Genomic DNA, 55,923 nt, shown 5'->3' with positions numbered 1-55,923 from the left:
CGGCGATTGCGTTCGGAGCGGTCTCCGGCCTGACCTGGCTGTCGACCGTGCCGCCGACCTCGGCGCTGGTCGCGATCATGTTCGGCACGCGCTGGTTCGCCACCCTCTATGGCTTCGCCTTCGTCAGCCATCAGGTCGGCGGCTTCCTCGGCGTCTGGCTCGGCGGCATCGTGTTCGAGCGGTTCGGTTCCTACACGCCGATCTGGTGGCTCTCGATCCTGTTCGGCGTGCTCTCGGCGCTGATCAATCTTCCGATCGTGGAGAAACCGGTCCAGCGGGCGGTTGCGCAGCCTGCCTGATCGGCTAAACATCCCCTGAAACAAGTCAGGGAGTTTTGCTGTGGCCACTTTCAAGGCGATCCGGATCGACAAGGCGGACAGGGGCACCACCGCGCAGCTCACGCAGTTCGACGAAGCCGAGCTGATGGAGGGCGACGTCACCGTCCGCGTGGAATGGTCGACGTTGAACTACAAGGACGGCCTCGCGCTCACCGGCAAGGCGCCGGTAGTGCGCCGTTTCCCGATGATTGCGGGCATCGATTTCGCCGGCACGGTCGAGCAGTCCTCGCATCCGCAATGGAAGGCGGGCGACAAGGTCGTCTGCACCGGCTGGGGCATGGGCGAAACCCATCTCGGAGCCTATGCCGAGAAGGCGCGGGTGAAAGGCGACTGGCTGGTCGCTCTTCCGCAGGGCCTGTCCGCGCGCGACGCCATGGCGATCGGCACCGCCGGCTTCACCGCGATGCTGTCCGTGCTGGCACTGGAAAAGCACGGACTGTCGCCGAAGAGCGGTCCGGTCGTGGTGACGGGCGCGGCGGGTGGCGTCGGCTCGGTCGCAACCGCCGTGCTCTCGAAGCTCGGCTATCACGTCATCGCCTCCACCGGCCGTGCGTCCGAAGCGGACTATCTGAAAGAGATCGGCGCGACTGAGGTGATCGACCGCAACGAATTGTCGGCGGCCGCCAAGCCCATTGCCAGGGAGCGCTGGGCGGGTGGCGTCGATAGCGTCGGCTCGACCACGCTCGCAAATCTCCTGTCGATGACGAAGTATGGCGGCGCGATCGCCGCCTGCGGCTTGGCCGGCGGCATGGACCTGCCGTCTTCCGTCGCACCCTTCATTTTGCGCGGGGTGTGCCTTCTCGGCATCGATTCCGTGATGTGCCCGATCGAGCCGCGGAAAGCCGCCTGGCAACGCCTGGCGTCCGATCTGGATCGGACGAAACTAGCTGAAATTACTCACGAAATTCCGCTTTCCGACGTTCCGGAGTGGGGCGCTAAAATCCTGGCCGGCCAGGTCCGCGGTCGCACGGTGGTAAAAATTGTCTAACGGCGTTCAGACTTTACCAACCATGCTGCTTCAATGTCGCCATGGTTAGTATGGTAAGCAGCGGGTAAAGAGATAAGGCATAGCCCGCTGCGGGGTTGGTTCGGAGTTGAGCATGCTTGCGCGTATTGTGTTGGGGGCGGTCACGGCGGTAGCGACGTTTGCGCCGGCCATTGCTGGAAGCATGAACGCCGATGAGGCGCGCCGCTTCGTCGCGGGGAAGGTGTTTGCTTTCACCTGCTTTGACGGCACCCGGGGCGCGGGCCGCATCATGGACGACCTCGGCGCCGCCGGCGCCGTGCAGTTCTCGGGTGCAGGTCCGGTGAAACATCTCCGCCTGCCCGGCAACACGCTTCAGATCCGCGGCCAGAACGTCTGCGCCTCGATCAAGGGCATTCCGTTCGAGCCCTGTTTCAACCTTGAAAAGACCGACGATCGCAGTTTCCGCGGCTCGGTGTCGGGAATGGGCTTCGCCTATTGCGACTTCCATCACCAGGGCGGCAACCAGATGCTGATGGCGCGCGCTGTCGCGCGGCCGCGCTCGCTGCGCACTTCGGAACACACGGGTTCGGTCGGCACGCCCAACACCGAAGTCGCCGCGCGTGTCGAGACCCCGCGCGTCGAGAGCAGCCGGCTCGAGCCGGTGAAGCCGCAAGCCAAATCAGAGCCCGCCAGGGACGACGCTCCGCTGGAGCTGCGCCGCTCGACCCAGTGAGTTGGCTGCGCGGGACACTCCGCGCACTTTACCGTTGATGGCTGTCATCAGACACGAAGCCGCCGCGCCGTAGTCATACGGACGGCGGCTTTCATGCGTTGGTAGCTGTTCGCGCCCCAGTTTGCGTACGGCCGGGGGGCGCGGCCCGATCAAAGGGTTCAACGATGTCGCTGTACTTCTTCCGTATCAGCACCGGCCGCTATTCCGGTGCTGCCGACCAGCCATATGAGTTCGAGGATCGCGCTGCGGCCTGGACCGAGATGACCGAAGTCTGTGCCAATTTGCTCGGCGGCATCTCGCGCGGCCTGAAGCAGAACGCCGAATGGCGCATGGAGCTGCTCGACGAGAACAAGGAGCCGGTGTTCCGGATCAGCCTGATCGGCGAGAGCCAGAAGGCCCTCGGTCGCACTGGCTAGAAATCGGGCATCCTACCGCCGCGTGTGGTTAACCTGTTAAGCGCGCGGACCGTGCCGTATTTCAAGGGATTTCTGGCGAGTCCGGTATTTGTCCGGGGGCGGTCGTTAACCGGATCACCACACCTGAGGCTCAGTTTTTAGGCAAGGGCGATCAACGCCGAGGGCGGCCGACAATGACTTGGCCGCGTAATCCCCGGGAAACGCGCCCATGTCGAAACTCATCCAGAATCTGCAAATCGGTACCAAGCTCGCGCTCGCTTCGGCGTTCGGCGTTATTCTCGTCGGCGCCATGATCGCGAGCCAGGTCATCGGCAACAACACCGTGCGTCATTCCAACCAAGCAGCGATTGCGCAGCAGGAATTGGTGCGCGAGGCCACCGAAGCCAAGCTTGGGATACGCGGCATGCAGCTCGCTGTACGGGACATGCGTCTTGCCAACAATCAGGGTGACTTGCAAAAGGCGAGCGAGACTCTGCTTGAGCGGTCGAAAGCGCTGAACGGCGTCGTCGATTCCATGCTCAGATTGACGCACTCCCCGGAAAATCGCGCGCGGATGGAGAAGCTCAAGTCTACGTCAGCCGATTACCTGAAGGGCGCGCAGCAGAACGCCTCAGTTCGCAGCGAGGCCATTGCCGTGGCGGCCACGGACCCCGCCCGCGCCGCCAAGATTTCCGAGGAAGGCGCGCGCCATGTCCGTGAGGTGACGCTGCCGCTCGCTACGCAACTGGATAATTTGACCAGCGAGATTGCCGATTTCGCCAAGCATAAAAGCGAGGAAGAAATCGCTGCCGCGACACAGGAGATGGCCGCGAGCGAGCGTCTCGGCATGGTGGTCGGCGCGTGCGCCGTGCTCGTCCTCATAGGTTCGTGGCTGATGTCCTTCCTGACCATCGCCCGGCCGATCCGCGCGCTCACAGTTGCCATGGACAAGCTCGCTGGCGGTGACTTCTCTGTTGTCCTGCCGGGTCTCGGCCGCAAGGACGAGGTCGGCGGCGTCGCCGCGGCCGTCGAGAAATTCAAGATCGTGTCGGAGCAGAAGGCGCGCGAGGAAGCGGAAGCCAAGATGCGGCAGGACCAGATGGCGGCCGAGCAGCGCAAGGCGGACATGCGCAGGCTTGCCGACAGTTTCGAAGGCGCCGTCGGCGAGATCGTCGACACCGTCTCCTCGGCCGCGACGGAGCTCGAGGCTTCGGCCTCGACGCTGACCTCGACGGCGGAGCGGGCACAGGAACTGACGATAGTTGTGGCCGCGGCCTCCGAGGAGGCGTCGACCAATGTGCAGTCGGTTGCCTCTGCGACCGAAGAGCTGTCGTCCTCGATCACCGAGATCAGCCGGCAGGTGCAGGAATCGGCGCGGGTCGCGAGCGAGGCGGTTACCCAGGCCCGAACCACGACCGATCGTGTCGGCGAATTGTCCAAGGCGGCGGCTCGCATTGGCGACGTGGTCGAGTTGATCAACACCATCGCCGGCCAGACCAACCTGCTGGCGCTCAATGCCACCATCGAGGCGGCACGCGCCGGCGAGGCCGGTCGCGGCTTTGCCGTGGTGGCTTCCGAAGTGAAGGCGCTCGCCGAGCAGACCGCGAAGGCGACCGGCGAGATCGGCCAGCAGATTTCGGGTATCCAGGCGGCAACGCAGGACTCGGTCAGCGCGATCAGCGCGATCAGCAACACCATCGAAAAGCTGTCCGAGATATCGTCCACGATCGCGGCGGCCGTCGAGGAGCAGGGCGCGGCGACGCAGGAGATTTCCCGCAACGTGCAGCAGGCGGCCGAAGGCACCCATCAGGTCTCGTCCAACATCACCGACGTGCAGCGCGGTGCAGGCGAAACCGGCTCGGCATCCTCGCAGGTGCTGGCGGCGGCGCAGTCGCTGTCGGGCGACAGCAATCGCCTCAAGCTCGAGGTCGGCAAATTCCTCGACACCGTGCGCGCAGCCTGACGCGGCATGTCCTGAGAGAACTGCAACCCCCGCGCGTAGAGGCGCGGCATTTGCGCGCGTGAATATCGCGGAGACGCGACGGAGACCGCGCACGGTTAACCTTCCGGAAAACCGATGCAGTCATGATCTCCGCAATATTCCGGGCGCTGAGTCGCCCTGCTTGTATTGCGTATCGATCGTATTGGAGCACATCCCATGAGTGGCCCTTCCATTCGCCTCACCCATAAGGTCATGGCGATCGGACTGTTCGGATTGTTGGGTCTCGTCGCCTTCGGCGCGATCTATCAGATTGGCAGCCTCTCCCAGGACGCCTCCCGCGCCGTCGCCAACCGGGCTCGTGCGATTGCCGATCTCGACAAGCAGCTCTCGATCGAGATGCTGGAGGCGCGCCGCAACGAGAAGAACTTTCAGCAGCGCCGCAACGAGAGCTACGCCAAGGCGCACGCGGAGTTGATCGGGCCGATCAACCGCGATTTCGAGGAGGTCGAGCGTCTGATGGCGGCCGGCGGCATGAGCGCGCTCTCCGAACGGATGAAGCAGGCCCAGGACGGCTTCAAGCGATACGCGTCGGACTTCGGAAAATTGGTTGCCGCGGAGACCCGGCTCGGCCTGAACGAGACGCTGGGCCTGTCCGGCTCGCTCCGCGCCGCGGTGCACGACATCGAAGCCAAGCTCAAGGAGATCGACGATCCCAGGACCACGAGCTGGATGCTGATGATGCGCCGGCATGAGAAGGACTTCATGCTGCGGCGCGACCAAAAATACATCGCCGAGATGAAGAAGGCGGCGGTCGAATTCTCCAAGGCGATAGAGGTCGTCGCAGTTCCTACGGCTGTGATGAACGACATCACGGCCAAGCTGCAGAAATACCAGTCCGAGTTCACGGCGTGGGCCGACACTGCACAGCAGAGCGCAGCCCTTGACGCCAGCATGATGAAGATCTTCCGCGAGCTCGAGCCGGGTATGGTCGAGGTGCGCAATACAGTCGAAGGACTCTACAAGAAGGCCGAAGCTGCAGAGGCTGCGACCCGCGATGCCGTGCGCATGTGGATGATGGTCGCCTTCGCCATTACCGTCGTCGTGCTCGCCGCGGTCGGCTTCCTTCTGGGGCGTTCGATCTCGAAGGCGCTTGCCGGCATGGTCGGTGCGATGACGCGGCTTGCGCGCGGCGAGCTTTCGATTTCCGTTCCCGGCATCGGGCGCAAGGACGAGATCGGCGAGATGGCTGGTGCCGTCGAGGTGTTCAGGACCAACATGGCGGAGGCGGAGCGGCTGCGCACCGAGCAGATCGAAGCCGAGGCGCGCGGGCGCCAGCAGCGCAAGGCCGACATGCGCCGGCTTGCCGATAATTTCGAAGGCGCGGTTGGCGAGATCATCGATACTGTCTCGTCGGCTGCAACCGAGCTGGAGGCGTCCTCGAACACGCTGACGCAGGCCGCCGAGCGCGGCAACGGGCTTGCTACCGTCGTGGCGGCCGCCTCCGAAGAGGCCTCCGCAAACGTGCAGTCGGTGTCTTCAGCGAGCGAGGAAATGACCTCCTCGATCTCCGAGATCAGCCGTCAGGTGCAAGAATCGGCGCGTGTCGCCGATGTCGCCGTCGAGCAGGCCCAGCGCACCAATGCGCGCGTCGCCGAGCTGACCAAGGCCGCCTCCCGCATTGGCGACGTGGTCGAGCTGATCAACACCATCGCCAGCCAGACCAATCTGCTGGCGTTGAATGCAACGATCGAGGCGGCGCGGGCGGGCGAAGCCGGCAAGGGTTTTGCGGTGGTCGCGACCGAAGTGAAGGCGCTCGCCGAGCAGACTGCGAAGGCCACCGGCGAGATCAGCCAGCACATAGGTGCGATCCAAAACGCAACGCAAGACTCAGCCGGTGCGATAAAGGAGATCGGCGATACCATCGCGCGGATGTCGGAGATCTCGTCGACCATCGCCGCCGCGGTCGAGGAGCAGGGCGCCGCTACGCAGGAGATCTCCCGCAACATCCAGCACGCCGCGAATGGCACTTCCGAAGTCTCGGCGAATATCGGCGACGTCCAGCGCGGGGCAGGCGAAACCGGGGCTGCCTCGGCGCAGGTGCATTCGGCTGCGCAATCGCTGTCGCAGGAGAGCAACCGGCTCAAGAGCGAAGTCGCGCGTTTCCTGGAATCGGTGCGGGCGGCGTAGCGGCGGCCGCCTCGCATGTTGCGGCGCAAGCGGGCGCGCTCGCGTCGCGGCATGAGGGCGCTGCGCAGGTGCAACGGATGGTTGCAGGAGAAATAGCGACTATCAGGCTTGTCCCGTAATTTTACGTAGCTCCCTGTTAACGCCTGCTTGCAACTATGGGTGCAATCTCACGGGATAAGAACCAGCCAGCATTGTTGAACTGACCTCCGTCTCGCCACCGTCGTGGTGATTTGCGGCGCAGACAATTTGCGCGTTGCTAGGTAACATCGGGATTTGTCGTGATGTCGAAATTGTCCATCGTCTTCAAGCTTCTGGCCGTGCTGTCGGTCCTCGTCCTTTCGCTCGCCGGTGTCGGCGTGACGGCGATCGGCACCATGCAGAACATCAATTCCCATACTATCGAGATCGCGGAGAGCTGGCTGCCCAGCGTGCGCGCGCTCGGCTCGCTTCGCGCCGACATCAACGAGCTGCGCGTCGCGCTGCGCCTGCATCTGATGCAGGACACCGCCGAGGGCAAGGACGCCGCCGAGAAGCGCCTCGCCTCGCTGCGGGCGCGGATCGACCAGACGCGCAAGGTCTATGAGCCGCTGATCACCACCGCCGAGGAGCGCTCGCTCTATGGGCAATGGAGCACGGCGTGGGCCGAGTATCTGAACGGCGTGCAGGACGTGATGGCGCTGTCGCGCAAGAATGTCGGCCGCTTCCCGACCGACGCCAACGAGCTGTTGCAGACCAAGGTCGCGAAGATGGCGCAGGCCGCCGACCCGCTGCTTCAGAAGGGCATCGAGATGAACAATCGCGGTGCCGAGCTGGAGACCAAGCAGGCCGCCGACAGCTACGCCATGATCTTCCGCGTGCTGGTCGGCATCATCGTGTTCTCGGTCGTGATCGCGATCGGAGCCGCCTATTATCTCGTGCGCGACGTTTCTCGTGGCATTGCCTCGATCATCCGCCCGATGCAGTCGCTCGGCGAAGGTGACCTCTCGGCCGAGGTGCCGCATCGCGGCGAGCGCACCGAGATCGGCTCGATGGCGGATGCGCTGCAGATCTTCAAGGAGGCGCTGATCGCCAAGAAGGCCGCCGACGAGGCCGCTGCGCGCGACGCCGAAGCCAAGATCGAGCGCGGCCGCCGCGTCGACGCCATCACCCGCAAGTTCGAAGCCATGATCGGCGAGGTCGTCGGCACCGTGTCTTCGGCCTCGACCGAGCTCGAGGCCTCCGCCTCGACGCTGACCAACACCGCGCAGCGCGGACAGGAACTCGCGACCGTCGTCGCAGCCGCCTCCGAGGAAGCCTCGACAAACGTCCAGGCGGTGGCATCGGCTTCGGAGGAGCTGTCGTCCTCCATCACCGAGATCAGCCGCCGCGTGCAGGATTCAGCGCGAATGGCGGCGGAGGCCGTCGAGCAGGCGACGCGGACCAACGACCGCGTCAACGCGCTGTCGCAGGCGGCGTCCCGCATCGGCGACGTCGTCGAGCTCATCAACACCATCGCAGGCCAGACCAATCTGCTGGCGCTGAACGCGACCATCGAGGCCGCGCGTGCCGGCGAGGCGGGCCGCGGCTTCGCGGTCGTCGCCTCCGAGGTCAAGGCGCTGGCCGAGCAGACTGCAAAAGCCACCGGCGAGATCGGGGCGCAGGTCTCGGGCATCCAGGCGGCGACGCAGGAATCGGTCAGTGCCATCCAGGAGATCGGCGGCACCATCGAGCGGCTGTCCGAGGTGGCTGCGGCCATCGCCGCCGCCGTCGAGGAGCAGGGCGCGGCGACGCAGGAAATCTCGCGCAACGTGCAGCAGGCCTCGGTCGGCACGCAGGAGGTCTCGTCGAACATCACCGACGTGCAGCGCGGTGCGATCGAGACCGGCGAGGCATCGACCGAGGTGCTGTCGGCGGCGAAATCGCTGGCGACCGACAGCACCCGTCTCAAGGTCGAAGTCGCGCAATTCCTGGAATCGGTTCGCGCGGCCTGACCCTCAAGTGCTCGTTTGCGGAGCCGGCGGCGGTGCGACCTGCCGCCGGAACAGGATGCGCTGGTAGAGCCAGCCGATCGCGACCAGCACGATGCCGAGGCACATGAAGGACAGCGCGCGGTAGACGCCCGTCAGCGTCGACATGTCGATGACGAAAGCCTTCAGGATCGTCAGCGCGATCACGACGGCCGACGCCAGTCGCGCCCGCTCGGAATTGACGAGAATGCCGACGCCGAGCAGCACCACGCCGAAGCCGAGCCAGCCGATCGAATAGGTATATTGCTCGGCGCCCGTCGTCGCCCCGGTGGAGAGGATTGGGCCATGATAGAAGCGGCGGATCTCCAGCGTGACATAGGCAAGCGCGAACAGCAGCGCGCCGCCCGCAATCGTGTTGGCGTAAGCCTTGCCGCGTCCGCCGGCCACGGCATAGGACAGCAACAGCATCAGTACCGCCGGCAGCGCGTAGCCGAGCAGCAGCAGGTTGAACACGGCGCCGCCGACATCGGTGCGCCACAGCAGCGGGTTCTCCAGGATCAAGAGGCCGAACACGCTGATGAGCCCGCCGATGGCCGTGAGCACGACCGCGCCGACATTGTGCACGACGCTGCGGCTGCGCAGCCGCAGGCGCTCTAGTCCGATCGCCATGGCGAGCGTGATGCAGACTTGGAGGGCGAATTCGAGCAGCGATGGTGCTGACGTCATGTTGCCGCCGGTCGCAAAATGGCGGATCTCCATGAAGGCGAGCAGCGCGGTGAACAGGATCGCGGCGCTCTCGACCATGCGCAGAGGGGCGTCGTCGGCGCGGCGGCGCAGGAACAGGCTCGCCGCCCAGAACGATGCCGCCGGCAGGCCGTAGCCCCACAACAGCCAGTTGAAGATGGGCGTGGTTCCGACGGCGTCGCCGACGATGCGTGGATCATAGCCGATACGTGCGGTGACCAGGCCTGCGAAGATCGCGGCCAGCCAGCGCAGGAACGGGATCGGCCGCTGCATCGAGATCCAGGCGGTGCCGAGCGACATCAGTGCCAGTGCGATCGTGAGCCAGCCCTTCTCCAGCGCAAACGTCAGCGCCAGTGCCAGCGCACCGAGCGTGCCGGTCGCGAACAAGGCCGTGGAGATCATGGCGCCCGGCCGGGTCTCGCGGCGCGCAAGCGCTTCGGTGGCAGCGCCAAAGGCGGCGGCGAGCAGCACCGCGAGAATGGCGAACGGGATCGAGCGGTCGAGATGCGCGATGCGTGCGTAGAGCGCGACCAGGATCGCGATCGGCGTCGCGACACCCGCGACCGACCACACCACCGGAATGATCGCCGAGTTCGAACGTCCCTGCGCGAGGAAGCCCGCGATGCCGAAGCCGGCGGCGAAGATCGCCGCCATCACCAGATGCAGCGTCACGGCGCTATCGATCGCCGTCGGTGCGATGCCGGCCATGGGGCCGCCCGGCAGCACCAGCATGTCGGGATTGGCGCGCACCGCCCATTCGGCGAACACGACGAAGACGGTCGCGGCGGCCGCGCCGAGCGCGCCGGTGGCCGCCGGCGCCCGCCAGGCGACCAGCAGCGTCGCGCCGACGAGCAGCGTGAAGGCGATCAGCGCCAGGTCCGCATGCGCGCTCGACAGCACGATCAGCATCGCGCCGAACAGATAGGCACCGAGCGATCCCGACGAGACCGGCTCGATCTCACCGTCCTCGATCGTCGGGCCGAACATGAAGCCGCAGACGACGAGAAGAGCGGCAAGAATGAAGCCTGCAATCACATGGAAAGCGTGCGGCGCGACCTGCAAGTCGCTGGTGTCGAGACCTGGAAAGATCCAGAGCACGGCAAAGGCGATGGTAGTGACCGCAAGCCAGCGCCACAGCCGGATACGCGCGAGACCAAAACTCGCGGCGGTGACGATGGCGAGATAGATGTAGAGCGCCCAATAGTCCGGTTTGCCGCTGGAGACGAGGATCGGCGTCACGAACGCGCCGACCACGCCGAGGCCCGCAAGTGCGGGCCCGTGCAGAAGCGCCGCGGCCAGCGTGCCGAGCGCGACGAGGCCGAGCAGCACGAAGGCGGTCGCGGGGACGAGGAAGCCATAGAGCGCGTAAGCCGCGTAGATGGTCGCAAATGCCACCGCCGTACCGGCCGCGGTGAGGATCGCGGGAATGTTGGCGATCGGCAGCGCGGCGATGCTGGAGATGCTCTCCTTGCGCCGCGACCATTCGCCGGCGCCAAGCAGCGCAAGCGCGAACACGCCGCCAAGGAACACGCGCACGCCGGGGCCGACGAGGCCGGCCTCGATCGAATAGCGCACCATGAAGAAGCCGCCGAGCGCGAGCGCAAGGCCGCCGATCCACACCACCCAGCGCGTGCCGAGCCGTTCCTCGAAGCCGGGCGCGGGTGCGGGCAGCGGCGGCGTCGCGTCGGCCTCGGTGCTCGCTTCGAGCGGGGGCGGTGAAACGTCCTCCGTGGCGAGCAGGGGCGGCGCCTCGGCTTCCGCCTCGGCTTGGGGCACAAGCGGCGGCGGCGCTGTGGAAGTCGTCGCGGACGCTTCAGCCCACACATCTGCCGGGATACGCGGCGGCTGCACGGGCCGTTGCGCGTGGAACGTCTCTTCGAGCGAGCTCAGCCGTCGTCGCAGCTCAGCCGTCTGGCTGGAGGCCTTGATCGCGATGATGAAAGCGATGATCGCAATGATCAGCGCGAAGACGTCAAACGGGCCGTCAGACATAAAGCCTCCAGGCAATCGGCGGGCAGGGGCCGATCACGCATATCTCGGGTTAGCGCCGGGAGCGTACGCGCAAGCCCGGCGCGGGCCGCTCCTGGAGCACGTCGCGACGGAAGCGGTAAAGCGCCGCCGGACGTCCGCCCGTCTGTGTCGACATCACCCCGGTCGGTTCGACCAGGGCTTCCATTTCGACCAGGCGGCGGAAATTTTGTTTGTGCAGGTGTCGGCCGGAGATCGCCTCCACCGTATACTGCAATTCGGTAAGTGTGAACTCGGCGGGCAAAAGTTCAAAGACCACAGGACGATACTTCAGTTTTGCACGCAGTCGCGCGATCGCTGTCGCAAGAATCCGGCGGTGGTCGAAGCGCATGGATGTGCCGAGCGCGGACAGCGCCTTGCGCGCTAATGCCGCAGGGCGGCCGTCGCGCCGTGCTTCCTCGACCAGCCCGGCCTCGTACAGGAGCTCGTAGCGGTCGAGCACGCGCTCCTCGTCCCATGATGCGCCGTCGAGACCGAAATAGAACCGCACGCGATCCTTGCGCGGCAATGCGCGCGTCGTCTCCGGCGTCTCCTCTTCGGCCCACTCGGTCAATGCGGGAATGATGTCGCGCGCGATGATCGCCGGCGGCCCCTCGCGCCGGTCCTCCCAGGGTAGAAAGCCATACCACGGCGCGAAGCTCGCACTCGTGTCTGCGAGTTCGCCGCCGATGGCGCGCGTCAGTGCGAGATAGCCGATCGACACCATGTGCGCGCCGGTGTCGCCGGCCTCGGCATGCCGGCCGCGATCGCCGAACGTGTAGAGCTGTTCGACATAGCCGAGCCGCAGGCCCGTCTGTTCCTCGACCCAGGCCCGCAGGCCGATCTCGAAAGTGCGATGGCTCGGCGCATCGAACGGGCCGAACGGCAGGCCGGCCAGTCCGTCACTGTCGCGCGCGGTGAGGATCAGCGGCTCATGATTCTCGATCGCGACGATCGCGGCAGTCAGGCCGATCTCGATCGGCGTCAGCAGCTTTTCGCTCATGCGATGGCGATCGCCGGTGTCATTCGAGCTCGATCACGAAGGGGCGGCCCTCGACCATCATCGCGCCCGGACCCATCTCGTCGAGCGCGCGCAGCATGCGGCCGTTGCGCCCCAGCGCACGGTCGGCAAGGCCGACGATGCGGCGGTTCGGCGAGGCGATCGGGGAAGCCGCCCGGATCTTCTTTGCGATCTCGGTCTCGTCGCGATCCGGATTGAGTGCGCATACGGCGGCGAAGGCGCTCGCGGTGGAGCGGCTGATGCCGGCATAGCAATGCACCACCAGCGGCGCGTCGCGGTCCCAGCTGCGTACGAAGCTCAGCACCTGCTCGATATGCGTTTCCGATGGCGCGACGAAACCGTCCATCTCCTCGGTGATGTCGTCCATCGACACCTTGAGATGGTTGGCCGGCAGCACCGACACCGGCCGCGCGACCTGCTCGACATTGGCCATCACGGTCAGCACATGGCTGGCCTTGGTGAGGCGGACGGTTTCGGGAAGGGCGGCGAGGGAACAGACGTGGATCATGGCGGACCTTTTTCCGCAGATTATAGCGAGCGTTGGCGGGGTGGGCAAAGCGAAGCGTACCCACCACTTTCGTCTCATTTGCGAAAAAAGGGTGGGCACGGCGCAAGGGCGCCCCTACCCGCCCCGCAGGACTTTAACCCACGACAACGATCAGGCAAACACTGCGCCAAACCGCTCCAGAAACTGCTTCTCGGCCCGGGCAGCCGTCCAGGGAGTGAGATAGTCGCGCCGGACGCTGTCGGAGAGGCCGGGATCCTTGCCGAACAGGCGCTTGGCCTCGCTCTCGCTAAAACCGGCGAGCGTCGTCGCCTCCAGATAGGCCGCGCCGCGATCGGCGGCCTTGATCGCCAACGTGATCTCCTCCGGCAGCACCGGCGGCAGGCCAAAGCGGATGTGGATGGCTCCGAGCAGGCGTTTCTCGACCGCCTTGTAATGGCCGTCCAGAACCGCCTTGAACGGCGATATCATATCGCCGATCACATATTCGGGCGCATCGTGCAGCAGCGCGGCGAGCCGCACGCGCAGATCCACGCGCGGGTTCTCGTGCCGCATCACGGTTTCGACCAGCAGCGTGTGCTGCGCGACCGAGAAGATATGCGCGCCGATGGTCTGGCCGTTCCAGCGGGCCACACGCGCCAGCCCATGCGCGACGTCGGCGATCTCGATATCGAGCGGGGAGGGATCGAGCAAATCGAGCCGCCGGCCCGACAGCATGCGCTGCCAGGCACGAGACGCCACATCGCGTGACGACTTCCTGGCCGTCATTTGGACTTGAGGCGCGGCTTGCGCTGCGTCTTGCCGCAGCTCGCGTGACAATGGCAGTCGACGAGATGATCGTTGACCATGCCGGTCGCCTGCATGAAGGCATAGACGATGGTCGGGCCGACGAACTTGAAGCCGCGCGAGGACAGCTCCTTGGAGATCTGCATGGAGAGCGGCGTCGAGGCCGGCACGCTCGCGGTGGTCTTGAAATTGTTGACCTTGGGCCTTCCGTCCATGAAGTCCCACAAGAATTTCGAGAAGCCGGGGCCCTTCTCCATGATGTCGAGATAGGATTTCGCGCTCGCTATCGCGCCGTCGATCTTGGCCTTGTTGCGCACGATGCCGGCATCGTTCATCAGCGCGTGAACTTTCTTCTCGCTGTAGCGTGCGATCTTTTCCGGCTGGAAATCGTCGAAGGCTTTGCGGAAATTATCGCGCTTGCGCAGGATCGTGATCCAGGACAGGCCGGCCTGGAAACCGTCGAGGATCAGCTTCTCATAGAGCGCGCGGTCGTCATATTCCGGCACGCCCCACTCGGTGTCGTGATAGGCGACGTAAAGCGGATCTTCGCCGGGCCAGGGGCAGCGGGTCTTTCCGTCGGGATGCAGGCGGGGAGCACGGCTCATGCGATGGGTTGCTTCGTTGGAATGCGCACGACGTCTGGTTCCGCAAGCCTCACAGCGAGGCCACCGGCAGTCAGCGCCTGTCCTGCATCGAGCGCATCAGCGACGCGGTCGATGCGCACCAGCGCGATACCCTTTCCTTTCGCCGACGAGCCCATCGTGCCGACGGGCTTGTCGCCGGCCATGACGCTGACGCCGGGCTCCGGCGAAGAGTCCTCGAGCAGCACCTTGACGCTGCGGGTGCGCGCGGTGCCGCGATGCTGCATGCGCGAGACGACCTCCTGACCGACATAGCAGCCCTTGTCGAAATCGACGCCGGAAAGGCGGTCCATGTTGGTCTCGTGCGGGAACGCATCGCTGTACGTGAAATCGAGCCCGCCGCGCGGCACGCCGAGCGCAATGCGGTGGGCCTCGTATGCGGTGGCGTCGACCAGCTCGGCGCCGATCAGATCGGACAGCTTCTGTTTGAGATCTTCGGGAATCAGGATGCGGTAGCCGAGGCCCTCATTGCGCGGATCGGCGAAGGCGAGGTCGGGCTGGGCCGCGGGCTTGCCGTCCCAGGCCGCGAGCACGCCGAGATCGTCGGACAGGTTTTCCACCGTGACCTTGGCGCGCAGCTTGTAGAATTTCAGCTTGGTGGCGAGGCCGTCGGCAAGCGGCTTCGGGCAATCGATCAGGAACCCGCCGCCATGGCCGGCAGGCGCTTCCGTGATCAGGAAATCCACGATGATCTTGCCCTGCGGCGTCAGCAGCGCGCCGAATCGACCCAGGCCCGGCTTCAGCTTGTCGACATCGGTCGTGACGAGGCCATTGAGGAAGTTGCGCGCATCCTCGCCCGCGACCTTGATCACGCCCCGGTCCGGAAGAAACGCTGATTTCATACGAAAATCTCTTGCGACATGTTGCTCCGGAACGTAAGCCCGCAAGGCAAAAACGACAAGACCTCAAGCCCTGCGCTTGGGGACGAGAGGGGCCTTCAGCCATGACCCAGCGTTTCGACGTGATCCTCAAGGGCGGCACTGTCGTCAACCAGGACGGCGAGGGAGCCCGCGATATCGGCGTCGTCAACGGCCGCATTGCCGAGATCGGCGCGCTGTCGCAGGCGTCCGCCGCGGAGGTGATCGACTGCAAGGGCCTGCACATCCTGCCCGGCGTGATGGATACGCAGGTGCATTTCCGCGAGCCCGGGCTGGAGCAGAAGGAAGACCTCGAGACCGGCTCGCGCAGCGCCGTGATGGGCGGCGTCACCGCCGTGTTCGAGATGCCGAACACCTCGCCATTGACCGTGACGGAGGCCACCTTCACCGACAAGGTGAAGCGCGCCCATCACCGCATGCATTGCGACTTCGCCTTCTTCATCGGCGGCACCCGCGAGAACGTGCAGGACCTGCCGGTGCTGGAGCGTGCGCCCGCTTGCGCCGGCGTCAAGGTGTTTATCGGCTCCTCGACCGGCGCGCTGCTGGTGGAGGACGACGAAAGCCTGCGTCGCATCTTTCAGGTGATCCGCCGCCGCGCCGCGTTTCACGCCGAAGACGAGTACCGCCTCAATGAGCGCAAGCCGCTGCGCATCGAGGGCGACACGCGCTCGCATCCGGTGTGGCGCGACGAAACCGCGGCGCTGATGGCGACGCAGCGGCTGGTGAAGCTCGCGCACGAGACGGGCAAGCGCATCCATGTGCTGCATATCTCGACCAAGGAAGAGATCGAATTTTTGCGCGACCACAAGGATGTCGCGTCCTGCGAGGCGACGCCGCATCATCTCACGCTGGTCGCGCCCGAATGCTACGAGCGGCTCGGCACGTTGGCGCAGATGAATCCGCCGGTGCGCGGCGCCGATCACCGCGCCGGAATCTGGCGCGGCATCGAGCAGGGCATCATCGACGTGCTCGGGTCGGACCACGCCCCGCATACGCTCGAAGAGAAACAGAAGACCTATCCGGCCTCGCCCTCCGGCATGACCGGCGTGCAGACGCTGGTGCCGCTCATGCTCGACCACGTCAATGCCGGCCGCCTGTCGCTGGCGCGTTTCGTCGATCTCACCAGCGCCGGCCCCGCGCGCCTCTACAACATGGCCTGCAAGGGCCGCATCGCCGCCGGCTACGACGCCGACTTCACCGTCGTCGATCTCAAGCGCAGCGAGACCATCACCAACAAATGGGTCGCGTCCAAGGCCGGCTGGACCCCCTATGACGGGTTGCGCGTCACCGGCTGGCCCGTCGGCACCTTTATCCGCGGTCGCCGTGTGATGTGGCAGGGCGAGCTCGTGACCGCCGCGCAGGGCGAGCCGGTCCGGTTTCTGGAGACGTTGAAGGCGTAACTAATTTGCGGTGAGGCAGCACGCGCGCGCAGCACACTCGATGTCGTCCCGGCGAAGGCCGGGACCCATACCGCGAGGTGTCTCGGTTGCGAGAGTCGCAGTACCGAACGACTAGCCTCCACATAATTTCTTCCCGGGGTTATGGGTCCCGGCCTTCGCCGGGACGACATTGGGAAGACATGGGAGCGCACAATGTCCCAACCGACATCCCTCATCACCACCGAGCAACTCGCAGCCCAGCTCGGCGATCCCAACCTGCGCCTCTACGACTGCACGACCTACAACGAGCCGGTGCCACCAGGCAGCGATGTGCCCTATCGCGCGGTGCCCGGCGACAAGACGTTCGAGGCGGGCCATATTCCGGGGGCCGATTTTCTCGACCTGCAAGGCGAGTTCTCCGACGCCTCTGCGCAGCAATTCTTCATGATGCCTGATGTGGCCCAGCTGGAGGCCGCCTTCGGCCGCCATGGCCTCGATGCATCCAAGTCGGTCGTACTCTACAGCATCGGCACCATGATGTGGTCGACGCGGTTCTGGTGGATGCTGCGCTCGCTCGGCGTCGATGCGCGTGTGCTAGACGGCGGCCTCGACAAATGGAAGGACGAGGGGCGCCCGATCGTAACAGGCGCGCCGAAGGGCTATTCGGCCACGACCTTCAAGGCCACACCGCGCGCGGGCTTCTTCGTCGACAAGAATGCAGTGAAGGCGCGGCTCGGCGATCCCGCGACTGTTATCGTCAACGCGCTCGGCCCACAGTTTCATCGCGGCCTCGAGCCGAGCCGCTACGGGCGGCCCGGCCGTGTTCCCGGCAGCGTCAACGTATCAGCGGCAACGCTTGTCAATGCCGACAAGACCCTGACCTCGCTCGCCGACGCCGAAGCTGAATTCGCCGCGGCAGGCGTCACGCGCGACAAGAATGTAATCTGCTATTGCGGTGGCGGCATCTCGGCGACGATCGATCTGCTGCTGCTGACGCAGCTCGGTTACGACAAGCTGACGCTGTACGATGCTTCGATGGGGGAGTGGGCGAGGGATCCGGCGCTGCCGATCGAGACGGATTAGGATATTCCCTGGTCCCTCCCCCAGGGGAGGGCAGAAACTTGGGAACCTTTCCCTTGGGGCGGCATCCAATGTCCGGAACGAAGCCAAATAAGCAGGTGACCGCCATGCCACGGACCGCAGCCGGCCTGTCCGCCGGCGCCAAAACATCAGAAATCCGGACATTGGAAGCCGAACTGGTCGAGCGGGCGCGGGGCCGTGACGAGGCCGCGCTGCGCGAGATCATGCAGGCCAATAACCGCAGGCTCTATCGTCTGGCACGCGGAATCCTGCGCAGCGACAGCGAAGCCGAGGATGTGGTTCAGGAAACTTATGTCCGTGCCTTCACCCATCTCGACGGCTTCCGCGGCGAGTCCGGACTGTCGACCTGGCTGTCGCGCATCGCCATCAACGAGGCGCTTGGCCGGGCGCGAGGCGCCAGGCCGCATGTCGAGCTCGGCTCGGTGCCCGAAGCGACGCTCGAGGCGCAGATCATCAAATTTCCCGCTTCCTCCGCAGGCGATCCGGAAAGGACCATGGCCCAACGTGAAATCCAGCGCGTCGTCGAGCGCGCCATCGATGAATTGCCGGATGTCTTCCGCATGGTCTTCGTCGCACGCGTCATGGAAGGCATGAACATCGAGGAGACCGCGGAGCTGCTCGGCGTCAAGCCCGAGACCGTGAAGACGCGGCTGCACCGTGCGCGGACCATGCTGCGCGAGAACGTCGAGAAGGAGATCGGTCCCCTAGTGATGGATGCGTTCCCGTTCGCCGGGTGGCGCTGCGAGCGGCTGACCGTGTCAGTGCTGAAGCGGCTCGGCATCGGCGGCTGAAGTTTTTCGGGAACGTTCGCGCGAGAATCCCATCCAACGCCTGTGAAGCAACGCGCCGGCAAAACGTCCGGCACCACAGGAGTGTCAAACCATGTTCGTTCGTTGGACCACGGCGATCGCCGCTGCAATTTTGTTGTCGAGCCCCGCGCTGCTGCAAGGCGCCAGAGCAGCCGACAAGCTGACCGATCCGCAGATCGCCCACATCGCCTATACCGCGGGCGTGATCGACATCAACGCAGCCAAGCAGGCGCAGAAGAAAGCCAAGAACAAGGACGTGAAGGCGTTTGCCGACGACATGCTGCGCGACCACGAGGCCGTCAACAAGCAGGCGCTCGCGCTGGTCAAGAAGCTGAACGTCACGCCTGAAGACAACGACACCAGCAAGGCGCTGTCAAAGCAGGCGAGCGAGAAGCTCGCCGAACTGGACAAGCTGAGCGGTGCAGCCTTCGACAAGGCCTATGTCGCGAACGAGGTCGCCTACCACAAAACCGTCAATGGCGCGCTGGAAACCCAGCTCATTCCGTCCGCCAGCAATGCCGAACTGAAGAGCCTGCTGCAGACCGGCCTGAAAATCTTTCAGGGCCATCAGCAGCACGCCGAGCACGTCGCGGCGGAGCTGAAATAGGGAGGCGATGATGCCGGGACGTTTGTCTGCGATCGCGTCAGCGGTCCTGCTCGTGGCGTCGGTCGTCCCGGCGCACGCTGCGACCATAGAGATCACGATGGAGAACCTCGAAGTGTCGCCGAAAGACGCTTCGGCCAAGGTCGGCGACACCATTGAATGGATCAACAAGGACGTGTTCGCCCACACCGCGACTGCTGGGAGCGGCGATTTCGACGTCAACCTGCCTGCGAAAAAATCAGGGACGTTGGTTCTCAAGAAGGCAGGCACGGTCGATTATTACTGCCGCTATCATCCCAACATGAAAGCGACGCTCAAGATCGAGCCGTAACGGCCGGGGAGCGTATTCCAACGCAGCGGAAACTGGCCCCGCCCGCGTGGCGGGGGCATTTTCGGCAAGGCTTACTGCCTGGAGAAAGACTTACTGTCTGGAAATGTCGACCGAGAATTCGCCGTTGCGAATGCGGCCGGGAAAGCCTTCGACGAACTTCGCCACCGCGTCCTCGCCATAGGTGCCGACGAGCTCGGCAAGGGCCGCGAACAGGCTCGCCTGCGCCAGGCAGTCGCCGTCGACGCCATCATGGCGCGCTTCGGCCCAGGCCTCGTTGAGATAGCTCAGTGCGGCCTGCTTCTGCTCGTGATCGGGCAGCGGCGCGCGTGCGGGGGCGTAGGACACTGGATGGCTCATGAAACTCGATCAGGGCTGGGGCGCGATCCACGGCGATGCGCTGTGCGAGAGGTGTAGCACGCGCGTTAACGCCCGCTAGGCCACATCTTTAGGAACGGTTAACGGCTGTGTACAAAGTCGATGACAGGGTTCCCGCCGCTGTCATTCCGGGCTCGCGACTTCGTCGCGCACCGGAATGACGAATGGAGAGTTCAGTTCGCGTAACGCGCCGTGAGATCGCGAGAGATCTTCGAGCCTTCCTCGATGTAGCGGCGGATCGCCACCGTCGCGGCCGGCGTGCAGCTCCGGTAGGTCTGCTGAAAACCGTTATAGCCGCGGTTGAAGCCGGCGATCATGCGGGTGCGGCGTTCGCCCGCGGGTGTCTCGGCATCGATCAGCGCCTGCATCTCGCTGCGCCATTTGTTGCCCTCGTTGGACCCGCAGATGCCGCGCAGATAGTGCAGCCCACCGAGGATCTCGGCCAGCCGCTGCAAATCGCCGTCAAACGGCGCTGCCCCGTCCTGAGCCCTCGTGGGCACCGAGGCGCAGGCGAGAATCAGGACAAAAATGGCCAGAAATCGCGTCGACATCGGCCGGGTGTATGCCTCCTCAAGGCGGTGGACGCAAGGCGCCGGGCCGTCAGGGGCCGATCAGCCGGTGGGCGGACTGGATGACCTCTTCCAGCCCGCCGGTCAGCTTGAGGTCGCCAAGGCTCGCCAGGGCCTCCGGGGCGATCCAGCGGTAGTCGTCGAGCTCGTCGTTGAGAACCGGCTCCCGGGCCACCCAGCGGGCAGCAAAGGACATGATCAGGTAGTGGCCGGCGCCGGCCGCGGCGGGGAGCACTTCGCGCCAGCCCGCGAGGCCGATGATGTCGATATTGAGCCCGGTCTCCTCCTCGATCTCGCGGCCCAGCGCTTGGTGCAGCGATTCGCCGAATTCGACCCGGCCGCCCGGCAGCGAATAAAACCCCTTTGCCGGCGAGCGCGCGCGACGGGTCAGAAGCACTTTGCCGTCACGAAAAATCGCGGCACTGACCGCGATCTGGGGACGGGTGGGCTGAACGATCGCGGCCATGACGTCACCTGTTCGGGCTCAGTTCGCCATGATGGTGTCGATGTCGGCTTCCGCGCCGCCATTGATGATGCCGCCGCAAGCCGCGATCAGCGGCTTGACCCAGTGGGCGGCCTGCTCGGCGAGGCGAACGCGGGTCGTGTCCTTCTCGACCTCGCGCATGGCCGAGCCGACCGCCGTCAGGATCGAGGTCATGGTGTCGGCGAGGTGGTCGAACTGGGCGCGCACATTCGGGTCGGCCTTTTCATAGGCTTCGATCGCCAGATCCCGCGCCTTGAAATTCGAGGCGGTGAAATGCTCGGCATAGGACAGTGGCGACCAGGTCAGAAAATCTTCCGCGCATTCCGGCATGTCCGGGACCATTTCCAGCAGCATCACGGCTTCATTGAAATGGTTGAGATAGTCGGTGGCAAGCCCGGTCCGCGGGTTGATGTTGGCCACGCGCAGCCGCTCGGCCCAGGCCGCTGCCTCGGGCGCCGTCTGTCCATGCATTCGCGCCGGCTGGGAGACCGTTGAGCTCATCTGCCGCAGTGTTAACGTTCGGGGTTAAAAGGACCTGAACGGACCCTATATAGGCCCTCAAGGATGTGTGGACGCTTCGTCATAACTTCGGCCCCCGCGGCTTTGCGGCAACTGTTCGGCTACATCGAGCAGCCGAACTTCCCGCCCCGGTTCAACGTGGCCCCGACACAACCGATTCCGGTCGTGCTGGTCGAGAACGGCGCGCGCCATTTTCGCCTGATGCGCTGGGGCCTGCTGCCGGGCTGGGTGAAGGATCCCAAGGGATTTACGCTCCTGATCAATGCGCGTTCCGAGACTGTGCTGGAGAAGCCCGCCTTCAAACGCGCGATTCGCCGGCGCCGCGGCCTGATTCCCGCCGACGGCTATTACGAATGGAAGACGGAGGATGGCCGCAAGCAGCCCTTCTACATCCATCGCGCCGACGGCGCGCCGCTCGGCTTCGCCGCATTGTTCGAGACCTGGGCCGGGCCGAACGGCGAGGAGCTCGACACGGTCGCGATCGTCACGGCGGCCGCGGGCGAGGATCTCGCCACGCTGCATGACCGCGTGCCCGTCACCATCAGCCCGCGCGATTTCGAGCGCTGGCTCGACAGCCGCAGCGACGACGTCGATGCCGTGTTACCGCTGATGACAGCGCCGCGCATCGGCGAATTCGCCTGGCACCCGGTCTCCACCCGCGTCAACCGCGTCGCCAATGACGACGACCAGTTGCTCCTTCCGATCAGCGCGGAGGAGATCGAGGCGGAGGTAGAGGCCGCGAAACCGAAGCGGGCGGTGCGGAAAGCGGCGGCCGGGTCGGCCGATGACGGGCAGGGGTCGTTGTTCTAGGCGGCTTCGGCCTCACACAATCTCCCTCGCCCTCAGCTCCGCGATCTCCGCCGCGTCAAATCCCAGCTCGCCCAGCACCGCATCCGTATCCGCCCCCAGCTCCGGCGCCATCCGGTCCAGCCTGCCGCCGCCATGCGCGAGCTTGAATCCGCTGCCGGCGAAACGGAGCCGCCCGTAGGGCGTATCGAGCTCCTGGATCGCGCCGCGCGCCTTGATCTGCGGATGGTCGATCACTTCCTCGACCTTCCAGATGCTGGCGCAGGGCGCGCCGGCATCTTCCAGAATGGTTTCCCATTCGCGCGCCGGCCTTGCCGCGAGCGCCTCTTCGATGACGGCGCGCAGCGCCGGCTCGTTCTCGTTGCGCGCGAACCAGTCGGCAAAGCGCGGATCGCTGAGCGTGTCCTCGCGGCCGAGCGCAGACATCAGCGCGCGATATTGCTTCTCGTTGTTGACGGCAAGCAGGATGTGACCGTCGCCGCATCTAAACAAATTCGCCGTGGTCCTGCGGCTGACGGCCTGATTGCCCGACAGCTGCTGGCGATGGCCGGCGACCGACCAGTCCGCGATCTGCCCCGACAGAAACGCCATCGTTGCCTCCAACATGGAGACGTCAATGAGCTGGCCCTTGCCGGTGCGGTCGCGCTGGTACAGCGCGCTCGACACGCCGAACGCAGCGGTCGCGCCCGACAGCACGTCGCACACCGCAAAGCCCGCACGCGTCGGGCCCGTTTCGGGATGACCCGTGATCGCCATGATGCCGGACAGCGCCTGCATCTTGCCGTCATAGCCGGGGCGCAGCCGATCCGGCCCGGTCTGGCCGAAGCCTGATACCGCGCAATAGATCAGCTTCGGATTGATCGCGGACAGCGCCTCATAGCCGATGCCGAGCTTGTCCATCACGCCGGGGCGAAAATTCTCCATGACCACGTCGACCTGGCTCGCGAGCTTCTTCACGATCGCGATCGCATCGGGCTTTTGCAGATCGAGCGTCAGGCTGCGCTTGTTGCCGTTGATGGCCTGGAATGCCGGCGCGAGCCCGCGCTCGGCCCATTCGCGTGACAGCGGCGTGCGGCGCATGTCCTCGCCCTCGCGCCGCTCGACCTTGATGACGTCGGCGCCCAGGAGCGCGAGCTGGTAGCTCGCATAGGGGCCGGCCAGCACTTGCGTGAAGTCCAGGATCTTCACGCCCTCGAACGGTCGCGTCACGTCGCTCTCCCTTTTTGTTTTTGGTTGTCGGAGGACGTCAGGCGGCGCGATTGCCGCGCGCGATCTCCTTCTGCTTGTCGAATTCGGCACGGCGGCGCGCCAGCTCTTCAGGCGAGAGCTGCGCGACGTTGTTGTAGTCGAGCTTCCAGGAAGCGTCCTCGCTCCAGCGCAGCGGCGACTGCATCGTGGTCTGCGGCCCGCTTGCGGTCTCCAGCAGCGTGAGCGCCAGCTCGAGCGTCTGCGCCTGCGAGGCGACGTCGTGCGGCCTGCCGGCGGAATTGCCGAGCGGGAAATCCGAGAACAGGAAGCGCGGCGCGGCGGCGTGCTCGATGATGTCCTTGGCGCAGCCCATGATCACGGTCGGAATGCCGTTGGCTTCGAGATGCCGTGCCACCAGCGCCGTAGTCTGGTGACAGACCGGGCAGTTCGGCACCAGCACGGCGACGTCGACCTTGTCGGCAACGGCCCGCGCCAGGATTTCCGGCGCGTCGGTGTCGAGGGTGACGCGATGGCTGCGGTTGGTCGGCGCGCCGAAGAACCGCGGGGCCACCTCGCCGATGCGCCCGGCGGCGCTCGCCTTCAGAAGCTGCGGCAGCGGAAACCAGGTGCCGTGGTCGGTGGCCGTGGTGTGCTTGCGGTCGTAGCCGATATGCGAGATGCGAAGGTCGTGCTGCTTCGCCGTGTCGCCGTCATAGACCTGGTAGAATTTCGCGCCGCCATTATACGCCGCGCCCGGTCCCTGGTCGCCCTTGTCCGGATCGTACGGCGCGGCCGTCGTGATGATGGTGACGCGTGATTGCGCCAGCGGCTTCTTCAGCGGCTGGAACGGCGCCTCGGTGTAATGAGCCCAGCGATACGCCGTGGTGTAGCCAATCGCGGCGTAATAGTCCCGCGTGCGCTGCATATAGGGAACGGGGGCGTCATAGTCGGGCGCAAAGCCGAATTCGTCGTCGCGCGAAGCGGTCATGGGGCGCGTCTCCTGGTTCTTGTTGGCGACAGACTAGAGATAGTCGGGGGTGAGCTCAAGAGTAAGCGAGCTCACCGAAACACATGCAGCGCCACATGCTGCAGCAGCATGATGGCCTTGGCGTCGATGATGCGGCCGTCCGCGATCATCGCCAGCGCCTCGTCGATGCCGAGCTCCAGCACCTCGATGTCCTCGCCTTCGTGTTCGAGACCGCCGCCGTCGCTGACCCGCATCTCCGGCTCGTACTCGGCGACAAAGAAATGCAGCTTCTCGGTGATGGCGCCGGGACTCATGAACGCCTCGAACACCTTGTGGACGTGGTGCAGGCGATAACCCGTCTCCTCCTCGGCCTCGGCGCGGATGCGCATTTCGGGCGAGGCGTCGTCCAGCACGCCGGCGGCGGCTTCGATCAGGAGATCGTCGTAGCCGCGAATGAACGCCGGCAGGCGGAATTGCTTCACCAGGATCACGGTACGGCGTGCCAGATTATATGGCAGCACGGCGGCTGCGTTGTCGCGCTCATAGGTCTCGCGGTGCTGCGTCTGCCATTCGCCATTGGCGCGCCGGTACTCAAACGTGGTGTTCTTCAGCGTGGTCCAGCCGTCCGAGAGCACGCGGACGTCCTTGATGCGGACGCGGTCGGAAATGGTCATGGCTCGATCTCAATTGCTTGGCGTTGTGGTGCGGCCGTCGAGCCACTTCTGGAACATCACCGAGGTCGATTCCTCGAAACCCAGCGACTGGTAGAACGCATTGGCCTGCTCATTCCCGCGCCGGACCAGGAGCTGGAGCTTCAGAATTCCAGCCGCGCGCAGCCAGTCCTCGGCCGCTGCCATGATGACGCGTCCGTAGCCACGCTTCTGTCTATCCGGGTCGACGGCGACGTAATAGACCCAGCCGCGATGGCCGTCATGGCCGACCATCACGGTGGCGACGATGGCGCCGCCGTCGCGGCCGAGCAGGATGGTGGAATTGTCGCGCCGCCGCGCCAGCGCGATGTCGGCATGCGGATCGTTCCAGGGCCGGGTCAGGCCGCAGCGCTGCCACAGCGCGACCACGGGCTCGACATCGGGGTCGGTGATCGCATCGATCCTGAGCGCACTCACAGCACTTTTCCCGGGTTCATGATTCCGAGCGGATCGAGCATCGCCTTGAGCTGTCGCATCAGCTCGATTGCGGTCTTGTCCTTCACGTCGGGCAGCTCGTCGCGCTTGAGCACGCCGATGCCGTGCTCCGCCGAGATCGAACCGCCCATGCGCAGCACGATCGCGAACACGACCGCGTTCATCTCGTGCCACCGCGCCAAATAATCCGCGGTGTTGGCGCCGATGGGCTGGCTGACATTGTAGTGCAGATTGCCGTCGCCGAGATGGCCGAACGGCACCGGCCGCGCGCCGGGGATCAGTTTGACCACGGCTTCATTGGCCTCGGCAATGAAGGCGGGCACCGTGGCCACCGGCACGGAAATGTCGTGCTTGATCGAGCCGCCCTCCGGCTTCTGCGCCGACGACATCTCGTCGCGCAGCTTCCAGAAGCCGGCTCGCTGGGTGAGGTTGGCCGCGATCACCGCGTCGTCGACGATCTCGTCCTCCATGGCGCGGCCGAGGATCGCTTCCAGCGGCGTGCGGGCATCGTCACCCGGCGAAGACAATTCCATCAGCACGTACCAGGCATGCTTCTGCGCGAGCGGATCGCGCACGTCGATGCCGTGGCGGATCGAGAAATCGACCGCCATCTCCGAGAGCAGCTCGAAGCTCGTCAGCGCATTGGCGGCCTCGCTTTGCGCGATTGCCAGCAGTTTCAGCGCGGCGTCCGGCGACTTCAGCCCGACGAAGGCGGTCTCGATCGACCGCGGCTTCGGAAACAATTTTAGCGTCGCCGCGGTGATGATGCCGAGCGTGCCTTCGGCGCCGATAAAGAGGTTATGCAGATTGTAGCCGGTGTTGTCCTTCTTCAGCTTGGAGAGCACGTTGAGCACGCGCCCGTCCGCCAGCACCACCTCGAGCCCCAGCGCCATCTCGCGCGCGACGCCATAGGCGAGCGCGGCCGTGCCGCCGGCATTGGTCGAGAGATTGCCGCCGATGGTGCAGCTCCCTTCCGCGCCGAGCGAGAGCGGAAATAGCCGGTCGACGTCCGCGGCCTTCTGCTGCGCGATCTGCAGGACCACGCCGGCCTCGCAGGTCATGGTGTTCGACGCAGTGTCGATCTCACGGATCTTGTCGAGCCGCCGCAGCGACACCACCACCTCGCCATTGTGCGGCGTCTGGCCGCCGACGAGCCCGGTGTTGCCGCCCTGCGGCACCAGCGCGATTCTGTGCGCGGAGGCGAGCTTGCAGATTGCGGCCACTTCGGCGGTCGAGCCCGGGCGCAGCACCAGTGGCGAGCGGCCGTGGAACAGATTGCGCTCCTCGGTGACATAGGCCTCGATGTCGGCCGCATCCGTGATGGCGTGCCTCTCGCCGACGATCTTGCGGAATTGTTCGATCAAATCGGGGGCAAGCGGAGGGGTGGCGGGATGATTAATGTTCATTGTCTTGTCTCTTCTCAAGCTTCTTACTCTTTGCGCATGATCTTGCCGGAAAACCGCTACACACTTTTCCGGATCATGCGCTATCGCGCCACGGCCGCCCGGCGCAGCCGATCATTGATCGCTTCGCCCAGATCCTGTTCGGGGATCGCCATCACCGCAATCGCCCGCGGGCTCCTCACATCGAGGGCGCGAAGATAGCCGAACAGATTGGCGGCGGCTTCATCGAGATCGCCGGTGGGGGACAAATTCATGACGGCGGTGGCAGCCTCCAGGCCAGGCAGGCGCGCGGGGCCGAACGCCAGCAGCGCTTCGCCCGGCGCGACATCCTGCGCATTGAGCCGCACATTGGCGCGTGGCGCGTAATGCGAGGCCAGCATGCCCGGCGCCAGCGGCTGGCTGTCGTCGCTGTCGGCCTCCGCCGGCAGTCGCGCCAGCGGCGTGCCGAGCACGACCTCGATCCGCTCGCGTGACAGCCCGCCGGGCCGCAGCAGCATCGGCGCCGCGAAGCAGCCGACGATGGTCGATTCGACGCCGACCGTAACCGGCCCGCCGTCGACGATCAGGTCGATCCGCCCCGCAAGGTCGCCCTCGACATGGGCAGCCAGCGTCGGCGAGACGTGGCCGGAGAGGTTGGCCGACGGCGCCACCACAGCCCCGCCAAAGGCGCGCAGGATCGCCTGCGCCACCGGATGGGCCGGAATGCGGATCGCGACCGTATCGAGGCCCGCGGTGGCAAGCTCGGCCACGGGGCAGTTTTCCGACTTCGGCACCACCAGCGTCAGCGGCCCCGGCCAGAACGCCTCCGCAAGGCGCAAGGCGCAGGCGTCGAATCGCCCGATCCTCCGCGCCGCCGCGAGGTCGGCGACATGCGCGATCAGCGGATTGAAGGCCGGCCGCCCCTTGGCGGCGTAAAGATGGGCGATCGCGCCGGCATTTCCAGCGTCCGCCCCGAGCCCGTAGACCGTCTCGGTCGGGAACGCGACCAGCCCGCCGGCGGCCAATGTCCGGGCGGCAGCTTCCGCGCCGGCCTCGCCGGCCGGTAAAATCAGCGTTTCAAGACCCGTTTTCACAGGGATAAGATTCCTCAGCTCGGCCGCTTGCGGTGCGCCAAACCCGACGCTATAAGCCGGCCTCTTGTCGGAGTGTGGCTCAGCCCGGTAGAGCACTGCGTTCGGGACGCAGGGGTCGCAGGTTCGAATCCTGCCACTCCGACCATTCTTCCAAAAGTCGACGTTTTCCTAGAGGCTCGTTCCCCAAAGGCTTGGCGGACCGGCCGCCGGCGCCCGGGAGCGCCTTCTTGCAACGATTTTCAGGGCGGGTCCACGGCCGATTTGGCCGGACAGGGCGGCGTGTTGCGAAGGCATGGCTCGGCGTTTGCCGATATCGATAACTCGGCGTTGCAAGCTAGGTCAGAGGACTACCGCCTGGCCACCAGCACACCGACCATGAACGCAATCATCAGCGCCGGCAGCGGCGCCTCGCGGACCATGCCGCGAACGATTTGCGTCCAATCTTGCTCCGGGACGAGTTTCGGAGACCTGATCTCGGGCGCTGGCTTGATGCCCCATTCGGAGGCGAGTTCGGCAATTTCGCCTGAGGCAAGCCGCACGCCGTCGCGGACGCGGAAGATGGCGGCGTCCGCGCGCTCGCGCGGTGCCAGCAACATCATCGTCGTGACGGCGGTACGCAAGGTCATCTCGCCGTAGCCTTGCAGCCTGACCGATTCCTCGGGGTCGGACGTCATCGCAAATACCTCACAGCGCCAAATGCTTTACAATGCGAAGTGGCGCGCGATGGTGAAGGCCATCGCCGCGCACAGGACCAGCGTGGATACCGCGCCGGCCACGCCGCGGGCGAGATCGGCCCGCGTCAGGTGCCTGGTCATGATTTTGCTCCATGCTCGGCATGGCAATGGCGGGGAGGCGGCGTTGGTTCCTTGCGCGGCGGGCGAATCGCGCGAACGCTGGCTACTTCCGCAGCAGCTCGCTCAGCGCCGCCGTCGCTTCGGCGCAGCGGATCTCGTCGATTTCGCGCGACAGGCTGAGCGCGCTCGATCTGAGCTCTTCGACTTTCCAGCTATCAGGGTGCTGGGTCTCGAGTTGACCGAGCCGCTTGTTTAGATCGTCCAATCTGGTTTGCAATTGTTCGACGCTGGCGGCCCCATTCACCACCCAGACTCGTTGCGCACGCATCGTAGTTCCCCTGCTCGTCTCACGGCGTTGTGAGAGGGGTTCGTGGCCGCAATGGGAATTTCTTTTGTCGGGGTTTAGACGAACGGGAACCGTTGCAGATCGGCAACGCGAGTTCCTTCGCGTCGGCGTGCGTCTGGAGGTCGGCCCGTCACGGCATCAGGCCGCGCGCGGCCACTCGGTCGATTGCTTTTCAAGCCGGCTTTCGAGAATGGCGATGCTCACCCGGATATTGTCGCGCCGGGCCCGCAGGTTCTGCGCGAGCATGGGGTAGGCGACGTTCTGGGGATCGGAGTTTCCAGCCTTCCGCTCTTCCTCCAGAATGTCGGCGTCGATCATTCGCATGCGCCAGCGCAGATCGGAGATCAATGCGTGGAGCTGGGTCGGCATGGTCGCTTCGAAACGGGACGTCGGATGCATGATCGCCTCACGATGAGACAGACCCACTGCGGGTCTGAGGGATTTGCCTCCCTTGCAGCAAGCGGAATGCCAGTGACGACTGAGCGAGTTTCTCCGCGATTGCTCGCCCTCGCGCCGGAACGTTTGCCACTCTTTCCCGTTGCTGCAGGGGCCTCGATAACGAGGCGATCGAGGGACCCATGCCGCTCATCCGCTATTTCGTCTTCACCGGCGGCGCTCTGCTCGCCCTCCTGTACCTTGCTGATTACTACCTGGCCGGCCCCGTGAGCGCGGCCGCCGAATCTGGGCCGGACCTCTCGATCGCCCGGATTCATTCCGCGCAGACATGGCCGGAGAAGATCGTCTTCGACACCAACGTACGACAGATTCCGTTGACCAAAACTGTGGCGTCATCGACATCGGACGCGGCGGCGCCGGCCGCGCCGGAAGGTACACGCCAGGCATTTGCGATGGCGGCGCAGCCCGCCACGGAGCTCAAGACTTCGGAGTCCAAGGCTTCGGACGCCAAGGCCGCAGAGCCCAGGCAGGCCAAGGCGGCCGCCCCGAACAAGCGCGTCGCGGAGCGGCATCGTCGCCGCCCGCCGTCGCGCATGGCGGCGCGCGATCAGTTCTTCAACGAGCCCGCCGCCGCAGGATGGTGAGCGGCGCGTTCGGCGTGACGGTCGGGCTGCCTCTCGGTTGGGCACCGTGCCGGACAGCGAGGCTGTGCGCGCGACGCATCGCGCGATAGTCTCTGCCGCGACTTGACGGGAAGCGGCCGAGGAAGAATTCGTGGCAAGATTTGTGACTGTGGCAGCCGGCCAGCTTGGCCCTGTCGCGCGGACCGAGACCAGAACCGCGGTCGTGGCGCGCCTGATGACCTTGATGCGCCAGGCGCACGCCAACGGCTGCGACTTGATCGTCTATCCCGAGCTGGCGCTGACCACGTTCTTTCCGCGCTGGTATTTCGAGGATCAGGCGGAGATCGACAGCTTTTTCGAGCGCGAGATGCCGGGGCCGGAGACGAGAGGCCTGTTCGAGCTCGCGCGCGCGATCGGCATCGGATTTTCCCTTGGCTATGCCGAGCTGACGGTCGAGGCCGGAATTGTCAGGCGCTACAACACCTCCATCCTGGTCGAGAAGAGCGGCGCCATCGTCGCCAGATATCGCAAGGTTCATCTGCCCGGCCATGCGGAGCACGAGCCCTGGCGCCAATTCCAGCATCTGGAAAAGCGCTATTTCGAGCCCGGCGATGGGTTTGGCGTGACCGAGGCCTTTGGCGGCGTGATGGGGATGGCGATCTGCAATGACCGCCGCTGGAGCGAGACCTACCGAGTGATGGGCCTGCAGGGCGTCGAGATGGTGATGATCGGCTACAACACGCCAGTGCACAATCCGCCCGCGCCCGAGCACGACGATCTCTCGCTGTTTCACAATCATCTGGTGATGCAGGCCGGCGCCTACCAGAACGGCACCTTCGTGGTCGGCGTCGCCAAAGCGGGGGTTGAGGAGGGCGTCGACCACATCGGCGGCAGCTGCGTCATCGGCCCCTCCGGCGAGATCATCGCGCGATGCACGACCAAGGGCGACGAGATCGCGCTCGCTCGCTGCGATCTCGATCTCTGCAATTCCTACAAGCGCACCACGTTCAATTTCGACGTTCACCGTCAGCCGCAGGCCTACGGGATCATCGTCGAACGGAAGGGCGTGACCCTCATGGCCAACGGAACGCCGGTGCGAACGAAGGAGTGATGTTTCTTTCTCTGTCGGCCACACCCACCGCTGTCGTCCCGGCCTCGTGCGCAATTGCGCACTAGGCCGGGACGACGGTCGAGCTTGTGACTTGATGCGAGCGCCTCATTGCCCGACGGGCAAAACACCTGCAGGGGTGTCAATCCAGCCGCACGAAAATATTCCACTTTACCGAAATTCGGTTTTGTCGTATGTGTCGGCCATCCCGGCTCATCCTTGAGGGGCGATCTCGTTGTCGTCTTGATTGCGAGCCGGGTTGCGATGGACGCGGCAGCGTCGGCACGAGAGGTGCGGGCAGGGCGGGTAGTCCCTGTGAGCCCGTGGCCACGTGCGGACGAGCGGCGCTGTGAAGTTCGTCTCGTCGGTATTTCGATGGCTACGTGCACGATGCCGTCGAACCCTGCGGCGAAATGGCGAATGCGCGTACGGCAAAACCGTGTGGTCCTGTCGTCCAGCCGTTTCTTTGGGCTGTTGAGAACGTTGTAAGTGCCTGAATTGAAAAGCATATCTTCGTTCTGCCGAAAGAACGGAAGGCCCGGCCGAAACTGCTAGGCCCTATTAGGCCCTAGTCTCACATCGTCCCGTTTGTGAGAGAGTTGGCGGCTTTGCCCTGTGTGGCTCGATCCGATTGGCCCGCGTCCGATGGCCCCGGCGGATGGTCGGCGGGCCTGCTGGATGCGATGGCCGGCATTGCCCGCTGTCCTGTGGCCCGGCGCTGGCGGCGCGGTGTAGGGCCGTCCCTACGGCCCGCGCTGGGGCGGCCCGACTGCCTGTCTGAGCGGCTCGATCAGCTCATGGGCTGAGAACGGCTTGGTTAGAAATGCAACGCATCCAGATTGCAGTGCAGCCTCGCGAACCGAAGGGCTCGCATTTCCCGTGACGAAAATGACCGGGACTGCAATGCCATCGGCTTTGAGTTGATGCCGGAGGTCGATCCCTGATCTCCGGTTGTTAAGGTCGATGTCCAAGATGATGCAGAGCGCCTTGTTGATGGCCGCGTGCTGCTCCAGCTCTTCGGCAGACGAGAAGAGGATCGGCTCATAGTCATGCTGACGGAGGAGCCGCTGGATAGCCCTCAGCATTCCGGGATCGTCGTCAACGACTATGACTTGCTTGCTTTGCACTCCGCGACCTCTTGATCGCTTCGCGGTGCATGATCGCTATCAGGTCCGCCTAGCCGTGGCGTTTACCTATGATAATCCGCCCAAGTTCAGCGTGCTTCCGGGGTCGGGGAAAGAGCGCCGATCCTCTCGGCAAGAGACACCAGCTCAGCTAACGACCCGACTTGCATTTTCTCCATCACACCGTGGCGGTGAGCTTTGATCGTGCGCTCGGTCGTTCCCAGCGTCTGACCCATCCGCTTGCTCGTGTTGCCGCGAACGAGAAGGTCGAAGACCTGTCGCTCGCGCGGCGTGAGCGTCTTGATGCGGTCGTGAATGACATCCAGCTTGGTTTGCTGTTCGCGAGAGGCGTGGTGACGCGCAAGAGCGCGTTCAATGGCCGGGAGCAGGTCGTTAGACGATACCGGCTTGGTGAAGAAGTCATCCGCACCCCCTTTGATCGCGCGCACCGTGGCTGGGATGTCGGGATAGCCCGTTAGAAATATAATCGGCAACATCGAGCCGAGTTCGCTTAGTTTCTTTTGCAGCGCGAGGCCGTCCAAGTCCGGAATTTGAACGTCGAGCAGGACGCAGGTCGTTGATGTCCCCGGAAGAATGCCTTGCGCTGGCTGAGCGATACCGGAAGCTTCTTGATACCGCTACCGACCCGTTTACCCGCTATCATTTAGAAGCAATGGAACGGAGCTATCGGGTTCTTGCGGACAGCGAACGTGCAGTTCGAAGATCCCGCAGGATCGTTGATGCCTTGGACGAACTGGGCAATGACGACGAAGAAAAGACCGTTGCTGAAGTCAAAGCGGGCTCCTGAGGTCGGGCGGCCCGCTGGCGTTTCGAAGCGACCTTACTGCTGCTCTGGCCGATGGATCGCCGCCTTCTTGGCAAGCGCAGCTTCAATCAATTCAGCTATGCCATCGAGGGCAATTCGGTCATTGATACGTGATGCTATGAACTTGTAGCGCGCAATGCGCCGGTCGATCTCGCCACACTTCTCACACATAGCTCACCGCGATTATTGGGGGCGGGAGCGTGCAGAACTCTCAGTCACCGATAAAGGCCAAGGAGCGGGCGGCGATCTGGAGACGTTACATCATGTCGTCGGTTCCAGATACGGGAACGACATTAGGTGACTTCTAAACAACGATGGGGTTGGGTTTGGTCGAGACCGGCCCCGTCAATTGCTCCGCTGTTTGAGCGCCCACAGCCGATAAGCTTCGTCCTGATAGGGGTCCGGCTCTGTCGGCGGCGGGACCAGCAGCGCGCCCTCGCTGCGGAAATGATCGAGGCCCCGGCCCATGGCCTTGCCCTTGAGCGTGTGCTGATCGTTGGCCCAATCCGGTATCTCAGGCGCGAAGCCTTCGAGCATCGACCGCAGACCGATAGCCGCGCCGAAGTGGCAGGCCGCGCGGGACTTAGGCGCGCGAGCCATCATGCGGATGGCGCTGCCGATCATCAGCCGGGCTTCGCCGATCTTGGACACATACCGTTGTCTCGACTGCGCGACCGCCGTCGCGACGAACGGCACTGCCCATGGTGCCGCCAGCGTGTCGAGGTCTTCGTGGCGGATGACTTCGAGGCGGTTGCAGACCATCGAGTGAAACGCTTTCGAGGTGTGGATCAGCTCGACGGCGAACTCCATGGCTTCCTTTTCAAGGCCGCGCCTGATCGCCTTCTGCATCGCTGAGACGCAGGCCATCGCTGGAACGCCGTGCTTGGTGTCGGGGATCATCGGGTCGCTCCGTCTTGCGTGACGGCGACGACGATGGTCTCGCCCGCGATCTTGGCCGCGACGAGGGCGCGAGCCTGATCGAGCGAATAGGCGTAGACGGTGAACAGCGGCTTCGGGCTTTGGCCGGGGATCGGCTGAAGGACTGTGAACGGCTTCGGGTTTCGCATGGCTTGCTCCGGTCTGAAGCTCGGGCGAACCCCGAGTCTTCAGGTTCAGCCACCGAAACCGGGCGCAGTAAAACACTGATTTTCACGGGAAAATCATTGTCCAACATTGTTTTCGGCTGGTCGTCGCCGCTGTCCATAATGCCCATTGACCGCCCCGTTGTGCCCGGCGCGGTACCCACCGCAACCCGTAGCGGCTTGCCTGTCCTGCGCGGCCCGGCGATCCTGTCGCCATGGGCACGAAATCGCGAGAGACGATCTATGGACATCCCCGGGCAGCGGGGACGCAGCCGTCGCCAACGTGGATGCAAGGACTGCTCGCGGGTTCGGGGCTATCCGTAGATCCGAAGCATTTGGTGGCGGTGCGAGCGACCAAGATTTCAGCGAGAGATCGAGCAACGTGGTGGCCGGGAGCGCGTCACTGATGACCTCAGCGGAGGCGGTTAAAAATGAAATCGAACGTTTTCTACGATCACGCGAACCGGAAGTTCTGTGCATCACAGGAGCATGGGGTGTCGGGAAGACCTATACTTGGCAGACCGTGTTGGACCGCGTCCGGGCGAAGCGAGCAACGGGCCTGTCACGCTACTCATACGTTTCGCTGTTCGGCATTAGCTCGTTGGAGGGATTGAAAACAGCCGTGTTCGAGAACATGGAATTTCTCCTTCCAGAGGGCAGTACCGGGCTTGAGCGCATTCTCTCGGGCGGGAACAGCATCGTGAAAGGCGGAAAACAACTGATGGGCGCTGCCGCTGCGCTCCCAATTCCCTACCTGGGTGGGGCGTTGTCCAAGGCGCAACCGCTTTTGTTCTCGGCAATCCGCAACCAAATCGTCTGCGTCGATGACCTGGAAAGACGCGGAGCATTGGCCGTCAAAGACGTGCTTGGGTTGATTTCGTACTTGCGTGAGCAACGCTCCTGCAAAGTGGTGCTACTACTAAACCGGACGCAACTGGATGAACCGGGCGAGAAAGAATTTGCTGATTTTTTTGAGAAAGTGATCGATGTCCACTTGGTCTTTGCGCCTACCGCAGCTGAAGCCGTTGCCATCGCCATCGATCAAGATGACGACTTGTCTAAGCTGATCCGTGAACACTGTCAGAAATTGGACATTTCAAATATCCGCGTCGTCAAAAAAATTGAGCGGCTGATAAACATGCTGAAGGACCCCGTCCTGAGCAAATTTGGACCCGATGTCACCCGGCAAGTAGTTCACTCGATGGTCATGTTTGGTTGGCGAAAACTGGACGTTGGAGCAAATCCCCCATCGATTGCTTATCTGCAACGCAATGAATTTGATCGCTATCTTTCAAACGAACACGGCACCGACGATAACGGCGACGACCGTGGTGACCACCAACGCTGGGATGTGATTTTAGCTCAATACGATTGGGGCGCTTTGGACGAACTCGATCAGGCTCTAATGACCTTTGTTGAAAGTAGCATTTTTGACATAGAGGAAATTGTCAGCAAAGCAGCTGCTGTCGAAGCGAACCAGAAACAGCGGGGCCGGATGGTCGCCTTCGAAGAAGCCTGGCGCCCCTTTCACGACGGCTTTGGCAATAACGAGGATGAAGTCTGCGAAAGCATCATTGCGGGCATTCGCAATAATTTTGAGGTGGTGTCTCGTCCCAACCTTGACGCCGCAATCTCTGTCCTGGCGGAGCTGGGGCGGAATGATGACGTTGAAGCACTGCTCGATTTTGCGACGACGCACGGCGGGGATGAATTTTGGACATCTGATGATCCCTTCCACCGGCGGGTAAGCGATCCGCGCATACAGAGTGTTGTCGAGGAAAGACGGAAGGCGACGGGACCGGTCTTCCAGTTCGACAAGGACCTGTTGTCCACCGCCCAGAGCATGAATGGCGACAAGCTGGCGCAACTCGCGGCCGTGCCAATCGAGCGCTACCAACAGTTGTTTGAAAATAGTGCCGGGTTAGATCTGCACAACTACATCTATGCTGCATTCGAGTATCGTAAGATCGGAAACGCGACCGAGGATATGAAAAAGGTGATCTCGAATGCCGAAGAAGCCCTCAGGAGAATTGCAAGGAAGTCAAAGCTCAACGAAATTCGCGTGAGGAAGTACGAGATATCACTTGGTACACCGGGTGGCGACCCGGACGACAGCAAGCAATGAAATTTCACCAATGTGTAACCTTTACAGCATCACCACCAACCAAGTGGCCATCGCGGCACTGTTTCGCGTCGTCAATAGCTATGTCGGAAACCTCGCACCGATGCCGGGCGTGTTTCCAGACTATCCGGCTCCGGTCGTGCGTAACACCGACACCGGGCGCGAACTGGCCATGATGCGATGGGGCATGCCGCCGCCACTCCGCACAGGCGGGCCGCCGGTCACCAACATCCGCAACACCTCGTCGCCGCACTGGCGCGGCTGGCTAAAGCCGGAGAACCGATGTCTGGTGCCGTTCAACAGCTTCGCTGAATACGCGCCGGAGCCGAACCCTGAGACTAAGAAAAAAGATGTGGTCTGGTTCGCGCTCAATGACGACAGGCCGGTCACCGCCTTCGCTGGCATCTGGACCACGTTCAACGGTGATCGCGGCACGAACTCGAAGCCGGTGCCGGGACCGCATCAGGTGTACGGCTTCCTCACGACATCGCCGAACGCGGTGGTCGAGCCGATCCATCCGAAGGCCATGCCGGTGATCCTGACCAATGACGAAGAGCGCCACGTGTGGATGCGTGCGCCGTGGGATGAAGCGAAGGCCTTGCAACGACCGTTGCCGGATGAGGCGCTCCAGATCGTGATGCGCGGGGCCGACAAAGAAGACGGCGCGGCGGCGACATGAACCTCTTCTTTAGTGGGATGAGCGGTGTTTGAGCAGGGACCATTTCAAACTTGTCCGCGCTGCCGCGCGACCGACAGCTTTGGTATTCTGACTGTCGGTGGCAATAACGTCCGGCGACGTTGTAAGGCTTGTCGATTTTCGTTGGACGACGTGCTGCCTGCGCTCGATAAAAAAGTGATCTACCTTGATCAATTTGCTATCAGTGAGTTTTATAAGGTCAAATCGAAAACGCGCCGACCGAACGCAGGCAATCAGACATTCTGGGAAGAATTTGAGCGTCTTGCGAATAGAGCCTATTTGCTTCAACAAGTGGTCTTCCCAGCGTCGGACATTCATTCCAATGAAACAATCGTCTCGCCGTTCGCGAGCGAACTCGGTCTCGCTCATGAAATGATGAGTGGCGACACATCGTTCGAGTACGCTCACAAGATCGCAGCACAACATGAACTTGCATACGCGGAGGCCTACATAGGTGGTTCAGACCCGCCAACATTGTCCACGGACGTTGATGACATTCTGGAGGGTGACAGGAATAAATGGCTTCCTAACATGCACATTACGGCGAGCATGGACTATTCGATGTTTGCCGACGGCATTCGCACAGGTCGAGCGTCATCAGGAACGGAGCTTCAAAAGCTCGCTGCCAAGTGGGCGACGAACAAGCCTACCTTCGATGATATTCTCGATCACGAATTGAGAAGCTACGGCAGTGCCCACGAGCAGGCTTGTTTGCATTTCGCGAAACTCACGAAGACCGCAGTCGAAAATGGCGACGGTATTGGCTTCATAAACGCCTCTCAAAGCGCGCCTCTAGAGCAATATCGTGCCTTGCGGCGTCGTTTTGAAGAGGCCGGGACACCAGAAGACCAACTGCACGCTGCGGTCCTGAAATTTCGTCAGTGGCCAGCAAATCAGCAGCTCCCGACGCACAAGATTTTTGCTTACCTTATGGCCGCACTTGGCTGGAAGATTTCCTCTGGTCAACGACGTCCCATTGAGGCCGGTATCCTCAGTGATTTTACAGCGATAGCTACCTATGGTCCTTACGTCGATGCGATGTTTGTGGACAAGGAGTGCGCAGAATTGTTGGCACACGGCCGACTGCGCGCCGAGCTGCGGTTGAAAGCAAAGATTTTTTCGTTGCAGGCGCGCGATGAATTTCTGCAATACCTGATCGACCTCGCGGCGTCAGCCCCGCCTGCAATTCAAGCTCTCGCGCGAGAGTTTTATGGGATGAATTGAGACGGGCCATGGCCTTTATGTATTCGCGCGGTCGCACGCCGCCGCCGATACCACCGCGCGACCAACCAGCGGCAATTCCCCGGCTCAAACGCACCGCCGGCTGTCATCGCGGATCAGCAGATGCCGCCATGACGGTTGCTGGCCGACATCGGCATAGAAAACCGGAAATGATCTCCAGCGCTCGCACACCCGCCCGCGCTTCTGGATCGCACTTTCGCACCTCTTGCTCTATTTCGGCAGTCGGCTGAGGCGATCGAAAATTGCGTCGGTGCGTTCGATAGCATTCTGCGCTTCAGGGCGATCAAGGTCCATCTGACGGAGATCATCGAGCAGTGCCTGAACCAGAGCGCGGGCGTCGCCATAATCGGGCATGTCGGGCGAGCAGTGAAGCAAGATGACGAAGGCGAGCAAAGTGGGATTGTAACTATGTCCGAACTCCGCCAGCAAGTCGTAAGGAACCGTGTGGATCGTTGCTGCCATCTTGTGCATCGTCTGCGAAGGCCGTTTATCGCTATACGTAGCCATGAGCGCGGCCAAACCCGAGAACCAGTCGGCCATTTCGGCCGCAAGGGTTTCGTAGCTGTCGATTTTGCTGATGTCAGCGAGCGCGGCGACGATCTCATTCACTCGGGGCACTGGCGACCTCTTTCATTTGTGTCCAGAAACCGCGTCTCGATCCTTGCGTTGTCTAGGACCGGGTGGCTGAGGATCGGCGGCGGCCTTGGCCGCGTCGTCGGTTCGGATCGAACCGGTCGACGGCGTTTTGCCAGGCGATGATCTCGTCCTCGTACCAAATCTTCCTGTTGGGCGAGATGTAAGTTGAGCGCGGAAAAGTTCCTGCCTTTTCCATGCGGTATAACGTGGTCCGCCCAACCGGCACGATGTGCAACACTTGCTGCTCGTTTAGCATGCGGCGAGGGCCGAAGTGTCGGAGCATTTCGCTACCAGCTTCGGGTTTTGGGTCTTTGGCCTCGGCCATCGCTGCCTCCATTTCACTTGCGGCTTCTTCTTTCGGGGGCCCGCATCACGTCGCCCCTCCAGAGCGGGGCAATGTAGACGTAAGATCATCCTCCCGGTCGTTTGTGTGGCTTCCCGGATTTGAGTTGCTCCAGATCGCGAATGAGAAAACTGATCTTGTCCACTCGCTTCCGTAGCTCTGCAGTATTTTCTTTCTTATATGCCTCGACCGCTTCCCTAACCGTTTGCAGGAAATCATCTGTGATGTCGGACAAGATCACTCGAGCGCTGTACCTGGACAGCGTATAGTCCATGTCTTTGATCAACGTGTCGAAGATCCCAACCGATCGCAAATAAGGGATGGCTTCAAGATCTTCGATGATGATCCTCGATTGCGGTTTGCCCTGCGCACTGGCGTCATTAGCAATTCGCTCGGAAAGCGCAGGGGGCAGTCGCAATTTGTATTCGCGCGCCGCGCTTACTTTTTTCCTGCTTTTGCGTGGCGCCAATGGTTCCTCCGGCGAATAACTCAGGACGAAAAAGCATCGCACCGAATCTATGGGTTGTCTATAACCCTCGCGAGGGGTAACATAGGGGAAGTTTCATCCCCTAGCCAACGAGTAGGTTCAGATGAAAGCGAAAATCCCGAGATGCGCTCGCCGGCGCCTCGATGCCCGAGTGGTAAGTCGTACGCTGCGCCGGCGATACTTCTATTCGATCGAAAAGGCTGGGCTGAGGGCCGGTCTCACCCGCACTCAAGCCTATGCGGCAGCACAAACGGGGATCATCCCAACAGAGCGATACGGCCGGCGGCTACTGGTGCGGCGTCGCATTTGGGATCGGAAGGTTCGCGAGCTGCTGCGTGAACCCAAGCTGCCGAGGCGACGAACTTCAGAGGGCAGGCGCTTGCCTCGGCGCAGGTCGGCCACCACACAAGCCAGCCGGCGTGCCTATCGCAAAGCGGTGAAGCTGCCGGCTAGCGGCCTGAAGAACAGACGACGGGCTCGCCGGAAGGGCCGTCATGGTCGTGGGACTGGACATCGTTGAGGTGCCAGCCCGTGCCCCGACAACCACCATCACGTCCAATGTGTTGTGCGGGTCAGAGCATCTAGAGGATCGTCATGATAATCATGCTGCCAGAGCTTGATCCTGTGTTGAAGCGATGGACGGAGTGGCTTCAGATCCGCTCGGCGACTGCCGCCGCTGATAGTCCCGGGCTTATTGTCCATCCCAAGGATAGAGATGAAGATCCAATCGTCGGCGAGCGCGGTTGGATCATCGGGTGGGAGGGTAAACGGCCGAAGTATCGGCAGGCGCCGCGAGCCGAATGTGCCTGCTATTGTGTGCCCGACCAAAAATTGCGTCCAATCTCGGAGCTAGCACCGATCCTCGGCCTTATGGCCAACCAGCGACTGGTCTTAGGCAATTTCTCAGAAGTCGATCTGGCGCCGGGATCTTCCGAAGAGAGGCTCGGCTTGTCAGTCGCGAACGCGCATTGGACCTTGCCGCAAAGCATCGTGCCGGAAAAGTTCGTGGCAATGTGGAAGCTAGCGGGTGCTGAGATCAACCCTCAATCCGCGATCATGGCTTGGGCATTCAGATCTGTGCTCGATCCATACGACATCTACGGTCTTCCGGAAAAATGGACGCAGGTGGGTCGCCAATATTTCGCGCGAGCGCGCGAGAGCGACGTCTGGGTCTCGTTCTACGACCTGCCTCGAGAAACTCGAGATCGCCTGTGGCAGAAGTATTGCGGAGACGTCGCGAGCGGGGCGGCTGACGTGGGGCCGATCAACGGCAGGTCTCAGGCTCAGACGACGCAAATTATCCATGGCAGTTCAAATCGCGCGAGCTGACGATGAACGCTGAGCAGCTCGCCCACGCCCTCGGTGCTGTCCGGTCTGGCCGGCAATGGAAATGCAGGTGCGTCGCGCATGACGACGCCGGGCCGTCGATGATCCTGTTCGACGGCAAGTCGAGGGTGCAGGTCCGCTGCCTCGCCGGCTGCGAGACGCTCGACGTCATCGCCGCGCTCAAGGCGCGCGGGCTGTGGCATGGCGAGCCAGAGGGCTCAGGAGCGCTCAGGGTTAGTCAACCAGCCGAGCGCGAGGCCAGCGCCGATCGCGAGCAGCAGCGTATGCGCGACCGGGCGCGCCGGATCTGGGACGAGACCACTGAGTGCGACGGCACCATGGCCGAGGACTATCTCGATCGCCGCCAGATCTGGACCGTGGCCAAGGAGCTGCCCGGCATCGTGCGCTTCCATCCCCGCTGTCCGCGTGGCCACGATCTGGCGCCTGCGATCGTGGTGGCAATGCGTGGCTTCGCCTCAAATGCCGTGCAGGCTATCCAGCGTATCTTTCTGACCCCCGACGCCTGCAAGGATGGCCATCCAATGATGCTCGGCCCGGCGGGCGGCGCCGCAATGAAGCTGCAGAGAGTGCACGGGGTTGAGTTGCATATTGCGGAAGGGCTTGAAACCGCGCTCTCGATCAAGGCCATGGGCAGCGGGCCGATTTGGGCATTGGGCTCAACAAGCGGCATCAAGGCATTGCCTGTCTTCGAAGGCCTTGAGCGGCTGGTGATCTGGGCAGACCATGATCCACTCAATCCACGGACAGGCAAGCGGCCCGGTTTTGATGCCGCAGAGGTCTGCGCCACTCGTTGGCGCGGCGCCGGACGACAGGTGCAGGTCTGGTTTCCCGAGAAGGAGCAGTGGGACGCAGCCGACGTCTGGAGTGACCGATGTGCCAGACGATGACAAAGAGGGATTTCAACTAAGACCGGAAAGCGGAAGTGCGCTTTTCGAGAACGGTGTTCGGCCACGGCGCAAGCCGCAACTGCTGTTAGGTTGGCAGAAGCAGGTCATTGCACCTGTGCAATATCTTATTGATGGACTGCTGATCGACCTTCCGGGAGGTATCCACCTTTTGAGTGGGCCGACATCCGTGGGGAAAACAAAGGCGGCTGCTCGGATCGCCTTCTCGATAGGCACCGGCCACGAACTGGCCCCAGCGCACCCTGTTTCACGGACGGGTGGCGTGATCTGGTTCGCGGCGGAGGGCGAGCGGCAGGTGGTTCCGTATATGCGGTGCATAGAGCAGAACATTGGCGGATATCAGCCGGTCGACAATGAAAAGCAGCGTGCCACACCGTTAGTAGTCGTACCCTCGGCCGAAATTCCGAAACTGGACGACCGCAACGCTCAGCCCATCATGCGATTGCTGATGGAGCAGGCGAGCGAAGAAATTTACAAGCGATTTCGCCTCGCGCCGGCATTGCTTGTCATCGATACATATTCACGCATCACGGGGCCGATCGATCCCGACAAGAGCCATCTGGCGGAGATGATATTCGACAAGCTGATGGCAATCGGTCGCGAGTTCAAGTCAACCCCGCTCGTGCTCGATCATACCGGTAAGAATCCTGACCGCGGTACGCGCGGATCGTCGGCCAAGCCCGCAGCAGCGGAGATTGAGCTGATGATCAAAGGGGAGGCGGGGCAAACGTCTGGTTTGCTCCTGGAGATGACCAAGAACCGGCATGGGCCTCTCACGCCGCCGATCCCCTTCAATCTTGGTGCCCACAGCTATGTCGGCGACGACGGCGCCAGGGTTTCGGACGTGATCCCAGCCTTCAGAGGAGCTACGCTTGGAGGTGCTGCCCGGCCATCCAGAAATCGACGCTGGCAGCCTGCGCGCCAGGCGTTCTTCGAATGTTTGGATGGCGGGAAGTTTAGAGAGGTGCAGCCACCGAAGGCGAACCATGCGAGGGTCAAGGCGGTCAGCTTGGACGACTGGAAGGATGAGTACAGGCGGGTGGTTCCAGCTGACAAGAAAGACAAGACGATAGACCGCGCCTTTCAGCGTGCAGTCGAGGATTTGCTTGGAGTCGTAGGGAGCGGTGAAAGAAAACACCGCGACAGTTCGCGACAGATGGTCGAGTTCGATGAAATCGCTGGCGAGAAGATGTTTTGGTGGGTTGCGACAGAAGGCGACAGTTCGCGACAGTTCGAGGTTCTGTCGCCAGAGGACGACTAAGCTGTTGGATCTGCGGCAGTGCGACAGTTCGCGACAGTTGGCGACAGGATCGTGGATCGCTGTAGTCCGCGACAGTTCGCATTTCGATCTGTCGCACAATGAAAATGAGGCGTAAAATAATGAAATCGTTGGAGGTCTTGCTGGGGCGACAGCCTTCGCGACAGTTCTTCTCCATCCCTATAGGGGATGGAGAACTGTCGCAGCTGTCGAGGACAGTCGGCGACAGTTGTCTAGGCGGGGAGAATGATCCATGGGCAGAACCTCGGGCTCCGGAAATATCAACTGGCGGCTCTCGCGAATGCAGTCGGCCTTTAGGCCAGCGCGGACGAATCGCCGCATGTGCGAAGCGACAGCCCGATCTACGGGAGTGAGATGCCGCAATGTCGCCGTGCGAAACGTCGCAACCTGCCTGAAGCACGGCGGGCGAGGTTTGCAGACTATCGTCCGGAATCGCGCGGCAAAGTATGCAGCGTTCCGGAAGCAGCTAAGCAAAGGATAAGGGGCGCCCAGGGAGATCCCTCGCGAATGAGGAGAGGCAGGCGGCTGGTCAGAACGCGTGCTTATGAGCGGCGCTCGCCCACGTAGTGTTTACGGTCAGCCGGTCCTCATTCCGAGCCTCCGTAGGGAGCGTAGGACGGACATTGGATTCCATGATTCCCCGCCACGCGGGGCGGGGATCCTTCGATCAGTTAATTCCGCGCAAATCTCTCGAAGCGGCAATCCCTCTAGCTCTTCGAGGATAGGTCGCAGTCTGGCGTCCCGAACCGCTGCAGCGAGCTTGTTAGCCTCGGCCTGTTGTGGGTTGCCTAGTTTCTTTCCGCGATGCTTGGCCTCCGCAAGTGCAAGACGAGTGCGTTCAGCAATATTTCGGCGTTCCTTCTCAGCTACCGCGGCATAAACGTGCAACATAAATGCGTCGATGTCCCGACCCAGCTCCGTGACAATGAACGGCACGCGCTTCGCCATTAGGCCGGCAATGAACGCCACGTCGCGCGATAGGCGGTCCAGCTTGGCCACAACAATCGGACATTTCAGCTTCTTCGCGTTCCGTAGGGCAGCGGCAAGCTGGGGCCGCCTCTCCAAAGCGTCGGCACCTTTGCCGGTCTCAACTTCAGTAAACTCGCCAGCAATCTCCATTGCCTCGTTGGTGGCGAACGCCGATATTAGCCGCCGCTGCCCGTCGAGGCCGAGTCCCGACCGACCCTGCTTCTCTCGGGATACTCGATAGTAAGCGATAACTGGCTGCGACATCATCAATCTCGTAACATATCGACGAACGTCAGTATGTTACAAAAGGAGTCCGGCAGCAAGAGTGTATCAGCAGGAATAGCTCCGAAGCATTGGCGAGTCGGGAAACCGAAGCAGCGTCGGTTCGGTCAATGATTTATTCGGCGGCCGCCCCCTGGCAGCCCCCAAGGGCAGTATTTCAAACGTTCGCAACACCCCCCGCCAAAATTTTCGGCCTGCAGACTTGCTGCCGCCGCACATTCGACAAGCCACGATGGTTTGTTCGTGAGGACGACAGTAGCCAGTGAGATCGCAATGTCGCAACTAAAGGAGCGGCCTCCCGGAACGGACAGAGAAACCGTCATGGCGCGCCTGGCTCGGAAGAGTGGACGCGGCCGAGACGTGATCTACCATGGCACCCGGCACCTCCCGCTGGTGATGCGCACGGGAGTATTGTTGCCAGCCACCGCAGGCGATGCTGCGGTCTTCTTTAGCCGATCGCCGGAGGTCGCTGCGTACTGGGGCAACATGACTGGAGAGACGAGACACCTGCCCGACGGCGGCGTCCTGGTCCTCGACCGCAGCACACTCGTCCAGAACTATCGGTTGCTAACCTCTCGTTACATGGAGGATTGGAACGACGAGCGCGAAGAAGTTGTCTGGGGCCGCCGCATAAACATTCGACGCCATTTGCTTTGCGTAGTGCGGCAGGCTGACGTGGACGCTGTGATTGGTTCGCCTCGACAACCCAGTTTGCCCGACGGCTTCTACACCTGGCCCGAAGTGAGAAGGCAAGCTTTCTGGCGGGGGGAGGCGCGTTTGGCCGCCGACCTGGTCCGAGGTGGGCGATCGAAAGTTCGGGAGATCATTGTTCAGGAGCGAGAGACGAGGCTCCTTCGAGCGGGCTGAACTGGCCAGGGCAGGGCTCTAACCGCCGGCGCGGACTGCCTCGCCGGGTGCAGACTTCTCCATTCCGGCCTACGGACGGAGCGCCGGGCGCAGCACGACTCGTCACGCACATGGAAGCCGTGCGCTGCGGCCATAACTGTTCGCGGCATGTTCGCTTTTGGAAGATTCTTCTCCCGACCGCACGTAGGTTTTGCGGGGCGAACCGCGAACCCTTTGTGGCGGTGGGGAAAAATCATCTACAGCGTGGTGCCCGTTCCGTCCGCTCGAGCCGCTCAGCGATGATGAACTCGTCGGATTGCGTCTGGATGTCCGCGGCGCGACGGGTGCATCAACTGGCTATCGCTGCTGGTGATGACGCCCCACGGGACCCAGCGTGACGGTCCATCGCCAGGTCTCGCGGGTGCTCGGTCTCCATCAGCGAGCGTCTGCGCGTTGCTCGGGCTCCCCCGCGCTGGCGACAGGAAAATGCCGCTGCGCCGCGCCATCACGGTCGCCGCTAGGCCGCTCCCGGTCAAGCGGCATGACCTTCCATCGCCGGACGTCATTAGGAAACCCGCTCACAATCCGCATCCTCTACCGCTGCCTTTGACCCGCAGCTGACGTGCAGAGCTTGGCCGGTGCAATCCCGTTTCCGAATGAAGAGCAGATACCGCGCTCGCTCCCAAACCGACACTCTGTCCCCAAGCAGTCATTCGTCGCGGCACGTTCACGAGGGTCCGATCCGCTAACGCTTGCGCACCAGCAAAGTCCAAACAGGCGATGCACCGTCCCAGCCGCGAAGGCGGCCCGACAGCCGCACCTTCAGCCCGGCCTCCGTGATCCGCTCGACAACAAGATGCAGCGCGATCACGTCGCCCTCTGCGAGTTCCACACAGCTCCGCTTCAGCGACCACACCGCGCCCGGGAAGCGATACAAGTTTGCCTTCAGCCATCGGGCACTGCGCTCCGACAGCGGTTGTAAGTCGACTTGAGCGCCGGCCCTAGGCCGCAGCCTGACATCTGCCCGTCGCAGCCAATTCGGAATCCACCCCATTCGAATGACTAGCTGTTACTTTCCAAGTTTGTCTAGGCTTCGTCCGTCTGAATGGATTCGCCGCCCGGACCCGAGTGCGTCCGCTCTATGAGTTGGAGTGGAAGTTTACAGCGCCTCGCCAAACCGCCTGGTGGCCCTCAGCTGAAGGTCGCTCAAGACGTGTCTCGTCGGCTGTGAGGGGTGAACCGGAGTCGACCGACGTTGGCGCCTACTGCCGCTTGTGACCCAAATGTATGGTCCGGCCGCGCGTTGCAAGAAAGGGGAAGCCCTGGGTTAGTGGTAGTGGTGCAACACTTGGCACACGATCGGCCGAATTTTACTCCTACAGCGTTTGAGTGGGCCATACCCTGTGGTAGCGCTGGTATGGGGATCACGCGATGATGAGGTTCGTTCACAAGCGGCGGATCGGCTGCGGGGCCGCATTCATTGCGGCCTACGCCCTCGTTTTCAATCTCATCCTCTCCAGTATGCTCGCTGCAGGCGTTTCACCCGCCGCGGCAGCCGCGGCTCACGAATTGTGTAGCAGCAGTGGCGATTTGGATGCCGGCCGGACAGGCACGGACAACAGCGGCAAGAAGCTCGCGATACACTGTCCATCATGCGTCGTGCCTCACACTCCGACCGCGCTTCCGCCGCCACAAGCCGGCCTCGCTGACCGTCAATATGTTGAGGTGGTCATCGCCTTTGCGTTCGAAGAAGGGTCAGTTGCGCCGTTTCGATCGCACGATCATCAATCTCGCGCGCCTCCCTTCCTGATCTGACAGCAGCGCTACACCAGCGCCAATATTCGTCAGTTCGATCGGGAGTTTGAATACCATGTCATCCGCTGTACGGCGGCTACTAGTCTGTGCGCTCGCCGGCGCCATCCTTTCTTCACCAGTAAACGCACAATCAAACGGGCAGAAGCAGTTGCCGCCTGTCACTGTTGAAGCCCCTCCGCAAAAGCGTGATGCAACTAGCCGACCATCCCGGGATACGAATCGTTCACCGCGAACGGCGCGTGCCAGACGGGCGCCGGCCGCACCGGTCCAATCAGCGGGCGACCAGATAGGCGCATCGCGCGTGGCGCTCGGCGTCCTCTCGGCACAGCAGGCGCTCAAAGAAATCAACAACACACCTGGCGGCGTGGCCATCGTGCCCGCCGAGGCCTACAGAAACTCGACGGTCTCGAACACGATCAAGGACATTTTGGACTACGTCCCGGGCGTATTCGCCCAGCCGAAATGGGGTGACGACACCCGCCTTTCGATCCGCGGCTCCGGCCTGTCGCGCAATTTCCATCTGCGCGGCGTCCAGCTCTACATGGACGGCATCCCCATCAACACGGCAGATGGCTACGGTGATTTTCAGGAGATCGATCCGACGGCCTACAAATACGTAGCTGTCTACAAGGGCGGAAACGCGCTGCAATACGGGGCTAATTCCCTGGGCGGTGCCATCAACTTCGTCATCCCCACCGGCCGCGATCCGCTTCCAAACGGCGTGTCCTTCGATCTGGGTGCCTTCGGCTTCAAGCGACTGCAAGCCAATGCCGGCGGTGCGAACGGCCCTTGGGACGGCTTTGTCACTGCCTCGACGCAGGCATCCGACGGCTTTCGAGATCACAGCTTCGGATCGAGCAACCGCATCAACGGCAATATCGGTTATCAGATATCGCCGGACGTCGAAACGCGGTTCTATTTCAACGCGAACGAGGTACGCCAGCGCATTCCGGGCAGTGTGGACAGAACCACGGCGCTGACCTCACCCACTTCGGCGGCTCCGATCAACGTCGCTAACGATTGGCAGCGCAATATCGACACCGTGCGGATAGCAAACAAGACGACTATTCGCTTCGAGGATACCCAGGTTGAACTCGGGGCGTTCGGGGTCGATCGGCACTTGATGCATCCGATCTTTCAATGGCTCGACTATCGGTACAAAGACTATGGTGCCTTCGCGAAGGTCACGGACGATCGCTTCATCGGCGGATTCCGCAATAGATTCGTCGCCGGCTTCAACATCCTGAACGGCACCATTGATGCGCAACAATTCGTCAATGTCGGTGGCTTCAAGGGGACGCCGACCTCGTCGTTGTTGCAGAAGCCACGAAATTACTCCGCCTATGCGGAGAATTCGTTCTACTTCGTACCGAACGTCGCTTTCGTGGCGGGCACGCAATATCTGTTCGCGGTGCGCGATCAGCAAGTGAATTTTTCGACCAATGGCGACGTCGATGGTCGGAGCACCTTTAGCCTGTGGAGCCCGAAGGTAGGCCTGCTGTGGCAGGTCGATCCAACTTGGCAGGTGTTTGGCAACGTCTCAGGCAGCGCGGAGGTGCCTAGCTTTGGCGAGAGCGTGAGCCCCAACTTCCTGAACCCGACCTTGCCCAACATCCCGTTCTTCTTGATCAAGCCGCAAACCGCCACGACCTACGAAATCGGAACCCGCATGAAGCGGCCCGACTACGCCTGGGAGATTGCATTTTATCGCGCGAACATCGACGACGAGCTGCTGTGCCTCTACAGCGCGTTCGGCAACTGCAATGTCACCAACGCCAACAAGACCATCCATCAGGGTGTTGAGGCGGGCGCAGGCGCCGCGATCTTCCGCGACGTCTTCGTGAGCGGACCGGTGTCTGACAAGATCTGGCTCAACGTAGCCTACACGCTCAACGACTTCCGCTTCGACAACGATCCGGTGTTCGGCAACAATCAGCTACCAGGCGCGCCGCGCCACTTCGTGCGTGCCGAACTGCTGTACAAGCACCCGAGCGGTCTCTATTTTGGACCCAATCTGGAATGGGTGCCGCAAGCCTACTTCGTCGATAGTGCCAACACGCTGATCAGCTCGGCCTATGCGATTTGGGGCCTAAAGGCCGGCTTCGACAATGGCGGTCCAGTCACCGGCTACATTGAGGCGCGTAACATCGCCAACAAGGCCTATATCGCGAGCGCAAGCATTATTGATCGGGCAACACCGACGTCACCTCTGTTCGAGCCCGGAAACGGCAGGGCCGTCTACGCCGGCGTGAGGTATCGATGGTGAGCACAGGAGATCGGCGCCGCATTTGGGTTCTTTTCCGACCGAGAAAGGACCACGGCGAGCCTTCGAGCGCTTTTGCTTGCGTCCGTCTGCTAGACTTTGCTGGGATGTTGGCAGCGGAAGAGGAGCAGAGGCCGAAACCGAAGGACTGCTGCATGGTCGCGTTTTGATAACCCGGACGCTGTCTCACAGTCGAACAGCTGGATGGGATCATGTTGCGCTGCATGAGTCCGGATGTGGCCCTAAGCCGAAGAGCGCCTCAGTCGCCAGATGCCATTGTCGCTTGGAAACCGAGCACGAGCTGATCTTGCCTCAACCGCAGCTTGACCATAACGCCCCTTTGGACAACGCCAGAGTATGACGATCGACTTTCTTCCTCATACTTTGATATATTAATTCCTAGACCAAGTCATACCATTGAGGTTCGGCTTCAGGCCCGAACCTTATCAGTGCAGGCGGATCAGTGTGCGTACAGTCGCTTGGGGCACCACCTTGACTGCCGTGGCCTTGACGGGTTTTTGGGCTGTAGATTCAGTCCACGCTCAGACGGGGCTGTCGGCGGGCTCACTGCCGCCGGTGACGGTCTCCGCGCCGGCAGCGGTGCCCAAACGCACGCGGCGAGCCGAGACTGCGGCACCGAGTAGCACGCGCCCGCGCTCTTCGGTCTCGCAGCCATCATCGCAGCAATCAGGACCGCTCCTGTCCGCCGGCGCCGGTGCCTCGCCAGGGCGGGGCGACTTATCTAATGCGGTGACTGCGCTGCCAGCGGCCACAACAGTCGTAGACGCGCCCGCTATAAGTCGGCTTGCCGTCGCCACCTACGGGGATCTGTTCCGGCCTCTGCCCGGCTTTAACGTCTCCAATTACGGCCAGGGCGGCATCGGCTATGGCCTCTCGCTACGCGGCTACACCGATGCCGAACATGGCCGCGACATCGCCTATCACATCGACGGTGTTCCGCTCAACGAGGTCTCCTCGCTACACACGCCGAACTATGCCGACCTCAACGTCTTGTTCCCCGAGACGATCAAGAGCATCGAGATCGTGCGTGGGCCCTTCTCGGTCGAATACGGCGACTCCAACATGGGCGGCTCGGTCAACATTGCCACCAAGCAGGCGGAGCCGTTTTCGACCCTCGGAATCTCCGGCGGCACTCAGGGGACAGCGCGAGGCGTAGCCACCTACAGCACGACACAGGGTGCGTGGCTCCCTTATCTCGCGCTCGAAGCCTATCGCACCGATGGATATCGGGATAACAGCTTCATCGATCGTTACAATTCGTTCAACAAGGTCACGACCACGCTGCCTGACGGCGCGACGGTCTCGTTTCGAGCGCAGGCCTACGGCACCGAATACGGTTCACCCGGATATGCCAGCCGAGACGCCATTGCCGCCGGCATTATTTCCGAGCGTTCGGCAACCAATCCCACCGACGGCGGCAATAAGCAGCTTGAGAACTTCGTTACGAACTACGTTTCCGGCGCTCAGGATCAAGAGCTGAAGGGCGCGTTCTTCGTCAGTCACCAATTCTCGAACCGATTCGCCGATTTCGGCGGCGGACAGCGGGCCCAGCACGAGGACCGCACCATGGTCGGCGGCCGTGTCAGCAAGGTCTGGAGCGGCGCAATAGGCGATGACATCCCGGTTCAAGTGCTGCTGGGCAGCAATTGGCGCACCGACTTCATCGAGGCCTTTCAGGCGCCGACCATCGCACGCGCTGTGTCAGGTCCCGTCGCCGTCAACGTGGGATTGACCGAGACGAACGTCGCGGGCTTCGGTCAGGTCCAAATCAAGCCGCTTCCTTGGCTGAAGTTCACGGCCGGCGGACGCTACGACCAATTCTACTACGATATCGATGACCGGATCACATTCGGTGGCACGCCCAACATTTCGAACGGCATCGCCAGCCCCAAGGTCGGCCTCGCCATAACGCCGGTGAAATGGCTCGAATTGTTCGCCAACTATGGCGAGGGCTTCCGCAGCATCGACGTGCCAGCCGAGCTGATCGGCAACCCCGGCATTCAACCTTTCAAGGTCCTCAGCCGTGAAGGCGGCATTCAGTTCATCATCGACCGCTTCAAGCTATTCGCCAGCTACTGGACGACGGATTCGGCCAACGAGGCATTTCAGTCAGCTCCCGGCTTGCCCGTTACCTTTCTGGGCAAGGCCCAGCGCAGCGGATATGACGTCGACGCCCGCTGGTTCGTACTCAGAGACCCGGTCAACGAGGTGTCCCTGTTCGCCAATTTTGTCGGGATATCGGCGCGCCTCATCGATGCAGCTCCTTCGTACTTCGTCCCGAACGTGCCGGACTACGTTGCCAATATCGGCGTCGACTTCAAGCTCGCGACGGGCAATGCGCAAACGGTGTCCGGCTCCGCCTACGTCACCTTCGTGGGCAAGAAGAACCTGACGCAGGATGGGCTCATCACGACCTCGCCGTACTCGCGCGTGACCGGGAAGCTTGCTTATTCATGGCCCGAGGGTTGGACAGCGTTCACGCAGGCTACCTGGTATCCCGGCGATCGTGTGAGCGAGATCGCAATCAATTTCGGCGATCCGGTGGGGGCAAAAACTTCCGACATCTTCGTGAGCGCGCAGCCGACACTCGCCGTGCTGGCGGGTGTGACCTATCGCTTCCCGACCGCCATGGCGGCGGCCGCCCCAAAGCTGGTAACTAAATGATCGATTCCCGTCTCGTTAAATGCCTGCCGCTCGCGATCGCCCTGCTGCTCGGCTCGCTCGCTCCGTCACTCGCCCACGATGTCTGGCTCACTCTGTCGGGACCGGCGAGCGCTCGCCGTGTCGTCGTCAACTACGGTCATCCCGACGACCGTCCTCCCGCGTTCGCAGACAAGGTCGTGGACATCTTTGCGATCACGCAGAGCGGGCGCAGCTCGCTTCTGGACGGTCTTGCGGCCGCGTCGGAAAACGGCTTCCAGATCGCAAGAACAAAGCCGTTCCTCGATGACGGCCATACGCTGCTTGCAGCCCGCTACGACAATGGCTTCTGGATCAAGACGACGGGCGGCGTCTTCCGGAATGCCACGCGGCGCTTGGTGCCAGACGCAGTTGAAAGCGTCTGGTCCGCTAAGTTCGCAAAGGCCATCACGGGAGCCGATGCGCCGTGGCCCGAGCTGCTTGGACATGACCTGGAGCTTGTGCCGCTATCGGACCCGGCCAAAGTCCAGCCGGGGGAGGCACTCAAGATTAAGGTACTGTTTCGCGGCAAGCCGCTGTCAGATGCGGAGGTCGAACGCAGCGACGGCAAAACCCCCGTCGCGGAGAAAGACATACCTACATTCAAGACCGACGCCGATGGCATAGTGACAATTCCCATCGCCAAGCCCGGCCCCCATCTGCTGGTGATAGATCATCGTGCCGCCCCATCGGTTACACCGGATCAAGCGACCGCCGACCTTTACAATGCAACGCTCTGGTTTGGTGTGATCGCCAGCGAGAGGGGGCGGTAGCTCGTCGGCCTCACAGCTTCTGGAAAAGGCTATCCTGTTCACCGGCCCGAGCCGCCGGTCGGGCAAACCAGCAACACACTGGTACGATTTGAACGACGGCATGCGTGAAGGGCCACACGAATATTGACGGCCCATCGCGCAGATGCCACCTTCGTGACCGGTAGTGTCTGCAAGGACTCTTCAAGGGAATGCGGTGCGTCCGTCTCGGCGGGCAATTCCGCGGCTGCCCCCGCAACTGTAAGCGGATAGCCGACGACCAAACGAACCACTGGAGCCCTGCTCGGGCTCTGGGAAGGCGGTCGAAGGCGATGACCCGCGAGCCAGGAAACCTGCTGCCAGCCATAAGTCACGCGCGAACGCATTGGGCGGGGTGCCTCGATGTCGGACAACTAGCCGGTGCATCTGCCGCTTGGGGCGAAGGCAGGTGACTAAGGCAACCGCGGTGACGGTTTGTTTGCGTCGCCGCAGAGCGTTCTTGTGCAACATCTTCATTTCGGCAGCGGCATTGCGCCGGCATTTTCGCTTGACGATAGGGGCATCTCTCAGGGCCTCACACGCAGCATCCAGCGGACGAGGTCTGCCTGGCTGGTCTTGCTGCTCTCTACGTCGCTGTGCCCCATGGCAAGAGCGCAGACCGCCGCCCGGGATACCTCCCGAGAGGTGGAGCCCGTGATCGTCTCACCACCTGCTGCGCGGCGGGCTCCCGGCGTCAGCGCGGGCGCTCAAAAGCCGCGGACGGCCCGCCGCGCCCCGGGGCGCAATCTGTCCGGTCCGGTCGTCGCCGTCCCAGCAACCCAGCCATTGAGCGGCCCGATTCAGACGCCGCTGAACACGGCCGCCGTCACCGACGTCGGCTCCCGGCTCGGAATCACGGCGCGGCAAATGCCCGCGACCGTCGAGGTCATCGACCAGCGCGTTATGCAGGAACTTGGCATCCGGACGACCACCGACGTCGCCAAAGCGGCGGCCGGCGTGACCGGCGGCGACGCTCCGGGTGCACCCGCCATCTTCTCAATGCGGGGGTTTTCCGGCGACCAGATCAGCACTCTGTACAACGGCATCCCAATCGGCCCATCGACCATGACCGGCCGCCCCATGGATGTCGCCGGATTGCAGCAGGTGGAGATCATCAAGGGGCCGGATTCACTCGTAGCCGGCTTAGGGGCGACCGGCGGCGCGATCAATTACGTCACCAAGGCGCCGCACACCGGGCCTGTTATCAATGACACCTTCACCTCCTACGATTCCTTCAACGGTTATCGCGCTGGCTATGGCTCTGGCGGCAGCACACTGATCGACGGGCTCGACTACCGCTTCGACATCAGTCATTTCAACAACAAGGGATTTATCGACGACACTTATTCGAAGCTCAGCAATGTCTCGGGCCAGCTGAACTATCGCGTCAACGACAGCCTGAAGGTCTGGGGCGCGGCCGAGTACAGGCAGGACAAGGACCGCTTCTATTGGGGCACGCCTCTGGTGCCGGCCAATGCGCCGGGCATTGTGCCGACATCAGGCGTCGTCTCGGGCCAGTGGAGCAACTACTACCTCAGCGGCGGCACGCCGGTCCCGGTGACGGTCGATGCGCGCACGCTGACGACGAACTATAACGTGCTCGACAATCGCAGCGGGGCGAACGAGCTGTGGCTGCGAAGCGGCTTTCAATGGGACATCACCAACAACATCTCCCTCAAGAGCCAGGTCTACGGCTATGACGCCCACCGGCACTGGTTCAATAACGAGATCACCTCATTTGATCAGACCGTAGGCAATTTCGCGGGCGCGCAGAGCATCTATCGCGAGCGCCTGGCGCTCGATCACGCGCAACGGCTCTACGGCAACATCACAGACCTTACCGTCAATTCCAATCTGGCCGGCATGGATAACCGTTTCGTCGCCACCGTGGCTGCGAGCAGCTCGCAATTCAACGTCTCGCAGGACACGCTGTTCTCATCGGACTACGTCGATCTCCTCAATCCGGATCGCGGCCTCTATGGCCCGCGCAGCGACGAGAAGATCTACACGCACCTCGACACGACCTCCCTGTCGTTTGAGGACCGGCTCAAACTGACCTCGACCTTCGCCCTGATCGGCGGCATCCGGTTCGAGGACATCAAGCTGGACCGCGCGCGGTTTGATCCCGGTGGAGTGCTTGAATCCGCTAAGGGCTATCCCTTCTCGACGACGTTCAATCCCGTAACCGGCCGCATCGGCTACACCTGGGACGTCGCCCCTGGCGTGATGCTGTACAGCCAGTACGCGACTGCGGCAGACCCGACGGTGGCCAACATTTTCATCCTGGCGCCGTCGGTGCCGCTGCTCCTGACGACATCGCGGACCTATGAGACCGGGGTGAAACTGCAATCGGCCGACAAGCGCGCCGAGGCCACATTCTCGGCCTTCGACATCGAGCGCAAGAACGTCTATGTCCCCGAGAGCGGCATCGTGTTCAACGTCGCCGGCAAGATCGAAGCAAAGGGCATGGAGATCGCCGCCGCGATCAACCCGGTCGGCGGCCTGAAACTGTGGGGCAATGTCGCCTTCGTGCAGTCGCGCTTCATCGATTTCAGCTATGTCGATGGCAACGGCGTGTTCCAGTCCTATTCGGGCAAGACGCCGCCTAACGTGCCGAATTTCGTTGCCAATGCCGGCGCGTCGTATCGCTTTGAAACGACACTCCCGGTCGAGATCGGCGGCCTGATGCGTCACGTCGGTGACCGTTATAACTTTCAAGACAATCTCGTCACTATGAACGCTTACACCACGTTCGATGCGTTTGCGTTTGTCGATATTCCCAAGGTGTACTTCCCAAGTCTCGATCGGACCCGCTTGAGCATCCGCGTTAGGAATTTGACCAACAAGCTCTACGCGGCTTGGGGCGACCCCGGCTACACCGACCAGATTATCCTGGGCGCACCGCGGAGCTACGAGGTGGCGGCTTCTTTCAAGTGGTAGGAGGTGCGCATGTCGTCTGCTGTTGGCCGATTTTGTTGCAAAAGTTGGCTGCAATGGATTTGGCCGCTGGGCCTTTCGTTGAGCCGCGCTTTGAAGCGCTGGCCCTGACGCATTTTACG

The 55,923-nt window shown here is 62.7% G+C and carries 55 protein-coding genes, 1 tRNA gene and 1 riboswitch (1 of these 57 only partly in view); of the genes, 28 read left to right on the top strand and 28 right to left on the bottom strand.

Translation table 11 applies throughout. The annotated features are described in order from the left end of the window. The 7 genes from ABIB66_RS28425 to ABIB66_RS28395 all read left to right on the top strand — a co-directional run. Window positions 1–299, top strand: the end of a protein-coding gene (locus ABIB66_RS28425; protein WP_354209079.1) for an MFS transporter. The gene continues 955 nt to the left of window position 1, outside the view; the window shows 299 of its 1,254 coding nt (coding positions 956–1,254); its start codon lies beyond the left edge, outside the window; the stop codon is at window positions 297–299. A 40-nt stretch (window positions 300–339) separates the two neighbouring features. Next, entirely contained in the window at window positions 340–1,326 is a 987-nt protein-coding gene (gene acuI, locus ABIB66_RS28420) for an acrylyl-CoA reductase (NADPH) (protein WP_354209078.1), read from the top strand. A gap of 112 nt (window positions 1,327–1,438) precedes the next feature. After that, window positions 1,439–2,038: a hypothetical protein gene (locus ABIB66_RS28415; protein WP_275171616.1), complete on the top strand. Its 600-nt coding sequence runs from the start codon at window positions 1,439–1,441 to the stop codon at window positions 2,036–2,038. 164 nt (window positions 2,039–2,202) lie between these two features. Further along, window positions 2,203–2,454 carry a DUF6894 family protein gene (locus ABIB66_RS28410; RefSeq protein WP_247298960.1) on the top strand — a complete coding sequence of 84 codons (252 nt, stop codon included), beginning with the start codon at window positions 2,203–2,205 and terminating at the stop codon, window positions 2,452–2,454. A gap of 208 nt (window positions 2,455–2,662) precedes the next feature. Continuing rightward, window positions 2,663–4,396 carry a methyl-accepting chemotaxis protein gene (locus ABIB66_RS28405; RefSeq protein WP_354057173.1) on the top strand — a complete coding sequence of 578 codons (1,734 nt, stop codon included), beginning with the start codon at window positions 2,663–2,665 and terminating at the stop codon, window positions 4,394–4,396. Between the two features lie 195 nt (window positions 4,397–4,591). After that, entirely contained in the window at window positions 4,592–6,562 is a 1,971-nt protein-coding gene (locus ABIB66_RS28400) for a methyl-accepting chemotaxis protein (protein ID WP_354209076.1), read from the top strand. 281 nt (window positions 6,563–6,843) lie between these two features. Further along, window positions 6,844–8,532, top strand: coding sequence for a methyl-accepting chemotaxis protein (locus ABIB66_RS28395; RefSeq protein WP_275171622.1), 1,689 nt, complete (start codon window positions 6,844–6,846; stop codon window positions 8,530–8,532). A gap of 3 nt (window positions 8,533–8,535) precedes the next feature. On the opposite strand, the gene ABIB66_RS28390 is transcribed toward ABIB66_RS28395, so the two are convergent. From ABIB66_RS28390 to ygfZ, 6 genes are all read right to left on the bottom strand, one after another. Continuing rightward, on the bottom strand, window positions 8,536–11,244 hold the full coding sequence (locus tag ABIB66_RS28390; RefSeq protein ID WP_354209075.1) for a DUF2339 domain-containing protein: 2,709 nt from the start codon (window positions 11,242–11,244) through the stop codon (window positions 8,536–8,538). 49 nt (window positions 11,245–11,293) lie between these two features. After that, window positions 11,294–12,262, bottom strand: coding sequence for an NUDIX hydrolase (locus tag ABIB66_RS28385; RefSeq protein ID WP_354209074.1), 969 nt, complete (start codon window positions 12,260–12,262; stop codon window positions 11,294–11,296). 19 nt (window positions 12,263–12,281) lie between these two features. Beyond that, a complete protein-coding gene (locus ABIB66_RS28380) occupies window positions 12,282–12,788 on the bottom strand; it encodes a tyrosine phosphatase family protein (protein WP_275171628.1) in 507 nt (168 codons plus the stop codon). A 150-nt stretch (window positions 12,789–12,938) separates the two neighbouring features. Next, window positions 12,939–13,553, bottom strand: coding sequence for a YfbR-like 5'-deoxynucleotidase (locus tag ABIB66_RS28375; protein WP_275171630.1), 615 nt, complete (start codon window positions 13,551–13,553; stop codon window positions 12,939–12,941). Then, a complete protein-coding gene (locus ABIB66_RS28370) occupies window positions 13,550–14,176 on the bottom strand; it encodes a DNA-3-methyladenine glycosylase I (protein WP_354209073.1) in 627 nt (208 codons plus the stop codon). The genes ABIB66_RS28375 and ABIB66_RS28370 overlap by 4 nt, the downstream gene beginning before the upstream one ends. Continuing rightward, window positions 14,173–15,054, bottom strand: a complete 882-nt coding sequence (ygfZ, locus tag ABIB66_RS28365; RefSeq protein WP_354209072.1) for a CAF17-like 4Fe-4S cluster assembly/insertion protein YgfZ — start codon at window positions 15,052–15,054, stop codon at window positions 14,173–14,175. Before ygfZ ends, ABIB66_RS28370 begins: the two co-directional genes overlap by 4 nt. Before the next feature lie 101 nt (window positions 15,055–15,155). On the opposite strand from ygfZ, the gene ABIB66_RS28360 reads away from it, so the two are divergent. From ABIB66_RS28360 to ABIB66_RS28340, 5 genes are all read left to right on the top strand, one after another. Further along, window positions 15,156–16,490, top strand: coding sequence for a dihydroorotase (locus ABIB66_RS28360; RefSeq protein ID WP_354209071.1), 1,335 nt, complete (start codon window positions 15,156–15,158; stop codon window positions 16,488–16,490). A gap of 192 nt (window positions 16,491–16,682) precedes the next feature. Next, complete coding sequence (locus ABIB66_RS28355; protein WP_354209070.1) at window positions 16,683–17,552, top strand: sulfurtransferase; 870 nt, start codon at window positions 16,683–16,685, stop codon at window positions 17,550–17,552. Window positions 17,553–17,656: 104 nt separating this feature from the next. Then, window positions 17,657–18,361, top strand: coding sequence for an RNA polymerase sigma factor (locus ABIB66_RS28350; RefSeq protein ID WP_354209069.1), 705 nt, complete (start codon window positions 17,657–17,659; stop codon window positions 18,359–18,361). A 91-nt stretch (window positions 18,362–18,452) separates the two neighbouring features. Then, window positions 18,453–18,986 (top strand): DUF4142 domain-containing protein, encoded by a 534-nt coding sequence (locus ABIB66_RS28345; protein ID WP_354209068.1) that lies wholly within the window; start codon window positions 18,453–18,455, stop codon window positions 18,984–18,986. 10 nt (window positions 18,987–18,996) lie between these two features. Beyond that, entirely contained in the window at window positions 18,997–19,314 is a 318-nt protein-coding gene (locus tag ABIB66_RS28340) for a cupredoxin domain-containing protein (protein WP_354209066.1), read from the top strand. Between the two features lie 90 nt (window positions 19,315–19,404). Here ABIB66_RS28340 and ABIB66_RS28335 read toward each other — a convergent pair whose 3' ends face one another. The 4 genes from ABIB66_RS28335 to ABIB66_RS28320 all read right to left on the bottom strand — a co-directional run bounded on the left by ABIB66_RS28335 (window position 19,405) and on the right by ABIB66_RS28320 (window position 21,243). Continuing rightward, window positions 19,405–19,671 (bottom strand): hypothetical protein, encoded by a 267-nt coding sequence (locus tag ABIB66_RS28335; RefSeq protein ID WP_007594892.1) that lies wholly within the window; start codon window positions 19,669–19,671, stop codon window positions 19,405–19,407. A 191-nt stretch (window positions 19,672–19,862) separates the two neighbouring features. After that, window positions 19,863–20,240 carry a TIGR02301 family protein gene (locus ABIB66_RS28330; protein ID WP_275171646.1) on the bottom strand — a complete coding sequence of 126 codons (378 nt, stop codon included), beginning with the start codon at window positions 20,238–20,240 and terminating at the stop codon, window positions 19,863–19,865. Between the two features lie 49 nt (window positions 20,241–20,289). Next, window positions 20,290–20,724, bottom strand: a complete 435-nt coding sequence (locus tag ABIB66_RS28325; protein WP_275171648.1) for an NUDIX hydrolase — start codon at window positions 20,722–20,724, stop codon at window positions 20,290–20,292. A gap of 18 nt (window positions 20,725–20,742) precedes the next feature. Then, complete coding sequence (locus ABIB66_RS28320) at window positions 20,743–21,243, bottom strand: hypothetical protein (RefSeq protein WP_275171650.1); 501 nt, start codon at window positions 21,241–21,243, stop codon at window positions 20,743–20,745. 63 nt (window positions 21,244–21,306) lie between these two features. On the opposite strand from ABIB66_RS28320, the gene ABIB66_RS28315 reads away from it, so the two are divergent. Beyond that, complete coding sequence (locus ABIB66_RS28315; protein ID WP_275171652.1) at window positions 21,307–22,071, top strand: SOS response-associated peptidase; 765 nt, start codon at window positions 21,307–21,309, stop codon at window positions 22,069–22,071. Between the two features lie 12 nt (window positions 22,072–22,083). On the opposite strand, the gene ABIB66_RS28310 is transcribed toward ABIB66_RS28315, so the two are convergent. From ABIB66_RS28310 to ABIB66_RS28285, 6 genes are all read right to left on the bottom strand, one after another. Further along, window positions 22,084–23,277: a CaiB/BaiF CoA transferase family protein gene (locus ABIB66_RS28310; protein WP_354209065.1), complete on the bottom strand. Its 1,194-nt coding sequence runs from the start codon at window positions 23,275–23,277 to the stop codon at window positions 22,084–22,086. Between the two features lie 37 nt (window positions 23,278–23,314). After that, on the bottom strand, window positions 23,315–24,244 hold the full coding sequence (locus tag ABIB66_RS28305) for a glycine reductase (protein ID WP_354256315.1): 930 nt from the start codon (window positions 24,242–24,244) through the stop codon (window positions 23,315–23,317). A 71-nt stretch (window positions 24,245–24,315) separates the two neighbouring features. Then, window positions 24,316–24,897, bottom strand: a complete 582-nt coding sequence (locus tag ABIB66_RS28300) for an NUDIX hydrolase (RefSeq protein WP_027568647.1) — start codon at window positions 24,895–24,897, stop codon at window positions 24,316–24,318. A gap of 9 nt (window positions 24,898–24,906) precedes the next feature. Continuing rightward, window positions 24,907–25,350 (bottom strand): GNAT family acetyltransferase, encoded by a 444-nt coding sequence (locus tag ABIB66_RS28295; protein ID WP_275171658.1) that lies wholly within the window; start codon window positions 25,348–25,350, stop codon window positions 24,907–24,909. Next, window positions 25,347–26,774 (bottom strand): FAD-binding oxidoreductase, encoded by a 1,428-nt coding sequence (locus ABIB66_RS28290; protein ID WP_275171660.1) that lies wholly within the window; start codon window positions 26,772–26,774, stop codon window positions 25,347–25,349. The genes ABIB66_RS28295 and ABIB66_RS28290 overlap by 4 nt, the downstream gene beginning before the upstream one ends. An 80-nt stretch (window positions 26,775–26,854) precedes the next feature. Next, window positions 26,855–27,844 (bottom strand): L-threonylcarbamoyladenylate synthase, encoded by a 990-nt coding sequence (locus ABIB66_RS28285; RefSeq protein ID WP_354209061.1) that lies wholly within the window; start codon window positions 27,842–27,844, stop codon window positions 26,855–26,857. A 68-nt stretch (window positions 27,845–27,912) separates the two neighbouring features. On the opposite strand from ABIB66_RS28285, the gene ABIB66_RS28280 reads away from it, so the two are divergent. After that, window positions 27,913–27,989 (top strand) — tRNA-Pro (locus ABIB66_RS28280). 202 nt (window positions 27,990–28,191) lie between these two features. On the opposite strand, the gene ABIB66_RS28275 is transcribed toward ABIB66_RS28280, so the two are convergent. The 3 genes from ABIB66_RS28275 to ABIB66_RS28265 all read right to left on the bottom strand — a co-directional run bounded on the left by ABIB66_RS28275 (window position 28,192) and on the right by ABIB66_RS28265 (window position 29,383). Continuing rightward, window positions 28,192–28,518: a hypothetical protein gene (locus ABIB66_RS28275; RefSeq protein WP_354057129.1), complete on the bottom strand. Its 327-nt coding sequence runs from the start codon at window positions 28,516–28,518 to the stop codon at window positions 28,192–28,194. Between the two features lie 223 nt (window positions 28,519–28,741). Next, entirely contained in the window at window positions 28,742–28,966 is a 225-nt protein-coding gene (locus tag ABIB66_RS28270) for a hypothetical protein (protein ID WP_275171667.1), read from the bottom strand. A gap of 156 nt (window positions 28,967–29,122) precedes the next feature. Next, on the bottom strand, window positions 29,123–29,383 hold the full coding sequence (locus ABIB66_RS28265; RefSeq protein WP_275171669.1) for a hypothetical protein: 261 nt from the start codon (window positions 29,381–29,383) through the stop codon (window positions 29,123–29,125). A 179-nt stretch (window positions 29,384–29,562) separates the two neighbouring features. Here ABIB66_RS28265 and ABIB66_RS28260 point away from each other — a divergent pair, with 179 nt between their 5' ends. Together ABIB66_RS28260 and ABIB66_RS28255 are read left to right on the top strand one after the other, a co-directional pair. Then, complete coding sequence (locus ABIB66_RS28260; protein WP_354209058.1) at window positions 29,563–30,024, top strand: hypothetical protein; 462 nt, start codon at window positions 29,563–29,565, stop codon at window positions 30,022–30,024. A 130-nt stretch (window positions 30,025–30,154) separates the two neighbouring features. Beyond that, the gene (locus ABIB66_RS28255; protein ID WP_354209056.1) at window positions 30,155–31,114 is read left to right on the top strand and encodes an N-carbamoyl-D-amino-acid hydrolase; all 960 of its coding nucleotides are present in this window, start codon (window positions 30,155–30,157) and stop codon (window positions 31,112–31,114) included. Between the two features lie 740 nt (window positions 31,115–31,854). Here the strand turns inward: ABIB66_RS28255 and ABIB66_RS28250 are convergent. Continuing rightward, window positions 31,855–32,238 (bottom strand): response regulator transcription factor, encoded by a 384-nt coding sequence (locus ABIB66_RS28250; protein ID WP_354256310.1) that lies wholly within the window; start codon window positions 32,236–32,238, stop codon window positions 31,855–31,857. An 86-nt stretch (window positions 32,239–32,324) separates the two neighbouring features. Next, window positions 32,325–32,777 carry a response regulator transcription factor gene (locus ABIB66_RS28245; RefSeq protein ID WP_354256307.1) on the bottom strand — a complete coding sequence of 151 codons (453 nt, stop codon included), beginning with the start codon at window positions 32,775–32,777 and terminating at the stop codon, window positions 32,325–32,327. Between the two features lie 38 nt (window positions 32,778–32,815). Here ABIB66_RS28245 and ABIB66_RS28240 point away from each other — a divergent pair, with 38 nt between their 5' ends. Beyond that, a complete protein-coding gene (locus ABIB66_RS28240; protein ID WP_354256304.1) occupies window positions 32,816–33,043 on the top strand; it encodes a hypothetical protein in 228 nt (75 codons plus the stop codon). Between the two features lie 363 nt (window positions 33,044–33,406). On the opposite strand, the gene ABIB66_RS28235 is transcribed toward ABIB66_RS28240, so the two are convergent. Further along, window positions 33,407–33,961 carry a hypothetical protein gene (locus tag ABIB66_RS28235; RefSeq protein ID WP_354256301.1) on the bottom strand — a complete coding sequence of 185 codons (555 nt, stop codon included), beginning with the start codon at window positions 33,959–33,961 and terminating at the stop codon, window positions 33,407–33,409. After that, window positions 33,958–34,128, bottom strand: coding sequence for a hypothetical protein (locus ABIB66_RS28230; RefSeq protein WP_354256298.1), 171 nt, complete (start codon window positions 34,126–34,128; stop codon window positions 33,958–33,960). Before ABIB66_RS28230 ends, ABIB66_RS28235 begins: the two co-directional genes overlap by 4 nt. Window positions 34,129–34,549: 421 nt before the next feature. Between ABIB66_RS28230 and ABIB66_RS28225 the strand changes: the two genes are divergently transcribed. From ABIB66_RS28225 to ABIB66_RS28215, 3 genes are all read left to right on the top strand, one after another. Continuing rightward, entirely contained in the window at window positions 34,550–36,268 is a 1,719-nt protein-coding gene (locus ABIB66_RS28225) for a P-loop NTPase fold protein (protein WP_354256295.1), read from the top strand. A 10-nt stretch (window positions 36,269–36,278) separates the two neighbouring features. Continuing rightward, complete coding sequence (locus ABIB66_RS28220) at window positions 36,279–36,944, top strand: SOS response-associated peptidase (RefSeq protein ID WP_354256452.1); 666 nt, start codon at window positions 36,279–36,281, stop codon at window positions 36,942–36,944. A gap of 141 nt (window positions 36,945–37,085) precedes the next feature. Further along, window positions 37,086–38,186 (top strand): hypothetical protein, encoded by a 1,101-nt coding sequence (locus ABIB66_RS28215; RefSeq protein ID WP_354256292.1) that lies wholly within the window; start codon window positions 37,086–37,088, stop codon window positions 38,184–38,186. A gap of 228 nt (window positions 38,187–38,414) precedes the next feature. Here ABIB66_RS28215 and ABIB66_RS28210 read toward each other — a convergent pair whose 3' ends face one another. The 3 genes from ABIB66_RS28210 to ABIB66_RS28200 all read right to left on the bottom strand — a co-directional run bounded on the left by ABIB66_RS28210 (window position 38,415) and on the right by ABIB66_RS28200 (window position 39,652). Next, a complete protein-coding gene (locus ABIB66_RS28210; RefSeq protein ID WP_354256289.1) occupies window positions 38,415–38,813 on the bottom strand; it encodes a hypothetical protein in 399 nt (132 codons plus the stop codon). Window positions 38,814–38,874: 61 nt separating this feature from the next. Continuing rightward, window positions 38,875–39,165: a helix-turn-helix transcriptional regulator gene (locus ABIB66_RS28205; protein WP_354256286.1), complete on the bottom strand. Its 291-nt coding sequence runs from the start codon at window positions 39,163–39,165 to the stop codon at window positions 38,875–38,877. 85 nt (window positions 39,166–39,250) lie between these two features. Then, a complete protein-coding gene (locus ABIB66_RS28200) occupies window positions 39,251–39,652 on the bottom strand; it encodes a hypothetical protein (RefSeq protein WP_354256283.1) in 402 nt (133 codons plus the stop codon). A 612-nt stretch (window positions 39,653–40,264) separates the two neighbouring features. Between ABIB66_RS28200 and ABIB66_RS28195 the strand changes: the two genes are divergently transcribed. The 3 genes from ABIB66_RS28195 to ABIB66_RS28185 all read left to right on the top strand — a co-directional run bounded on the left by ABIB66_RS28195 (window position 40,265) and on the right by ABIB66_RS28185 (window position 43,183). Beyond that, window positions 40,265–40,999, top strand: a complete 735-nt coding sequence (locus ABIB66_RS28195) for a hypothetical protein (protein ID WP_354256280.1) — start codon at window positions 40,265–40,267, stop codon at window positions 40,997–40,999. Window positions 41,000–41,097: 98 nt separating this feature from the next. Then, complete coding sequence (locus tag ABIB66_RS28190; protein WP_354256277.1) at window positions 41,098–41,904, top strand: DUF7146 domain-containing protein; 807 nt, start codon at window positions 41,098–41,100, stop codon at window positions 41,902–41,904. Next, window positions 41,891–43,183, top strand: a complete 1,293-nt coding sequence (locus ABIB66_RS28185) for an AAA family ATPase (protein ID WP_354256274.1) — start codon at window positions 41,891–41,893, stop codon at window positions 43,181–43,183. The genes ABIB66_RS28190 and ABIB66_RS28185 overlap by 14 nt, the downstream gene beginning before the upstream one ends. 594 nt (window positions 43,184–43,777) lie before the next feature. On the opposite strand, the gene ABIB66_RS28180 is transcribed toward ABIB66_RS28185, so the two are convergent. Continuing rightward, window positions 43,778–44,434, bottom strand: coding sequence for a recombinase family protein (locus tag ABIB66_RS28180; RefSeq protein ID WP_354256271.1), 657 nt, complete (start codon window positions 44,432–44,434; stop codon window positions 43,778–43,780). Between the two features lie 1,609 nt (window positions 44,435–46,043). After that, window positions 46,044–46,235 (bottom strand): hypothetical protein, encoded by a 192-nt coding sequence (locus ABIB66_RS28175; protein ID WP_354256268.1) that lies wholly within the window; start codon window positions 46,233–46,235, stop codon window positions 46,044–46,046. Between the two features lie 494 nt (window positions 46,236–46,729). On the opposite strand from ABIB66_RS28175, the gene ABIB66_RS28170 reads away from it, so the two are divergent. From ABIB66_RS28170 to ABIB66_RS28150, 5 genes are all read left to right on the top strand, one after another. Next, the gene (locus tag ABIB66_RS28170; protein ID WP_354256265.1) at window positions 46,730–47,113 is read left to right on the top strand and encodes a DUF2946 family protein; all 384 of its coding nucleotides are present in this window, start codon (window positions 46,730–46,732) and stop codon (window positions 47,111–47,113) included. 55 nt (window positions 47,114–47,168) lie between these two features. Then, complete coding sequence (locus ABIB66_RS28165; protein ID WP_354256449.1) at window positions 47,169–49,379, top strand: TonB-dependent receptor family protein; 2,211 nt, start codon at window positions 47,169–47,171, stop codon at window positions 49,377–49,379. Between the two features lie 747 nt (window positions 49,380–50,126). Continuing rightward, entirely contained in the window at window positions 50,127–52,061 is a 1,935-nt protein-coding gene (locus tag ABIB66_RS28160) for a TonB-dependent receptor (protein ID WP_354256262.1), read from the top strand. Beyond that, window positions 52,058–52,849 (top strand): DUF4198 domain-containing protein, encoded by a 792-nt coding sequence (locus tag ABIB66_RS28155; RefSeq protein ID WP_354256259.1) that lies wholly within the window; start codon window positions 52,058–52,060, stop codon window positions 52,847–52,849. Before ABIB66_RS28160 ends, ABIB66_RS28155 begins: the two co-directional genes overlap by 4 nt. 144 nt (window positions 52,850–52,993) lie before the next feature. Next, window positions 52,994–53,200, top strand: a riboswitch (cobalamin riboswitch). A 267-nt stretch (window positions 53,201–53,467) separates the two neighbouring features. Further along, window positions 53,468–55,804 (top strand): TonB-dependent receptor, encoded by a 2,337-nt coding sequence (locus ABIB66_RS28150; RefSeq protein WP_502918336.1) that lies wholly within the window; start codon window positions 53,468–53,470, stop codon window positions 55,802–55,804. The last annotated feature ends 119 nt before the right edge of the window (window positions 55,805–55,923 follow it).

This window comes from Bradyrhizobium sp. F1.13.3 (genome assembly GCF_040548265.1).
Lineage (GTDB): Bacteria > Pseudomonadota > Alphaproteobacteria > Rhizobiales > Xanthobacteraceae > Bradyrhizobium.
Note: the sequence above shows the minus strand (reverse complement) of the source record. Positions and strands in the feature narration are given on the sequence as shown.

What these genes read in the sequence shown, in the direction of transcription:
- ygfZ (WP_354209072.1), bottom strand. Translation starts at nt 15,054, where the DNA reads ATGAAATCAGCGTTTCTTCCGGACCGGGGCGTGATCAAGGTCGCGGGC.
- ABIB66_RS28405 (WP_354057173.1), top strand. Translation starts at nt 2,663, where the DNA reads ATGTCGAAACTCATCCAGAATCTGCAAATCGGTACCAAGCTCGCGCTC.
- ABIB66_RS28170 (WP_354256265.1), top strand. Translation starts at nt 46,730, where the DNA reads ATGATGAGGTTCGTTCACAAGCGGCGGATCGGCTGCGGGGCCGCATTC.
- ABIB66_RS28300 (WP_027568647.1), bottom strand. Translation starts at nt 24,897, where the DNA reads ATGACCATTTCCGACCGCGTCCGCATCAAGGACGTCCGCGTGCTCTCG.
- ABIB66_RS28410 (WP_247298960.1), top strand. Translation starts at nt 2,203, where the DNA reads ATGTCGCTGTACTTCTTCCGTATCAGCACCGGCCGCTATTCCGGTGCT.
- ABIB66_RS28380 (WP_275171628.1), bottom strand. Translation starts at nt 12,788, where the DNA reads ATGATCCACGTCTGTTCCCTCGCCGCCCTTCCCGAAACCGTCCGCCTC.
- ABIB66_RS28275 (WP_354057129.1), bottom strand. Translation starts at nt 28,518, where the DNA reads ATGACGTCCGACCCCGAGGAATCGGTCAGGCTGCAAGGCTACGGCGAG.
- ABIB66_RS28385 (WP_354209074.1), bottom strand. Translation starts at nt 12,262, where the DNA reads ATGAGCGAAAAGCTGCTGACGCCGATCGAGATCGGCCTGACTGCCGCG.
- ABIB66_RS28350 (WP_354209069.1), top strand. Translation starts at nt 17,657, where the DNA reads ATGCCACGGACCGCAGCCGGCCTGTCCGCCGGCGCCAAAACATCAGAA.
- ABIB66_RS28360 (WP_354209071.1), top strand. Translation starts at nt 15,156, where the DNA reads ATGACCCAGCGTTTCGACGTGATCCTCAAGGGCGGCACTGTCGTCAAC.
- ABIB66_RS28155 (WP_354256259.1), top strand. Translation starts at nt 52,058, where the DNA reads ATGATCGATTCCCGTCTCGTTAAATGCCTGCCGCTCGCGATCGCCCTG.
- ABIB66_RS28315 (WP_275171652.1), top strand. Translation starts at nt 21,307, where the DNA reads ATGTGTGGACGCTTCGTCATAACTTCGGCCCCCGCGGCTTTGCGGCAA.
- ABIB66_RS28320 (WP_275171650.1), bottom strand. Translation starts at nt 21,243, where the DNA reads ATGAGCTCAACGGTCTCCCAGCCGGCGCGAATGCATGGACAGACGGCG.
- ABIB66_RS28225 (WP_354256295.1), top strand. Translation starts at nt 34,550, where the DNA reads ATGACCTCAGCGGAGGCGGTTAAAAATGAAATCGAACGTTTTCTACGA.
- ABIB66_RS28290 (WP_275171660.1), bottom strand. Translation starts at nt 26,774, where the DNA reads ATGAACATTAATCATCCCGCCACCCCTCCGCTTGCCCCCGATTTGATC.
- ABIB66_RS28330 (WP_275171646.1), bottom strand. Translation starts at nt 20,240, where the DNA reads ATGTCGACGCGATTTCTGGCCATTTTTGTCCTGATTCTCGCCTGCGCC.
- ABIB66_RS28260 (WP_354209058.1), top strand. Translation starts at nt 29,563, where the DNA reads ATGCCGCTCATCCGCTATTTCGTCTTCACCGGCGGCGCTCTGCTCGCC.
- ABIB66_RS28345 (WP_354209068.1), top strand. Translation starts at nt 18,453, where the DNA reads ATGTTCGTTCGTTGGACCACGGCGATCGCCGCTGCAATTTTGTTGTCG.
- ABIB66_RS28190 (WP_354256277.1), top strand. Translation starts at nt 41,098, where the DNA reads ATGATCCTGTTCGACGGCAAGTCGAGGGTGCAGGTCCGCTGCCTCGCC.
- ABIB66_RS28195 (WP_354256280.1), top strand. Translation starts at nt 40,265, where the DNA reads ATGATAATCATGCTGCCAGAGCTTGATCCTGTGTTGAAGCGATGGACG.
- ABIB66_RS28390 (WP_354209075.1), bottom strand. Translation starts at nt 11,244, where the DNA reads ATGTCTGACGGCCCGTTTGACGTCTTCGCGCTGATCATTGCGATCATC.
- ABIB66_RS28270 (WP_275171667.1), bottom strand. Translation starts at nt 28,966, where the DNA reads ATGCGTGCGCAACGAGTCTGGGTGGTGAATGGGGCCGCCAGCGTCGAA.
- ABIB66_RS28235 (WP_354256301.1), bottom strand. Translation starts at nt 33,961, where the DNA reads ATGATCCCCGACACCAAGCACGGCGTTCCAGCGATGGCCTGCGTCTCA.
- ABIB66_RS28325 (WP_275171648.1), bottom strand. Translation starts at nt 20,724, where the DNA reads ATGGCCGCGATCGTTCAGCCCACCCGTCCCCAGATCGCGGTCAGTGCC.
- ABIB66_RS28400 (WP_354209076.1), top strand. Translation starts at nt 4,592, where the DNA reads ATGAGTGGCCCTTCCATTCGCCTCACCCATAAGGTCATGGCGATCGGA.
- ABIB66_RS28370 (WP_354209073.1), bottom strand. Translation starts at nt 14,176, where the DNA reads ATGAGCCGTGCTCCCCGCCTGCATCCCGACGGAAAGACCCGCTGCCCC.
- ABIB66_RS28335 (WP_007594892.1), bottom strand. Translation starts at nt 19,671, where the DNA reads ATGAGCCATCCAGTGTCCTACGCCCCCGCACGCGCGCCGCTGCCCGAT.
- ABIB66_RS28150 (WP_502918336.1), top strand. Translation starts at nt 53,468, where the DNA reads ATGGCAAGAGCGCAGACCGCCGCCCGGGATACCTCCCGAGAGGTGGAG.
- ABIB66_RS28305 (WP_354256315.1), bottom strand. Translation starts at nt 24,244, where the DNA reads ATGACCGCTTCGCGCGACGACGAATTCGGCTTTGCGCCCGACTATGAC.
- ABIB66_RS28265 (WP_275171669.1), bottom strand. Translation starts at nt 29,383, where the DNA reads ATGCATCCGACGTCCCGTTTCGAAGCGACCATGCCGACCCAGCTCCAC.
- ABIB66_RS28165 (WP_354256449.1), top strand. Translation starts at nt 47,169, where the DNA reads ATGTCATCCGCTGTACGGCGGCTACTAGTCTGTGCGCTCGCCGGCGCC.
- ABIB66_RS28355 (WP_354209070.1), top strand. Translation starts at nt 16,683, where the DNA reads ATGTCCCAACCGACATCCCTCATCACCACCGAGCAACTCGCAGCCCAG.
- ABIB66_RS28375 (WP_275171630.1), bottom strand. Translation starts at nt 13,553, where the DNA reads ATGACGGCCAGGAAGTCGTCACGCGATGTGGCGTCTCGTGCCTGGCAG.
- ABIB66_RS28220 (WP_354256452.1), top strand. Translation starts at nt 36,279, where the DNA reads ATGTGTAACCTTTACAGCATCACCACCAACCAAGTGGCCATCGCGGCA.
- ABIB66_RS28180 (WP_354256271.1), bottom strand. Translation starts at nt 44,434, where the DNA reads ATGTCGCAGCCAGTTATCGCTTACTATCGAGTATCCCGAGAGAAGCAG.
- ABIB66_RS28340 (WP_354209066.1), top strand. Translation starts at nt 18,997, where the DNA reads ATGCCGGGACGTTTGTCTGCGATCGCGTCAGCGGTCCTGCTCGTGGCG.
- ABIB66_RS28205 (WP_354256286.1), bottom strand. Translation starts at nt 39,165, where the DNA reads ATGGCCGAGGCCAAAGACCCAAAACCCGAAGCTGGTAGCGAAATGCTC.
- ABIB66_RS28415 (WP_275171616.1), top strand. Translation starts at nt 1,439, where the DNA reads ATGCTTGCGCGTATTGTGTTGGGGGCGGTCACGGCGGTAGCGACGTTT.
- ABIB66_RS28240 (WP_354256304.1), top strand. Translation starts at nt 32,816, where the DNA reads ATGTCCCCGGAAGAATGCCTTGCGCTGGCTGAGCGATACCGGAAGCTT.
- ABIB66_RS28395 (WP_275171622.1), top strand. Translation starts at nt 6,844, where the DNA reads ATGTCGAAATTGTCCATCGTCTTCAAGCTTCTGGCCGTGCTGTCGGTC.
- ABIB66_RS28230 (WP_354256298.1), bottom strand. Translation starts at nt 34,128, where the DNA reads ATGCGAAACCCGAAGCCGTTCACAGTCCTTCAGCCGATCCCCGGCCAA.